The following is a 57,671-nucleotide window of genomic DNA, read 5'->3' on the forward strand; positions in this document are numbered from 1 at the left end:
TTTAATTAATCTGAATTTGATTAATCCGTTAAAGCTACTTTTTAAGTTTGGCAAAGGCTTCTGCAAATGCATTACCCATTGCAGCATTATTATTTTGCTGAGGTTTCGCTTTCTTTGCTGCTGCCTGAGTTGGTTTGCTTGGCTTAGCTTTTGCTGGTGCTTTTTCGCGTACTTCTTCATCTAATCGCATTGTGAAACTGATACGTTTACGCTCAACATCAACTTCCAAAACTTTTACTTTAACAATATCGCCTGCTTTTACTACTTCTCGTGGATCTGAGACAAACTTATTTGTTAGTGAAGAAATGTGTACTAAACCATCTTGATGCACACCTACATCAACAAATGCACCAAAGTTAGCAACATTTGAAACAACGCCCTCTAAAATCATGCCTGGTTTTAGGTCTGCAATTGTTTCAACGCCTTCTTTAAAACTTGCTGTTTTAAATTCAGGGCGAGGGTCACGTCCTGGCTTATCAAGTTCAGCAATAATATCTGTGATGGTTGGTAAACCGAATTTTTCTGTTACAAAGTCATTTGGATTTAGTGACTTTAGTAGTGTCGAGTTACCAATTAGCTCAGCGACAGGCACGTCTGTCTTATCTGCAATACTTTTAACGATTTCGTAGGCTTCAGGGTGAACTGCAGAACCATCAAGTGGATCTTTACCTTCATTAATGCGTAAAAAACCCGCTGACTGTTCAAATGCTTTCGGTCCTAAACGCTCAACTTTTTTCAGTTCTTTACGAGAGCTAAAGCGACCATTCTCGTCACGATAAGCCACAATATTCTGCGCTAACGTTTTATTTAAGCCTGCAACTCGGGTAAGTAACTGTGGCGATGCCATGTTTACGTCTACACCTACTGCGTTTACACAATCTTCAACAACTGCGGTTAGGCTTTGGCCTAATTGGCTCTGTGACACATCGTGTTGGTATTGGCCAACACCAATGGCTTTTGGTTCAATTTTTACTAACTCAGCAAGAGGATCTTGTAATCGGCGTGCAATTGATACTGCACCACGAATTGATACATCAAGATTTGGGAATTCTTCAGCAGCTACTTCAGATGCAGAGTAAACAGATGCACCTGCTTCACTAACCATAATTTTGCTGATCTTAAGATCTGATTCTTGCTTGATAAGTTCAGCAACAAGCTTATCGCTTTCACGTGATGCGGTGCCATTACCGATCGCAATAAGTTCAACTTTATGTTGGCGGCATAGCTGGCTTAAGGTGCGTAATGATTTATCCCAATGGTTTTGTGGTGCATGAGGGTAAATCGTCACGTTATCGAGTAGTTTACCTGTTTTATCAACAACTGCGATTTTACAACCGGTACGAAGACCAGGATCGAGACCTAATGTGGTTTTTGCGCCCGCTGGTGCAGCCATTAATAAGTCATTAAGATTCTTAGCAAAAACTGGCGCCTTGTTCTGCAACTTCTCTGATTTTGCCCAAAAATTCATTTTCTAAGTGCAGTGCTAGTTTAATCTTCCAAGTCCATTGCGCTACTTGTTTAAGCCAAGGGCTTGCTAAAACGTCTAGCTTGTAGTGATCAGCAATGATGCGAGCGCATTCAGCATTGCCATCTTCTAAGCTAGGATCTGGGTTAATCGTTAAGCTGATAACGCCTTCATTTCGTGCTCGCAACATGGCAAGTGCACGGTGAGATGGAATACGGCTAAGAGCTTCGCTATGTTCGAAGTAGTCTTGGTACTTGGCACCATCTTTTTCTTTGCCAGCAATTACTTTGCTTTCAATATGCCCGTTTCTTTGCAGCATGCCTCTGAGTTTAGCTAGCAGTTTTGCATCTTCGGCAAAGCGTTCCATTAGGATAAATTTAGCGCCATCAAGCGCTGCTTTGCTGTCTTCAATGCCTTTTTCAGGGTTAATAAAGTCACTTGCAGTTATTTCAGGGTCAAGTGTTGGATTATCTAGTAATTGATCCGCCAGTGGTGCTAAACCAGCTTCTATTGCAATTTGACCTTTCGTGCGACGCTTTGGTTTATATGGCAGGTATAAATCTTCTAACTCTGTTTTGCTGGTCGCGCTGTTAATATCGGCTTTTAGCTCAGCAGTCAGTTTGTCTTGTTCTTCAATCGTTTTAAGAATAAATGAACGACGTTCTTCAAGCTCTCGTAAATAACCTAAACGCTGCTCTAACAAACGCAATTGGCCATCATCTAAGCCACCGGTTACTTCTTTTCTGTAGCGTGCAATAAATGGCACAGTTGCACCATCATCGAGTAATTGTGTTGCAGCAGTCACTTGCTGCACTGAAGCATTTAGCTCATGAGCTAATTGATTAGCAATAGCGTTCATTAAAAACCTTTAAATCGGTAAGTATGGGTGGTTTTTGTGTTGAGAGACCACACCAGAAAAATTGTTTTAAATATAATGCCTATAGATCTTGTATCTAAACATAAATTTTTCAATCATAAGCGATAAATAAATTACGATACTTAGTTACTTAACTATGAGAAAAGCTAATTATATTACACGCAGCGGTTATGATGAACTAGAAAGAGAGTTGCGTTATTTGTGGAAAGAAGAACGCCCTAGAGTGACGCAGGCAGTATCTGAAGCGGCAGCGCTAGGTGATCGCTCAGAAAATGCGGAATATATTTATGGTAAAAAGCGTTTGCGAGAGATTGACCGCCGTGTGCGTTTTTTAACAAAGCGTTTAGAGCAATTAAATATTGTTTATCCTAAACCCGAGCAAGCTGGCAAAGTCTTTTTTGGCGCGCATGTAGAGGTGGAAAATGAAGAAGGTGAGGTGTTTAACTATCAAATTGTCGGCCCAGATGAATTTGATGTTAGACAGGGCAAAATTAGCATTGACTCGCCATTTGCCCGTGCCATGCTAGGTAAACAGCTAGATGATGAGTTTGAGTTTAAAAATGCAGAAGGTGTAACGCTCTTCTTTATTAATGCAATTCGCTACGATGTTGCTTAGCAAGAGTTTGTAATACCTAGTAACACTCTTCTTTTGCCTAATTTGACAAAAATTATTTATAGTAGGCATATTGCCAAAGAAAAATAACAGAAGAATGAAATCATGGGACAAGAAACAACAAAAATACTGGTAGTCGATGATGATATGCGTTTACGCAGCCTGCTAGAGCGCTACTTAGTTGAGCAGGGCTTTATTGTTCGCTCTGCAGCAAACTCGGAGCAAATGGACCGCTTATTAGAACGAGAAAACTTTCATTTAATGGTATTAGACTTAATGTTGCCTGGTGAAGATGGTCTTTCAATTTGTCGCCGTCTACGTCAAAAAGAAAATGACATTCCAATCGTCATGTTAACGGCAAAAGGTGATGAAGTTGACCGTATTATCGGTTTAGAGCTTGGTGCGGATGACTATATTCCTAAACCGTTTAACCCACGCGAGCTACTTGCGCGTATTAAAGCGATTCTTCGCCGCAGAGCAAGTGATGTACCTGGTGCGCCTTCTGCTGAAGAAAATGAAATTCGTTTTGGCCAGTTTTCGCTTAACTTGGCAACGCGTGAAATGAGCAAAGGTGATGAAACTATCTCGCTAACAAGTGGTGAATTTGCCGTATTAAAGGCTTTAGTATCGCACCCGCGTGAACCACTTAGCCGTGATAAATTAATGAATTTAGCACGTGGACGTGACTACAGTGCACTAGAGCGCAGTATTGATGTACAAGTTTCTCGCTTACGTCGCATGATTGAAGAAGATGCTGCAAACCCTCGCTATATTCAAACAGTGTGGGGCTTAGGTTATGTATTTGTGCCAGATGGCAAAGAATAGGGTATATAAAGCCTAAATTATGCGTATTTTTCCTCGCAGTGCATTTGGCCAGACCGTCTTTTTGGTAGGTGCACTGCTGTTAATAAATCAAATCGTTTCTTATATCTCGGTTACTCTTTACGTAGTAAAACCTTCCATCGAACAAGTTAACTTAATGTTAGCTAAGCAGGTGCGCACTGTCTTTATTGGTCATAATGATGGTGTGGAGATGCCAAATGATGTTGCTGAAAAATTTTATTTAGCAACTGGCGTTGAGGTGATGAGTGAACGTGAAGCTTTGCGAAATGGTTTAGAACAAGCCAGCGAATACCCTTATTTATCACGTGTGATGTCAGAATACTTACAAGGTGAAGCGCGGGTACGCATCAGCCAATCGGATATACTTGTTTATTGGATTGAGCCACCGCAAGCACCTGGCTATTGGGTGAAAGTACCACTTGTTGGCTATCAAGAAGCAAATGTTAAAGTGCTGACATTTTATTTAGCCTTTATTGGTGTATTAAGTGTGCTTGGTGGTTGGTTATTTGCAAGTCACCTAAACCGCCCATTAAAAGCAATGCAAAAAGCGGCAAGCAAAGTTGAAGTAGGTGATTATTCAAGCCAACTTCCTGAGCAAGGCTCGATTGAAATGATTGAAGTAACACGCGCATTTAATCAAATGTCGCGAGGTCTGGCTGCGGTAGAAGAAGATCGTCGTTTGTTAATGGCGGGTGTTTCCCATGATTTACGCACGCCGCTAACACGCATTCGCCTTGCCACCGAAATGATGTCAGAACATGAAGATTATTTGCGTGAAGGTATCATCACCGATATTGAGGATATGAATGCAATTATTGACCAGTTTATTGAGTACCTTCGTAATCACAAGTTAAGCGATTTAGCGCCCGATGATATCAACGCATTGGTATCTGAGGTGGTTGCTTCAGAGCAGAAACAAGGTCGAGAAATTAGTTTCAGCGCTAACGAAGCACTGCCGAATATTCCGATTAGTCATGTAGCGATGAAGCGTGTAATCACCAATATGATTGAAAATGCACTGCGCTACAGTGAAGAAGATGTCACGGTTATAACCCAGTTTTCAACTAATAAAGAATATGTTGAAATTTTGGTGCAAGACAAAGGCCCAGGCATTCCTGAACACGAGCTAGAACGAGTGTTTCAGCCGTTTACTCAGGGCGATCAGGCACGAGGAAGTGAAGGAAGTGGCTTAGGCCTTGCTATTATCAAGCGTATTGTTGATATGCACCAAGGCAAAGTAACACTGCGTAATCGCTCTGAAGGTGGCTTAGAAGCAAAGGTTAGCTTGCGAATTCATCTAAGCAATTAATATTATGGTGCCTATTTAGGCGCCATAAATTTGTTCTGCTGTATTAAACAGCACCCAGGATGTGACAATGTACTTGTCATTAGACACCGGAATACAACCCCTGTGGGTGTGCGTGAAATAAGCCGGTGCTATAACCATAGAGCCTTGCTTTGGTTTTATCTTTTTATTCTGATAATAAAACTCTGTTTCGCCGCCTTCTTCCACATCATTTAAGTAAAACATAAACAACAAAATACGGTGCAAGCTATCGTTATGCCCTTTTTGTGGGTAAACCTCACTATGCCAGTACGGGTAACCACCTTCTCCAGCAGTATATTTTTGCGCTTGAATTTGGCCTAAGCGAAAGATTTGCTGAACTAAAACTGGCAATTGAGGTTTGCCAACTTCTTCAAAATTTTCAACAGTTAGATCAACAGGTTGTTTTGTTGTTGGGTGATACACCTTTAAACCAAATGCGCCAATCAGTGCAAAGAAATGTTCTTCAAAGTATTCAAATATTTTTTCAGTAGTATGTTGCAGAATATGCTGAAGTTCTTTTTGATATTCAATATGTTGGTTGAGGTATAAATCTTGACTGTTTTTCTTACTAAGATCGACCCCACCACTGGTTTTACCCTGTGCTAAAAATGGGCTGTTATCAAATTTAGTGATAAAACTATCACAAAACTCTTTGCTTAATACGTTGTCATAAACCCGAATAAAATCCTGCATTATTGACCTTATTATTTTAATTATGATTAAACATAACTATAGTGAGCACATAATTAGTATATAAAGCTCAATTGATATGTTTAGTGAAACACTTATGCCGCGTTTTAGCGAAACAGATGCGTTAGGACACATTAATAATACTGCGCTACCGGTTTGGTTTGAAGCCGCTCGTACCCCTTTTTTCCGTTTTTTTACTCCTGACTTAGATTGCAACAACTGGAAGCTTATCGTCGCAAAAATTGAGGTGGAATTTAAAGGTGAGCTATTTTATGGCCAAGAAATCACTATAAACTCGAGTATAAGCCGCATTGGCTCCTCTTCGTTTGTGATTTGCCAAGAAGTGTATCAACATAATGAGTTGTGCGCGGTTGGAAATGCCACTATGGTGCGATACGACTTTGCAAATAAAGCATCTACACCGTTAAGTGAGCAAGAAAGAGCGTCATTAACTGCTCACCTAAAAGCAGAGTAAGCTGCTTTTAGGTGGATAAGAAGTCTTAGTTACCTGTTTTTGAAAAGCTCATTGCTGGGAGAGTCACAAACAGCTACCACAAAGTCATAACCATACTGGGTGTTTTTATTTTCGCTAATCAACAGCACTTCGTAGTCGTTTAACTCTACTACTTTTGTACTTGCGGATTTAGCACAACGAGAATAGCTATCAGCTTCTAGTCGATAAGCGAACATTGCAATTAAATAACGCATTACCGATTCGTACCCTCTATCAATTGGAATTAATAGTTCGTCTGACTCACCCGCGGCGTTATTAAATTTAATGTTAAATGTTTCCGGTGGTTTTGGCTCTTGTGTTTCAACAACAGCAGCATCAAGGGCTTGTTGCTTCTCTAAATCAGCTTGTATTTGTTCTGATTCTGTGACATTGGGGTCAATTCCATTGAGTATTTCTTCGATGCTCTTTTGCTCTCCTTGCCAAAGCGACAGTAACTGGAAGACTACAGTAAAACACACCATAAAACGCATGGAGTTTGAGAAAAACGGATGATTACTTTTAGAAAAGAAACGCACCATTTTGATACCGAATGGCTTTGCCAACAAAATTGCGAAAAGATAAAACGGTACAAATAGCTGGTAAATCATTAATGCTACAACGCTAATGCCTAAAATCCAGCTAGGTAACACCAGTAAAATGGCAAAGTTATGTGTGTAGTTAAAGTGTGCTGCAGGTACGCCTGTTACTTCATTCACCATAGACGCACTTGATACCAGCGCAAAGTTAGTAATGGTGGCATAAAAAAGTAGAATGACAGCTTTTCCGGCAAGGCTATCCCACGCCCTAGAAAACTTAGGCCAAAACTCCATCAGCAGACCAATCACAGTAAGCATTGCTGCTAAACCATAATCACCTTGAAAAATAATCAGCAAGGCGAATGATAGGGTATAGAGTTTTTCTGGTAGAGATAAAGACTGCCAAAAGTTTACTAGCTTAAGTTGGACTAGTTTTAACTTTGGCAGCTTTTGACTAATTAATTCCATTTAGGTGCTTTTTATTATTAATTGAAATACTTATAGCATTTCTTTTAAATAGCGACCAGTATGAGATTGTGGATGTTGAGCTACTTCTTCAGGCGTACCTGCAACCAATATTTCACCACCACCAGAACCACCTTCAGGGCCTAAATCAACAATCCAGTCTGCAGTTTTGATTACATCAAGGTTGTGCTCAATCACCACAATGGTATTTCCGTGATCACGCAGACGATGCAACACCACAAGCAGTTGTTGTATATCGGCAAAGTGCAAACCTGTGGTTGGCTCATCGAGAATATATAAGGTTTTACCGGTATCACGTTTTGATAGTTCGCGGGCTAATTTAACGCGCTGAGCTTCACCACCTGACAAGGTAGTTGCTGATTGCCCTAAGCGAATATAACTTAAACCAACATCCATCAGTGTTTGTAACTTGCGAGCAATGGCTGGAATTTTGTCAAAAAATTCGCGTGCATCTTCCACCGTCATATCAAGCACTTGGTGAATGTTTTTGCCTTTGTATAAGACTTCCAATGTTTCACGGTTATAGCGTTTACCAGTACACACATCACACGGCACGTAAACATCGGGTAAAAAGTGCATTTCAACTTTAATAACACCATCGCCCTGACACGCTTCGCAGCGCCCACCTTTTACATTAAAGCTGAAACGCCCCGGTTTATAACCACGAGAGCGCGCTTCTTGCGTGCCTGAAAACAGCTCACGAATAGCAGTAAAAATACCTGTGTAAGTAGCTGGGTTTGAGCGTGGTGTACGTCCAATAGGGCTTTGATCAATATCGATAACTTTATCAAACAAATCCATACCAGTGATTGATTTGTAAGGCGCTGCTTCGGCAGTCGTTGCACCATTAAGCTCTGTGTGCGCTACCTTAAACAGAGTATCGTTAATTAAGGTTGATTTGCCTGAACCTGAAACACCTGTAACACACGTCATTAAGCCAAATGGAATTGAAAGGTCGACACTTTTTAGGTTATTACCGGTAGCGCCTTTCAGTTCTAACCATTTATCTTGTGGCTGATGACGCGCTGCGGGTACTTCAATTGCTTTTGTGCCAGAAAGGTATTGGCCAGTCACTGATTCTGCACAGTTAATGATATCGTCACGAGTACCTTCAGCAATAACTTGTCCACCGTGAACGCCTGCACCAGGGCCAATATCAATAATATGATCTGCGGCGCGAATGGCATCTTCGTCATGCTCAACCACAATTACGGTGTTACCTAAATCACGTAAGTGCGTTAATGTGGCGAGTAATCTGTCGTTATCGCGCTGATGCAAACCGATAGAAGGCTCATCTAACACATACATCACGCCAACAAGGCCTGCACCAATTTGGCTTGCTAAGCGAATACGCTGGGCTTCACCACCTGAAAGGGTTTCGGCACTGCGCTCTAAAGATAAATAATTAAGCCCTACATTCACTAAGAAGGATAAACGATCGCTGATTTCTTTTAAGATTTTTTCGGCGATTTTGGCTTTTTGTCCGCTAAAACTTATTTCACTAAAGAATTGCTGTGCTTCACCAATGCTCATTTTTGTAACTTGCGGTAGGTTGGTGGTGCCAACAAATACATTCCGTGCTTCTTCGCGTAAGCGTGAGCCACTACAGCTAGGGCAGTCTTGATTGGTTTGATATTTAGCTAGCTCTTCACGTACTGAGTTTGATTCGGTTTCTTTGTAACGGCGCGCCATATTATTAAGCACACCTTCAAATACATGATTGCGTACAACAACATCGCCGCGGTCATTACGGTATTGGAATTCAATTTGAGTTCGACCAGAACCATTCAATACCACTTTTTGTGCATCAGCAGGCAATTTTTCAAAAGGGGTTTCTACGTCAAAACCATAATGATTTGCCACTGCTTGCAACATTTGGAAATAGTAAAAACTACGCTTGTCCCAGCCGCGAATTGCACCGCCAGCAAGGCTAAGCTCGGGGTTTTGTACTACACGATTTGGATCAAAATACTGTCGAATACCTAAACCATCACAGCTTTGACAGGCACCTGCCGGGTTGTTAAATGAGAATAAACGCGGCTCTAACTCGGTCATCGCATAACCACAGCTAGGACAGGCAAAGTTTGCAGAAAAAACAATTTCGTCTTTTTCTGGCTCATCCATGTAGGCAATTTGTGCAACACCGTTGGATAGTTCAAGCGCTTGCTCAAATGATTCGGCTAAACGAAGTTGCAAGCCATCTTTTACTTTGATGCGATCAACAACTACTTCAATAGTATGCTTTTTATGTAATTCTAGTGTAGGAGGATCAGAAAGGTCACAAACTTCGCCGTCAATACGTGCACGAATAAACCCTTGTGCTGCAAGGCTTTCTAGCAGCTTGATATGCTCACCTTTACGCTCTTTTACTACCGGCGCTAGCAACATTACTTTAGTGCCTTCAGGCAGCGCTAAAACTTGGTCAACCATTTGGCTAATAGTTTGAGCTGCAAGCGGTAAGTCGTGGGTAGGACAACGAGGCTCGCCAACACGTGCAAACAATAGTCTTAAGTAATCGTAAATTTCAGTAATGGTACCTACGGTAGAGCGCGGGTTATGCGAGGTTGATTTTTGTTCAATTGAAATTGCAGGGGATAAACCTTCAATATGGTCAACATCAGGCTTTTCCATTAAGGATAAAAATTGGCGAGCATACGCAGAAAGTGACTCAACATAACGTCGCTGGCCTTCAGCATACAGAGTATCAAATGCTAAAGATGATTTACCTGAACCAGATAAACCTGTGATTACAATCAGTTTATCGCGAGGAATAGTTAAGTTGATGTTTTTTAAGTTGTGCGTGCGGGCACCGCGAACCTCGATATGTTCCATTGTTATCCTATAGTAATAGCGAGCAGCAATATAGCGCTTAGTATTGCATTATATTGTATAAATATACAGCCTTTTGTGGCCTGTATTTCTAGTGAGAAGTTACTAAACTTATTTAAGTTTAGGTTCTTACTTTGGATCACCTTTGTTGTTTAGAAATATTGCTCTGATCTTTTTCGGTTGTTTAACTTTTTCAACGGTTAGCTGTGAATTAACGATTCGCTATGAACGTTTTGGAGAGGTTGAAAGCTACGCTGAACATGCTGACTTACATGGCCTTGATGTCGACTTTGCTAAAACATTATTGGCCCAAACTGACTGTAGTTACCGCTTTATAGAGCTCCCTTGGGCAAGGGCATTAGGGGGCTTAAAAGCGGGTTTGATTGATTTGATGTTAAGTGTTTCAAAAACTACCAAGCGCGAAAAATACTATTATTTTTTAGGCCCGCAGAGAAAAGAAACGATCGTTTTGGCGATGAATCAAGGTAATGTTTATTCAATAAATTCACTTGAAGATTTACTCAATTTACCTGCTCCTGTAGCGGTTCATCGCGGTGCTTTTTATGGTGATGAATTTGAGAAAATTTTAACGCTATACCCTGAAAGGTTTATTACGGTAGTAGACAATAATACCAAGTTGGATTTATTAGCCCGTAAAAAAATCAGCGGTTTTTTAGAGGAAAAGGGAAATTTAGCTTATCAAAAACAGGTTAACCCCAGTTTTTCGCATATCTATATTGATGACTTTGTAGTGAATAGTACCGATGTGTTTTATGCATTTAGTAAACGCTCAATTAGCGAAACACAATTTCAACAATTTGAAAGCATTTTTAAAAGCAGTAGATACCAAAACGAACAGCGTAAAATTTTAGCAAAATACGGGTTAGAATAACCATCTTAGTTTGTGGTAAACTTGCCGCCTTAATTTTCAAATAACTATTTGCTAAACCGCTAATGTCTGCTTCATCTTTAAATGCCCTCGAAAAACGCACCGCAGTGTCGCTTGCCAGTGTATTTGCTTTTCGCATGCTTGGCTTGTTTATGCTTATGCCTGTTTTGGCGATTTATGGTACTGAATTGGAAGGCTTTTCGCCTTTATGGATTGGTATTGCAATTGGTGCTTATGGCTTAACGCAGGCACTATTACAAATCCCTATGGGATGGTTATCTGATAAATTTGGTCGCAAACGTGTGATTGTTGCTGGCCTTATTATGTTTGCTATTGGCTCGGTAATTGCCGCAATGGCTGAATCTATTTATACCGTAACATTAGGCCGTGCATTACAGGGTATGGGCGCAATTGCTGCTGCAGTGCTGGCACTTGCTGCGGATCTAAGCCGTGATGAACAACGCCCTAAAGTAATGGCTGTAATAGGTATGTGTATTGGTTTAAGCTTTGCAGCAGCTATGTTATTAGGCCCAATGATCGCCGCTTCTTTTGGTGTAAGTGGTATATTCTGGCTAACTGCCATACTTGCTGTTATTGGTATTTTTATTGTTTTGACCATAGTGCCAACAGCCGTAAATCGTGCGCCAAAAGGTGATACATCTGCCTCTTTAAACGATATTAAAAACCTAGTGAAACACCCGCAATTAGTGCGTTTAAATATAGGTGTGATGCTGCTACATTTAACCCTCACAGCGGTATTTGTGGCGTTACCTGCAGAACTTATTAAAGATGGCTTAGCTGCAGAAATGCACTGGAAGCTCTACATACCGGTGTTATTGTTGGCATTTGTATTTATGGTGCCGATGATGATCATTGCCATTAAAAAGCAAAAAGAAAAAATGGCCTTTTTAGCGTCAATTGCACTAATTGTTGCCAGCTTAATGAGCCTCAGTTTGTTTGGCTCAAGTGCCGTCACAATTGGTATTTGCATGTTACTCTATTTTATTGCATTCAACTTTTTAGAAGCCACAATGCCTGCGTTGGTTGCGCGCATTTCTCCTGCAGGTCAGAAAGGGTCAGCAATGGGTGCGTTTAGTTCTACGCAGTTTCTAGGCGCCTTTTTAGGCGGAATAATCGGTGGTTATTTTGCACAAGTGAGCGATGCTCAGACAGTATTTGCCGCGGCAACCTTGGTTGGGGTAATATGGTTTGCTATAGCGTGGGGAATGGAAGTACCACCTAAAAGTAAGTTGATAAGCTTACTCACTGAATTACAAGGTGATAAAGATAATTTTGACCCTGAAAAAGCAGCCGAAAAGCTAGCAAATGAGCTTGCTGACTTACCGGGTGTGTTAGAGACAACAGTAGTACTGGAAGAAAATCGTACTTACTTAAAAGTAAAAGAATCAGAATTCGATTTGCAGCAAGCAAAACTTGTTGCAGGAATAGTTTAATTAAAGGAGACAGACCATGGCTCGTGGTATTAACAAAGTGATCCTAGTTGGTAATTTAGGCCAGGATCCAGAAGTGAGATATATGCCAAACGGTAACGCAGTAGCAAATATCACACTTGCAACGTCTGACAGTTATAAAGATAAAAACACGGGTCAGTTAGTCGATAAAACCGAATGGCACCGAGTGGTGTTTTTTGGCAAGTTAGCTGAAGTAGTGGGTGAATATTGTCGTAAAGGCTCACAAATTTACGTTGAAGGTAAACTGCAAACGCGCAAGTGGCAAGATCAGCAAGGTCAAGATAAGTACACAACTGAAATTGTTGTGGATGGCTTTACAGGTCAAATGCAAATGCTTGGTGGTCGTGGTGAAAATGCTGGCAATAATGCTGGTGGTGGTTTCCAACCGCAGAATCAACAGCAATCAGGTTTTGCTCCTCAGCAATCACAAGGTTTTAACCAAGGCGGTCAACAGCAACAAGGTGGCTTTAACCAGCAACCTGCACAGCAGCAATCAGCGCCAGCACAACAGTCTGGCGGTTTTGCACCACAGCAAGGTGGTCAACAATCTGGTGGTTTTGCGCCACAGCAGCAATCAGGCGGCTTTGCACCTAAGCAAAATGCACCACAAGGCGGCGCATCAAACCCAATGGAACCACCAATTGATTTTGATGATGATATTCCTTTCTAATCACTAAGATTAGTTAATAAAAAAACCAGCATTTGCTGGTTTTTTTATGCGGTTATTTTACTTCAAGCGCATTTTTAGCGAAGTTCACACCCGCCCAACCTGTTTTTATAAAGTTGCGAATATTTTGGTGATCGTCACCATTTGGGTGTTGTAACACATCAACTCGGTAGTAATCACCGAAGCAGTGAAGGGTTTGCTCTTCAGTTAGGTTATTTAGCTTTGCAAAGCTGAAAATTTTGCAGCTACCCGCATTTTCACCCGCATTATTGGTGAGCTCGCCATTAGTAAATGTTTGAGGCGTATAGCTGTATTGGCTTTCAATAACTGCCATTACTTGTTGAAATGTAACGCTTTCAGGTGATGTGTTTAATTGCTCAAGTAAAGTTTCTAAAGTCATAATGCTTAACTTAAAAAATAAAAACATCACTATGCAGTTTATTGTGAATTAGGTGAAATAGTTTTTAGCTATTTGATATTTTGCTGTTTTTATTGGCTTAGGTTACCCTTGGTGGTCTAACCAGTCATATTGGAGAGTGAAATGGCTAATAAATTAAGCAAACTTGTTAGTAAAGTTTATAAATTACCAAAATCAACCCATGAGTTTTTACTCACAAAGCTATTTACCAGTCAGGTAAAGTTTGCTGCAACTGCAAAGTTAAAAGTGAATAAGATTAGCAACCAGCAAGTGGTTGTAACACTCGCAAATAAAAAGCGTGTGCAAAATCATATCGGAGGTATTCATGCTGTTGGTGCCGGGTTAGCAGCAGAGTCTGCCTCAGGTATCGTGTTTGGTATGAATGTGCCTGATAGCCATTTACCGTTACTTAAATCAATGACACTTGAGTACAACAAGCGCATGCAAGGTGACATTACTGCAACTGCATCATTGAGTGAACAAGACATTGCGTTAATTACTAGTCAAGAAAAAGGCGATTTAGTTGTACCTGTTACGCTCTCAGATGAAAGTGGCGATAGCCCAATTAGCTGTGAAATGCGTTGGGCTTGGGTTGCCAAAAAGCGCCATTAGCAAGCCTTTTGAGTAACTTCTTGAGTTGCCAAAAAAGCTTTTAACGCATTTATCTCCATTGGTTTGGCATGCAGATACCCTTGTTCAATATCAATACCGAGCGCTCGCACTATGTTGTGTTGAGCGTCGATTTCTACACCTTCTGCCACGGTAAGAATGTTGTGGCATTTCGCAATAGATACAATTTGGTGAAGTAGCGCTGCATCTTGATCTTTTTCATGGATATGAGTAATAAAGCTACGGTCAATTTTCAGCTCATGGATCGGGTAATCGCGTATTTGTGATAGCGATGAATAACCTGTACCAAAGTCATCGAGCGAAATTAGAAAACCATATGCCATCAGTTTATCGAATAACCCTTGCACAGCTGCTTTGTCTTCAATAAAAATCGATTCTGTTACTTCTAAAATGATGCATTTAGGTGAAATTTGATAATGCTCAACATGGCGCTTTAGTATTTCGAACAACGGCGTATACATTAACTGATAAGCTGAAACATTGATTGATAAGCTAATTTCAGTGAATTTTAGGTGCTTGGCATAATCATGTAGTGCCTGCTGAATAACAAACTCACCAATTTCTGCAATCAGCCCAGTTTCTTCTGCAATTGGAATAAATTTATCGGGTGGCACAAACCCTAACTTTTTATTTTGCCAACGCAGTAGCACCTCTAACCCTTTAACGGCGCTTTGCTCGGTGCAAATTTGCGGTTGGTAAGTTAAATAGAGCTCTTTATTTTGAATTGCACTTTTTAGTTCGGTTTCAATATCAACACGATAATGCAGCTGTTCAGCCAGCCCTTTATCAAAAAAGCAGTAACGGTTTTTCAATTTCTTTGCTTCGAACATAGCAATTTCGGCATAAATTTCAGCTGTCTGTGGTTCAATAATTTCGTCAGCATGGTAAATACCAATACTGGCACTTATCGATAGCTTTAAGTTATCGAGAATCATGGTCACACTTATTGCTGAAAGAATATTGCTTGCGAGAGAGGCGCTTTTTGTACGATCTGTTGATTGTAAAATAATGAAAAACTCGTCACCGCCAGTACGAACAGCTAATGCATCTGAGCCACAACAGTGTGATATGCGATCTGCAACCAATTGCAGCGTTTTATCACCAGTATGGCGGCCAAAGCGATCATTAATATGTTTAAAGTTATCTAAATCAACGCACATTAAGGTGTATTTGCCTTGATTAAAGGCTTGGTCATTAACGAGAGTGTTATCAAAGAAATAACGATTGGCTAGTTTGGTTAATTGATCGAAGTTCGCTTGCTGATACAGCTTATTTTTATAAACCTTATCTAAGCGATATAAATGGCGGGTGATGAAAAAACTGATCGCAATCGCTAACGTGCAAAAAGTACTTACCCAAGCCGCAAAATTACTTACTTCACTGTAAATTGCTTTAAGCGGTAACCTAACCGCCACAAAGGTATTAAATGCATTGTTGTAAGAAATACCAACGCGTACGTGGGGGATCCCTAAAGTTCGGTTTGTATAAATTGAAATACCATCGCTTTGTTTATAGCGGTCAACAGTTCGGCCAGTAATCTTTTTTACGCTTTGATTTACATAATCGACAAATTTAGCTGGCATTTGTTGGCCATAAAGATGGGGTTTATTGCCATGCAATGATTTCGGTGATGTATGGAATAAGCTCCAGTATTGATTTGGCATCGCGGATTTTTGCGTAACAAGTATTTCCATATCGCGATCTAAAATATCGTAACGCCATGGATTGTGCTGCGAATTTAAATCAACCTCAATGGAAATTAAAATAGGATGTTGGCTGTTTTTAAGTTGTGTTAAGTAACTTATCGGTAGCCTTAGCGTATTATCTTCTGCAACAGCATAAGGCACGCTAATTAATAACTGGTTTGTTCTTAGGGTTTGTTTTAATCCCAACTCTGAAATGTTTTTCGGTGTTTTTACAACAGCTTTTTGATTATTTAATAAAGGCGTTAACTGTTGTTTATCATCGAGCAAGAAAAATTGTGTAGTTAGATAATATGGAAAGTGGCTGAAAGTAACCTTGTTAACGTTTTTTACATGCTCAACAGTGATGTTTTCAGGTATTTCAGAAAGTAAGCGCTCTGCCATAGTAAAGACAACAAGATGCTGTTCTAGTTGGGTAACAGAAGTGGACATGATGAATTCGGAATGCGCTTTTATTTTTTCATCAACTTTTGCCATATGATTTTGGTAATGCATAGCAATTAGCGTTGAAGCAAGCACAAATAAGAGGGCAACAATAATAATAAATAAACGCCCGAGAAAAGAGCGGTAAAAGTGCTTTATTTCAGACAAGTCATACATAAATTATTAAAAACATTCCGTTGCCTCACTCCTAAGTTGCATAAGTTAAAGATGGGTAGTTTATCAATATCTGGCTTATAAACTCTGTTTCAAATCAAAAGATCAGAACTGATAACCGTAAATGGTGCTAAAACCAATCAATTTCACAACTAATTTTTCGCTTTTATTAGTTTTTGAATTGCTAAACCACAAATAATAAAGCCAAGACCAACAACAGTGGCAGGATGAATTGCTTCACCTAAAAAAGTATAGATAAAAATGAGTGATAAAAACGGCGAAATAAAGATTAAATTACTAACACTTGCGGTATTTTCAGCCTTTTTCATTGCCATTAACCACAGCACAAATGTAATCCCCATTTCGAATAACCCAACATAAGCCGCTGCGAGCCATGCTTTACCAGTAGGAATTTGCCAAGCATTTTGCCAAGTCAACACAAAGGCAATAAAGGGTAAGCCAATAGAGAAACAGATAAATAAGCTAATTACTGGTTTATCAGTATTCTTGGTGCTAAAAATCCAATACAGAGCCCAAAGCAGTGTTGATAATAAAGCAAGTCCAACACCCAGTGGGCTTTCAAAGCTTAGCTCAGTAAATTGCCCTTTTGTACTAATAATCAGCACACCTAAATAGGCAAAAAGTAATGCGGCAATATCGGTTTTTCGAAGGCGTTGCCCAAGCATAGGTACCGCTAGCAGGCTTAATGCAATTGCCCAAGTGTAATTAAGCGCTTGCGCTTGTTGTGCAGGAAGCAAGTCATACGCTTTAAATAAAATGAGGTAATACAAAAAAGGGTTGAGCACACCAAGCTTTAAATAAAGCAATGGTTTACCCAAAAATGCTGTTTTTACATGTTTATAATCACCATTTACAAGCAAAAAAACAGCCAAAAACAACCAACTAAATGCCGAGGCATAAAACACTAACTGAAGAGGTGTAAGCTGCATTAATGCGAGTTTAAATGCAGTAGCAACAGTCGACCATAAAAAGACGGCCGATAAGGCATAGAAAATAGCGTGTTTTTGGTTTTTTACCATGTGCGTAGTAAGTTAGGTATTAAGATGAAAATATTATCTGTATATTTTATAACAAGTTGAATGCAAAGTTGGTTAAATATGCTGATCTATATGGTTATCAATATGTAAAAAAATAGCATTTTAGTATTTAAATGAATTTATTAATATAAAGAGCTTACAGAGTGCTTTTTTATCTACGAACCAGAACTAACCTTATGCTCAAAGCTTAGGTCTAGCTAAGTTTTATACAATCACGTATACTTTTTACGTTATGCGAATTTTATATTTAATGCTTATATTCAGTATTTTTCTAAATCCACTTGCAGCAAATAGTATGCAAGGGGAGGAAATGTCGTGCGCTGAAATGCATCAAGTAGAAAAAAGCATGGAAAGTTCAAATCACAGTTGTTGTGATGACAGTCAAATGCAGCAAGAAATGGCTAAGCATGATTGTGAAACCTGTAATGATTGCAGCGCAAAATGCCATACCTCATGCTGTGTCTTTTCGGCATTCGCCTTTTCTGAGCCAATAGCAAAAGAGCTCGCGTATCTCACCATTGGGCTTTCAAACTACCCAACACCACTGCAAGTTAGCATTATACCGCCAATAGCTTAATTCAATATTTTAAGTCGTATTTGCCAACGTCAAATACACCTTATTTATTTGAATTGAGAACTAAATCTATGAAAAATTTATTAATTATTTGCTTAGCGCTTTTTGCAAGCCTGAGTTTTGCAAATGTGTCATCGCCTGATCTGGTAAATGAATTGACACAATCACCCGCTAAAAGCACCAAGTTTGTCTGTCCAATGCACAGCCATATTGTTAAAGACCACCCAGGAAAATGCCCAATTTGTGGTATGGACTTAGTGGAACTTTCGGCACCTGAAAGTAGTGAAGAAGTGGCGATTTCAGTGTCAGGGCATACTCAGCAGAGCATGGCGTTAACCAAAGCACCGGTTGAGCGCTCTACGTTGTGGCGTTTTATTGAAACTTTTGGCAAGGTTGAATATGACGAAAATGGCCTAACCCATATTCACCCAAGAGCAACGGGCTGGGTTGAAAACCTACAAGTTAAAACTTTGGGCGCACGCGTAAAAAAAGGTGAGTTACTTTATGAAATTTATGCGCCTGAATTAATTGTTGCCCAAGACGATTATTTATCCCTGCTTAAAACAAATCCAACGAATAAAGGCTTGAAAGAACGTGGCCGCACACGTTTACGTTTATTAGGTATGTCTGAAAAACTAATCGACCAAATTGAGAAAACTAAAGAGTCACTGTTTCGCGTGCCTTACTATGCACCTCATGATGCGATTGTGTCTGAGTTGGGCATTCGTGAAGGTATGTATGTGCAGCCAGTAGTAAAGCTAATGACCTTGGCGGATCTTTCACAGGTGTGGGTGTTAGCCGATGTGTTTGAGCATCAAATTGATTGGGTGGAGAATGGTAAGTGGGTTGAGTTTGACCTACCTGCGATTGGTGTTTATGCCATTGAAGGTAAGATTGAATATATCTATCCAGCGCTTGATCCTAAAACCCGTACATTAAAGGTTAGGTTGTCTTTAAATAATGAAAACGGTTCATTTAAGCCAGATATGCTAGCGAATGTACGTATTTATGGTGGGCCGAAAGAAGATGTACTTAATATCCCTGTTGAAGCGCTTATTCGAACTGGCAAGCAAAATCGTGTAGTGGTAGAGCAACACGATGGCACCTTTGTCTCTCGCGAAGTGATGGTGGGTATGATCACCCAAGGCCGCGCTGAAATTATGCAAGGGCTAGCACAAGGTGAACAAGTGGTAACTTCTGGCCAATTCTTAATAGATAGCGAATCGAATATTCGCTCAGCTATTTTGAAAATGAGCCAAGATGGCAAACCAGACAAAGCAATGCAGTCGCATCAACACTAGGAGGCGATTATGTTGCAGTGGATTATTCAAACCAGTTTAAAGTACAAAGTATTGGTGCTGTTATTGGCTGCCATGCTAGCGATATTGGGCGTTTATTCGGTAAAGAAAACACCGCTTGATGCCATTCCTGATTTATCCGATGTGCAGGTTATAGTTAAAACCAGCTTTCCGGGGCAAGCACCTGAAGTAGTTGAAGAACAAGTAACATATCCGTTATCAACCAGTTTAATGGCAGTACCAAAAGCAAAAACGGTGCGAGGTTTTAGCTTTTTTGGTGACTCTTACGTTTACATTATTTTTGAAGACGATACCGACTTGTATTGGGCACGCTCACGGGTGTTGGAATACCTAAACCAAGTAACCGCTAATTTACCAAGTGATGCTAAGCCAACTTTAGGGCCCGATGCGTCAGGGGTTGGTTGGGTTTATCAATACGCTTTAATAGATAAAAGCGGCACACAAAACTTAGCCCAGCTACGTACTTTGCAAGATTGGTTTTTAAAGTACGAATTGCAGTCAGTGGCGGGTGTAAGTGAAATTGCTACCGTTGGCGGCATGGTGCAAAGTTATCAGGTGGTTGTGGAGCCGCTTAGGTTAATGCAGTACGGCGTAACACTCACACAAGTAAAGTCAGCAATCGAAAATGCCAATAGTGAGGTGGGCGGTTCGGTGCTTGAAATGGCCGAAGCCGAATACATGGTGCGCAGTCGCGGCTTTTTAACCGACTTGGATGCGTTTAAAGCCATTCCCTTAGGCATTATTAATGACGACGGTAGCCCGTTATTGCTAGAACATGTTGCGACCATTCGTTTGGGTCCGCAAATGCGCCGAGGCATTGCCGAATTAAATGGTGAAGGTGAAGTGGTTGGTGGCATCGTGGTGATGCGCGATGGCGAAAATGCACTAACAACTATTGCCAATGTGAAAGCTAAAATTGCGCAAATTACACCGAGCCTACCTGAAGGGGTTGAGATTGTAACGGTTTACGATCGCTCAAACTTAATTGAACGTTCGGTTGAAAACTTGCAGTCAAAGCTGATTGAAGAAATGATTGTTGTTGCCTTGGTGTGCTTAGTATTTTTAATGCATGCACGCTCAACATTGGTGGCTGTGATTTGTTTACCGTTAGCTGTATTAGCGGGCTTTATTTTAATGCGCTTAATGGGCATTAATGCCAATATTATGAGCTTGGGTGGTATTGCGATTGCGATTGGTGCGTTAGTTGATGCAGCCATTGTTATGGTGGAAAACTGCCACAAACACCTTGAGCATTATCGCGCTGAAACGGGCGAAAACGCTAAGGGAAAAGCGCATTGGCAATTAGTAAGTAAAGCCGCTGTGGAAGTAGGGCCAGCGCTTTTCTTCTCGCTAATTTTAATTACGGTGAGCTTTATGCCGGTGTTTGCCCTTGAAGCTCAAGAAGGGAAATTATTTAGCCCGCTTGCCTATACCAAAACCTTTGTGATGGCGGCTGCGGCACTGTTAAGCGTGACCTTAGTGCCTGTATTAATGGGGTATTTAGTACGTGGTAATATTCCAAATGAGCAAAATAACTATCTAACACGCGTGTTAGTAGCAATCTATCGCCCGATTCTAGACCTGTGCTTAAAAGTACCTAAATTTACGCTGTTGGTTGCTATTGTGATTGCAGCATCAAGTTATTACCCGCTTTCTAAATTAGGCAGTGAGTTTATGCCTGAGCTGGAAGAGGGTGATTTACTCTACATGCCAACGACGCTGCCGGGTGTTTCCATCGCGGAAGCGGGTGAAATACTGCAACAAACTGACCGCTTAATAAAAACGCAGCCCGAGGTACTTAGTGTATTTGGTAAAGTAGGCCGTGCAGAAACCGCAACAGACCCTGCGCCGCTCACCATGCTTGAAACCACCATTCAGTTAAAACCAAAGAGTGAATGGCGCGAAGGAGTCACCCTTGAAACCATTATTGCTGAGTTGCAAGCGAGTGTGAATTTTCCGGGACTTGCCAATGCCTGGGTGCAACCGATTAAAACCCGTATTGATATGTTGTCGACAGGTGTTAAAACTCCAGTTGGCATTCAAATCTCGGGCGATGATTTAGCGCAAATTGAGCAAATAGGCCGTGATGTTGAGCGCATTTTAGCGGATGTTCCGGGTACCTTATCGGCTTATGCTGAGCGGGCGCAGTCAGGGCGTTATATCGATATTTCACCAAGACGTAAAGACGCTGCCAAATACGGTTTGAATATTGCCGATATTCAAAACTTAGTTAAGCATGCGTTAGGTGGCGCTAATATTGGCCAGTCGGTGCAAGGCAAAGAGCGCTTTCCAATTAACTTGCGCTACCCACGCCGTTATCGTGACCAAATAGAAGAGCTAAAAACATTACCGTTTTTATCACCAACGGGGGCATGGGTCACGCTAGAGCAGGTTGCTGATATTGAAATTAAAGATGGCCCAGCGATGATTAAAAGCGAAAACGGTCGTTTTATTGCGTGGACATTTGTCGATTTAGCACCAGATACGGTTATTGGTGATTATATTGCGGCTGCAAAAGCAGCACTGGATAATGAATTAGTGCTGCCTGCTAAACACAGCATTCGTTTTTCGGGCCAGTACGAGTATATGGAACGAGTTACCAGTAAATTGGAATTGCTGATCCCAATTACCTTGGCGATTATTTTTATCATTCTCTACCTTGCATTCAATTCATCACTGCAGGCAACGTTAGTGATGTTAACACTGCCGGTGGCTCTGGCGGGTTCATTGTGGTTTGTTTACTTGCTGGATTATCAGTTATCCGTTGCGGTTGCGGTAGGTATGATTGCCCTTGCGGGGGTTGCGGCTGAATTTGGTGTCGTGATGCTGATTTACCTCAATCAGGCGTTAAAGCAACATAAGGATATTTTAACTGCGGTTAAACAGGGTTCGGTACAGCGCGTTCGCCCTAAAGCGATGACGGTACTGACCATCGTGATTGGCTTAACACCGATTATGTTAGGAGGTGGCACGGGCAGTGAGGTGATGCAAAAAATTGCAGCGCCAATGCTCGGCGGTATGGTGATAAGCCCACTGGTGAGTATGTTGGTATTACCTTGTGCTTATTATCTGTTGTATCGCAATAAAAAATAAGCCCCTAACACAAAGCAATAAAGCGCCATTAGGCGCTTTATTTAAGTCAACAGACCTAATAGTTTTACCTTCTACGAATTGCTAACAGCGACATCAGAAGTAATAAGTAAATAGGTAAACTACCGCTCGATGAACTCGATTTTTCTGGCTCTGGTGGAGCAATCGGTGCAACAACGGTAATGGTTAATTCATCACTGCTGCTCGCGCCATGTTCATCGGTAGCAGTAAATGAAATGACTGCAGTTCCAGCTTCACTTGTGGCAGAAACGCTAGGCTTTAAGCTGTCTTCATTGGTGATATTAATTGCAACACCAGATACTCGTTGCCACTGATAAGTCAGTTGCTCAGTGCGATCATCGCTGGCAGTTGCTGCATTTAAAACCGTTGATGCATTTGTTGCCAGTTCAATATCGTTACCTGCGTATACCTCAGGTGCGCTATTGCTGTCATCATCTGAAATGGTGATTTCAACCTGTTGATTGCTTAACAAGCTGTCATCATTATTAGTAAGTTTGATAATAAAGCGTTCGGCATCTTCAATTTCTTGATCGTCCGTAATGCTAAATGAAATGGTTTTATTGGCTTTGTCGCCTTCAGCCCAAGTTACTGTGCCATTTTCAAAAGAAATATCTTCACTGCTCGCTGTTAGGTATTCAACTTGGTAGTCAAAGGTAATTTGGCCGCGGCTGCCACCCATACGGCTTAATTCAATATTTACATCACCTGTTTTTTCAGAGAAGGTGCGGCTTGACTGAACAAAACCAACTTTACCTTGGCTGGCAAGGCCATTAATGGTGACTTTCATAATACGATTGTCGCCAATTTCAAGATTGCTCGATGCATTGTGCAAGCGAATATAAAAGTCTTTTAGTGATGTTTCACCATTATCTAAAAGCGCCAAACCGATTACTTTAGGAGTTGTATCGTTGGCTGCCCAGGTTAACACTTGCGTGCTGTTACGTTGGCTCATATCTCTATTGAGTTGTGCACTACCATTGATGATTTCAAATTCAACGCTGGCTTCATCGTTAACAGCGGATGGCTTAGTGACGACAAGGCGCAGCTCATCACCGCGCTCAGCTGTTAATTCGGTGCTTTCAAACGCCACGTTAACACTGTTATCGCGAGAGGTATCTTTAACAATGTATAAGCCGCTATTGATATCACTAATTAAAATATTACCGGAAGGCAAGTAAGGGTAAGTACCCCAAGCACCATTAAATGAAGCATTATTTGAGGTTGGGAAAGTATCGAAATAACCGACTTCTTGCGGGTTGATTGGATCGCTTATATCTAAAATAGTTAAACCACGCTCGTAATTTGACATGTAATAACGGTTGCCTTTAACAAAGCCGTTGTGGTCTATGGTGCGGTTATTACTGGTCCATTTACCAACAATTGTTGGTTGTGTTAAATCTGCTAAATCAAGAATGCGAACTGTGGTATTTAAACCGCCTTTATTTTCATCAAACTCATCATGCACATACACGTAGCGTTTGTTTTCGTGCCACCAACCTGAGTGAATATACTGGCTGCTGCTATCGACATCATCATAGCCTACTTGTCCTAAACGTTCGGTATTAGCAGATTGTGTTGCATCCCAAATGCGAATTTCATTTTCGTTAAAATCGATAAATACATCGCATACACCGCTACTGGCATTAACGCAATCTCGCGTAGCACGGGTGTCGTTTATTGACATGCTGGTGGCGTCATGTGTGTAGTTAGCCCGTGATGTTGAGCCAATATCAAAGCTTTTGCTGGGATTGTTGGGCGTTGTTAAATCATAGGTAGTAAACGAGCCGCCATATTTGTTTGAACCAACAATTTGCATTTTTGCAGATTGGCCGTTGAGCGGCAGATTTAAACTGTAATCAACATTACTGATATACACGTTATGTGCGCTATTTACCGTGAAATTTGTGCCTGCAAGCGATACCGATGTAGGTAAATTATTTAGATTAATAATCTGCACGCCAGTGTTTGCTTCAGCTGTTACATAGGCGTACGCTTGATAGGCGTTTAATATCTCGTCGTAGTATTGCAGTACTTTTATATCGCGCCACGTCGTATTTGAGCCAGCAACATGACCAACTAATGTTGGGTTTGTTGGGTCCGCTAAGCTGTATACGCGAATGCCATCAGAGAACCCCATAATTGCGTATTCAATGCCATTATTTAAATCAACATGTCCCCAAATATCATTGCCTGAGGTGTTTGCTGGCAATGGCACATGAGCAACTAAATCTACGTTGTTACAGGAATACGAACCGGCACGGCCATTCTCACATGCGGTGCTACTTTGCTGCTCAAAAAGCGCTTGGTGACGCGCTAGTTTTTGTTTTAACTGTTTTGAAATTGTTAAGCTTTTAGTGTCTGCAATGACATTAAAGCCAGCCTTTTGCAGCATTTCATGCAAGGCGAGTGGCGCACCGACAATTTGTGTTTTATTGCTATTTGGGTTCTGTACTTGAAAGTGATCAAAGCGATTAAAACCACCTAACACGGGCACTAATTCGCTTTGTAAGTAAAAAAGTTCAGACTCATTTTTTAATTCGTATTGACCACTGGCGACTAATACTTTGTCCCCTTTACTGGCTTGCGATACAGCATAGGCAATGGATTTACATGGCCTGACTGGGTTGTTGCAGTCACCTTTATCCATTCCGTTGGTGGCTACAAAACGTGCTTTGTCATGTTCGGTGTGGGCAAGCGCACTGAGGCTAGTAATGCTACTTGCCAAAGCAAGTGTTAGCAGTGTAAGTTTCTGAGTCATCATAACTTTGCTAGGATCCTGTTCCTGTATTAATTACAGTGTAACTAATCAATCAAGAGAGTAAACCACCTTGCTGCGGTCATTTTGTATACTTTTGTTAATGAGTTTTTTGTTTGCATGTCAAAAACCATCAACGACTAAAATTGAATTTGTTGTAAAACAACATGGTGTTCAACACACATGTGATGAGCGGCAAACACTTATGTGGTTTGTCTCCGAATTTAAATCGGAAAATGCAATCTCAATTAAGCCTAGTCATTTTTCATCAAACAGCGTTGCCTTAATTGGTGCAAATTGTGAGAAAAGCAGTTGGCAAGTTGAGCTTATGGCAGATGATTTAGACAGAAAAAAGCTATCATTTGAGATGGCGGTTCCGTTTAATGAAAATCACCTAAATCCACTTACTGCGGCATCACCACTTAACATCAGTGAAATGTTTTGGAGTTGGCAGTTAGGCCATAAGTTTTTCCGCTATGATGGCGACAATGGATTTGCTTTCCATCTAGGCAGTACCGGCTGTAAAAGCCCATCGCGTTTACGGGCGCCTTCTGCACCCTGTACTTACCCAAATCGTTATCAGTTTGAACTTTCTCAATTTGATACGAATAAACCAATTGTTTTAGATTTAGATCGTTTACTTTCTGAGGTGGATCGTTCTCGTTCTTGTATAAGTGAACAAGCGAACGAGATTTGTCAGCAGTTGTTTAGCAACTTAACAACTAAGATATTTTATCAGGAATAATATGCGTCGTTCTTTACTGTTGTTGGCACTATTACTTGTCGGTTGTAGCGAACCAAGCAAGCCATATCAATGGCAACTACCTGAGGGCTTTCCGCTGCCTCAAGTACCTTCAACGAATCCCATGAATGATGCTAAAGTTGAACTTGGTCGACACTTATTTTACGACAAAAACTTGTCAGCAAATGGATTGCAAAGTTGCGCATCATGCCATCAGCAAGATAAAGCATTTGCTGAAATGATCCCAACTTCAATTGGTTCGACAGGTGAGCTACATCACCGCAATGCGCAGGCCTTAGTAAATGTCGCTTACAATAAAACACTGACTTGGGCTCACTCTGAAATGACCGAGTTGGAACAGCAAATTTTGCTCCCGCTATTTGGTGAAACACCGCTTGAAATGGGTGTGACAGGGCACGAAGAAGAGGTGTTAGCACGCTTTAATACGCCAGAGTACAAGACATTATTTGAGCGCGCTTTTGGCACTAAAGATGCGAATTTCGATCACATAGTTAAAGCGCTTGCTAGTTTTACCCGTAGTTTGATTTCGTTTCAAAGCCGTTTTGATCAATATGCTTACGCCATGCAGGATGATGCGCTGACAGCAAGCGAAATACGCGGTATGGATTTGTTTTTTTCTGAGCGTTTAGAGTGTCACCATTGCCACGGTGGTTTTAACTTTACGCAATCAACGACCCATCAAAAACAGCAACTAGACCGTCATCCGTTTCATAATACAGGCCTTTATAATATTGATGGCAAAGGGGCTTTTCCGCTAAGTGATCAAGGGTTATTTGCTATCACAGAAACGCCACAAGATATGGGGAAGTTTAGAGCGCCAACATTGCGTAATATCGCTTTAACAGCCCCTTATATGCACGATGGTAGTTTACAAACGTTAGAGCAAGTAATTGATTTTTATGCCGATGCTGGCCGTAATATTACAACTGGCAAGCATCGTGGAGATGGTCGTGAAAATCCATATAAAAGTGCATTTATTAAAGGTTTCCACTTAACTGACCAAGAAAAACAAGACTTAGTGGCATTTCTACATACTTTAACTGACGAAAAGTTTATTAAAAACAAAGCGTTTAGTAATCCTTTTAAGCAATAATCACTTACCCAATCTGGGCTTTATATTGATTTTAATATTTTCAAAGGTATATTGTATGCAAATATTGGTTTCGATATAGAAAGTTAAATATGAACACAAATGCGTTTGCTAATTGGCAACCAAGCAAAGCAATGCAACAAATTACCACTTTAGAAATGCACACAGGTGGTGAACCGTTACGCATTATTACATCGGGGTTTCCCAATTTAAAAGGCGACACCATTTTAGCAAAACGTCAGGACTGTTTAGCTAATCATGATGATTTACGAAAAGGCTTGATGTTTGAACCGCGTGGTCATGCAGATATGTATGGCGCATTGATTGTTGAACCGGAGCGCGATACCAGTGACTTGGGTGTGCTGTTTTTACATAACGAAGGTTACAGCACCATGTGCGGTCATGCCATTATTGCGCTATCTAAAGCGGCAATTGAAGCGGGTGTGATAAGTAAACAAGAAGGTGTTAATCAGATTAACTTTGATGTGCCTTGTGGTCAAATTCGCTCATCGGTAACCGTTAATAATGGTGAAATTAGCGATATTCGTTTTTTAAATGTGCCTTCATTCTTAGCGCTTAAAGCACAGCAAATTGAGGTTGAAGGCATAGGAGTTGTGACTTTTGACTTAGCCTACGGCGGCGCGTTTTATGCCTATGTTGATGCAGATGCCATTGGTTTGTCTCTTAAGCAAGATAACAGTAATCAAATTATTGATTGGGGTAAGCGTATTAAACAGGCGGTGATTGAAAGCACCGAAATTAACCACCCTTTTGAAGCTGATTTAAGCTTTTTGTACGGCACTATTTTTGTTTCGCATACCCAAATAGAACACCCAGATTCGCATAGTCGCAATGTGTGTATTTTTGCTGAAGGTGAGTTAGATCGCAGCCCAACAGGGTCGGGTGTAGCGGGGCGAGCAGCAATTCACTTTGCTAAAAACGAAATTGAAGCACAACAAGAGATTGTGATTGAAAGTATTTTAGGCTCACAGTTCAGTGTTAAAGTGGTTGATACACTAGAATATGGTGATTACCTGGCGGTGATCCCCGAAGTGAGTGGGAACGCCAATGTGGTGGGTAAAAACACTTTTTATTTTGATCAGAACGATGCATTAAACACAGGATTTATTTTCCGATGAGCACCCCATTTTTATCGCGCCAAGCGACGTTTCGCAGTTTATTAACTAGTTCACAACTCGATAGCGCATTGATTTTTGGCTACGAGAATATTCGCTATTTATCTGGTTTTAGCGGTCATGCCGCGTATTTAGTGATTAATCAAAATAGTGGTTATTTAGTCACTGACTACCGTTACGCAGAGCAAGCCACAAATGAAAGCCAAGGCTTTGAAGTCATTTGTCGCGACCGTGATAACGAAACGTTAGGACATTGCTTTAATCGCCTTATCGACAAAAATGCTAAGTTAGGTTTTGAAGCTGATCATATTAATGTTGGCGCTTGGCAAGCAATAAATGCAGAGTTATCAGTTGCACAATTAACACCAATACAAGGTGTTGTTGAACGTATGCGCTCTGTAAAAGATGATTGGGAAGTGAAGCAAATTGAGCTTGCAGCGGCGATTGCCGATCAAGCACTTAACGAAACCTTGCCTTATTTTATAACTGGAGCCAGTGAGCGCGATATTGCACTAGAGCTTGAATATCGCATGCAAAAGCTCGGCTCAAACGGTATGAGTTTTGACACGATTTTGTTATTTGGCGAACGCACATCTTTGCCACATGGTATGCCGGGAGATCGCAAACTCGCAGCTGGTGATTTTATTACCCTTGATTTTGGTGCTGTAATTAATGGTTATCGCTCTGATATGACGCGCAGTTATATTTATGGCGAAGCTAGTGAAAAACAACAATTGGTTTATCAAACTGTCGCAGATGCACAGGCTGCAGCTTTGGCTGAAGTGGTTGTCGGTACTGCAGCAACCAATGCCTTGAAAGCAAGTCATCGAGTTATTGAAAATGCGGGTTTTGCTGAGTATGCAGGTGAAGGATTAGGTCATGGTGTGGGGTTATTTTTACATGAATTTCCGATTATAAAACCTAACTGTGATTATCAACTTGAAGCCGGTAATGTCATTACGATTGAACCGGGAATTTATATTCCAAACTTTGGTGGTGTGCGTTTAGAGGATGATATTTTGGTTACTGAAAATGGCTACAAGTTACTTACCCATGCGCCTAAGCAAATGATTTTACCTGAAAGAGGTTAGGTGGATACGCCATGAAAATAATTGAAAAAGAGCAGGTATTATCTAGCCTGACGTTTGATGCCTTGATTAATGCACTTAACACGAGTTTTGCAGGCAACTTTTTAATGCCACAGCGACAAGTGTTTGAATTACAGCCGGGTGACCCTTCGCATAATGCATTTGCCGTTTTACCAGCGTGGGATGAAGAAGTAATTGGCGTGAAATCCTTTACTTATTTTCCGCAAAATGGCGAGGCGGGTTTTGAATCCTTATATTCAAAAATTATGCTGTTTGACCGAGCGCATGGTGTACCGCTTGCGCTGGTGGATGGCACAAGTGTGACGCTTTGGCGCACCGCTGCAGTTTCAGCACTTGCAGCACGCTATTTAGCACGTGAAGATGCTGAGCATTTAGTGTTTTTTGGTAGCGGTAACCTTGCCAGTTATATGATTAAAGCACATTTATCTGTTCGTAATTACCGTAAAGTGACCATTATTGGCCGTAATCGCGACAAAGTAGACAGTTTGATTAGCCGGTTACAAAGCGAATTTAATCATGTTGCCTTTGTTGCTGGGCAAGCTGATAAAGAGACGATTGCAAGTGCTTGCACAATTAGTTGTGCAACAGGCTCACCTGAGCCACTGTTTGATGGCAGCTGGGTCAGTGCAGGTGCGCATATAGACCTAATCGGTAACCACCACAAACATTGCCGAGAGTGTGATACGCAAACGGTAACACAAAGTGAGGTTTACGTGGATGGCTTAACAAACGTGTTAAATGAAGCGGGCGAGTTGTTAATTCCAATGGCTGAAGGAGCGTTTAGCCAACAGCAAATAAAAGGTGAATTAGCCGACTTATGTGCTAAACGCGTTTCAGGTCGGCAGCAAGAAAGTAGCATCACTCTATTTAAATCGGTAGGTACGGCACTTAGCGATCTTGTGGCTGCTCACCTCGTTTATAAGTTATCTAACTAAGTTGGGAATGGGCATGAAATTAGAGCTGTTATTAGTTGGCGGGTTAATATTACTTTGGGGCTTGGAGCCTTGGGTATATTATTTTTTGTGCCGCCAACGAAAACGCTCTTGGCGTGCTTGCGCTATTGAAAAAGCCACATTAGTTGGTTTACAAGATTTGATGCCATTTTACAGCTTTAAAGATAAACAAATGATGCTGCAATATTGTTTTGAACAAGAAAAATACAGTGTTATTTTGGAGTATGATAAAAGTTGCTTAAATGCGCTTAATGATAATCAAACAGTATATTTGTTTGTTGACCCAACCAACCCTGAAAAGGCATTTCTATATCGAATGCCTAATCGCATAATTGCTTATTTATTTCCTTTAATCGGCACACTTTTATTTACGCTAGCACTCACCTAGACTTAGGAAAATGACTTCCTTTTATTAATAACTCAATGCGGCATTCCTGGCTAACAAATAGCTTTACTCTTATCGTAATTTTATTGCTTTCGGTTAAGCTGTTGGCAGCTGAACTTGAAATGGTGGTCACTGAACATTTTCCTCCTTATCAGGTAAAGGCTGGTGATAAGTTAGAAGGGGTGGCGGTAGAAATTGTTAATGCATTACTTAAGCGCGAAAGTATAGATACACAGCATCTTATTCTTCCTTGGTCGCGGGCTTATCATATTGCAACTCAGCAAAAGAATGTAATGATTTATTCCATTCGTCGCACGCAAAAACGTGAAGACGATTTCCTTTGGGTTGGGCCAATTTTTCCTGCAAATTCGTCGTTACAAAGTAAAAGTTCACTGTATTTATGGCAGTTAAAATCATTTAAACAAAAGAAAGTCAGCACAAATACCATGCGTAACTTTACGCTTGTAGTCGCAAGAGATGATTATTTGATGGACGAGATAGTTGCAAGGTATCAATGGCCCACTAAAAATGTGATGCAAGTGCGCACTTGGCCAGAGGCAATAACAGCACTAAAAGAACAGCGTGTAGATGCCATTGTGCTGCAAAAGAATAATTTAATCGCGCTGAGTAAGTTATTAGCGTTTGATATGTCAGAGTTTGAACCAGTTGTAGATTTAGGGCGGGCTCCGTTATTGCATATCGCCCTTAGTAAACATTCAAACCCCATTTTATTAAAACGCTTACAACAAGCTTTAAATGATTTACACAACTCACAAGAATACAATTTAATTGAACAAAAGTGGCGCTCATCTTTTACTTTTGATTAGTAAAGTGACCATTCATGAAGTTTATTGTTCTGATCTTTTAATATTTGCAGCTATTATAAAACGACTATAAATCTTGATGGATAGGAACACGCAATAAGCCTCCTATACTAATTTTTGAATTATTAACAAATACCTGACGCTACTCTCACTGATGCTATATTTAATCAGCTATTAAACGTCAGAAGGATGGTCTTATTGTGCATTGAACAACGCGCTGCACAAAGTATCGTACCAAAGCCGTTAGACGCTCAACAAACTGCAGAGCTAATTGAATTAATAAAAAACCACCTGCAGGCGAAGAAGATTTATTTTAGATCTATTAATAAACCGCGTACCACAGGGGGTTGATGAAGCGGAATACGTAAAAGCGGGTTTTTTAGCAGCAATAGCAAAAGGCAAAGCAAGCTCGTCATTAGTGTCAAAAGAATACGCAACAGTTGTTGATACTTACAGTTACTTAAACTTCCAAAAAATGCCTCAGTAAACTAAAAAGGCTGAAAAGTAATTATTCAGCAAGCAGTGTAGTAGCTCTCTGTGTAATCGAATGTGATGGTAAAAAAAGCCGATACTATTTAGTATCGGCTTTTTTACATTTTAAGATAATTTAATTCTTTAAATCTGGGATTTTATTATTAGCTGTGATGTAATATTTTCAATAATTGTTGTTAAATTAACCATTTGTTGGTTTTTGTTGATGTTAATCAAGGTGTGAGGCAAGGAAGTGTATTTAAGAGTATTGCTATGTGTATTCAGCACACTGATGTTGTTAGGCTGTGTGGGAGAAGGAGAAACCAGTAAATCAGTCAGTGAAGATGCGGCACAAACACCTGTTCCGGTTGGCAGTGCTGGTGGTGTAATTCGTTTTGATAGTACAGGCACTTTAGATGTTGAGGCTGGAGCTGTTCCCGAAAATTTAACGCTTTCGGTTAATGTGGGCGATTCAAATAGTTTTCCTGATGCTCAAAATTCTCTTTCTAAAGTCTATACTATTACCCCAATCGAAACCGCTTTGTTTGATAAAGCCGAGCTGACAATTCCATTACCAAATGACTATCAAGCGGAACATCAATACGTATTAGCAAGGTTAGTTAATGATACGTGGGTGCCTAATTTTAATTCTAGGATTAATGGTAACTTTATTTCCGCTGAAATTTACCATTTGGGAATTTATGGCATTCGTAAATTGCCAAACATTTCTACGTTTAAATCCATTGGCCCAGCATGCGATTCAACTGCTGTACAACAGACTATTCGTTTTGTGCATGTCGCAGATTTGCATTCTCGCTTCGGTTATAAAGAGCGCTTATACAGTCGTTTAAAATCACTGCATTTAACCTCACTAGAAGAAAACCCTTACACTATTTTTACCAACGGCGGCGATGATTACGAGAAAGGCAATGTGGCTGAGCAAGTATCAATGGGTAGGGCCTCATCTCTAGCGACACAGGCTATGGAATTTGATGTTCGAGTGGTGGGGAACCATGATTATGCTTGGGGAGAAGATGAATTATTAGCGTATGCACAAGATGAAACCGCACTGGTACTTGCTTCAAATACGCAATATGTTGGTGAAAAAGCACAAGGCTTTCCTACACACAAATTTGGCATTATTGATGTTGGTTGTGTCAAAGTTGGCTTCTTGGGTATGACCTCAGGTCCATGGAATGAGCTTGATAAAGAATACAAAGAACGCCCACTACCAGACTTTATTGATAACTTTGTAATGGATTATGAATTTACCGAAGTCGCAGAAGGTTTAGTGCGCTTTTATGGTGAACAAGTTGATTATCTTGTAATGGTGAGCCATTTAGGTTGGGTGGATGATCGCATTGCGCAAAACGTTCCTGAGATTAATCTAATACTTGGTGGTCATAGTCATGATAAGCCGCAAATCCATAGGTATAACGACAATAAATCGATTGTTATAGAGCCTGATATTTACGGTATGGGTGCAACCGTGATTGATATCGACTTTAACTTATTTGATAAGACATCGCGCCCAGTACGCTTTGAAAATGATGAAATTCAAATCGATACTATGGATATCAACACATTTCATGAGCCGCTAGATAAGAAAATTGCAGAGATTGTTAAAACTTATTTAGAAGACCCAGACTATAAAGTGGCAATTTCTGAAAATTATCCCGATCGCAATGGTATTGAAAAGGTGCTTGCAGATGCATTGATTTTTTCGCACAAGGTAGATGCTGTTTTGTTGGGGGCTTATGATTTGGCAGACCCGTTTAGCTTGTATCCTTGGCAAGCTGGGGGTGTTACGCAGCAAGAATTACATGATGCGTTTCCGGTAGAGCGTCAGCCATCGAATACGCTAGGTTTTAATGCTGTTTACTCGGTTGAAGTGTCTGGTGCGGATTTAGAATCTATGGTGGGTCAACAGCCACAGTGGCAATATTTTGGTGAACAACAATTTAATCCAGATAGTACCTACACGGTAGCACTTTATAAAGGTGCTGCATTAAATCCATCCTTGTTTTTTAATGATGTGAATTTTGAAAATCCCACTGCGCTAGATGATAGCTGGCGAGTGATCGAAGAATATGGCCGTTATCGCACTAGTCAGTGCTTGCACTTAGACACAGATACACAATTAAATGCCTGTAAAGAAGATGAATTTATTACTCTTTGGCAGTTTGATAACAGCGAAGATCCATTTTTATCGGATTATGGCCCATCGACCATGAAGTTGTTTAACCCTGATCGTAAAAGTTATAGCGATGAGGTGATTTTCGAAAAAATTTCGCAACTTGAAGAATCAATCCCAAGTCTCTCCGGTTTTGATGCAACCGTTATGAAATTCCCACGTTTTAAAATAAACGAAGGCTTAAAAGTACGCCATAACGTCGATGCCAACGGTGATTTTGTCGAGCAAGGACTGGTGTCTGATTATTCATTGGTAATGGATTTATTGTGGCCAAGTGAAAGTGTGGCGAAATACCGCCCGTTATTACAAACATCTCTCAATTATGAAAGCGAAATCGAAGACGAAAAAAAGGCAGAAATCCGCTTTGAGTCAATAGAAGGAGAACGCACAACTGGTGGCGTTGGCTTTGATGGTTTTTGTGGTGAAATGCTCCCTGACACTTGGTACAGAATTGCACTGGTATTTTATAGTGCCCCATTTGATGGCACCTTTAAGGTTTATATTAATGGCGAATTAGCTTGCGAAAAAACAGGGCGCAATATTACCGAACGCTTTGCGCTAGGTGAGCAGTTCTTATTACTAACCGATGGCACATGGGCAGCCCAACCAGGGTATTTAAATGCAGCGTTGTTTGCTGGCCGCAGCTTAAGTGAAACAGAAATTAAAATGATGGGTGGGCCATCAGCAAAAATGACGTTCTCGCAAGAAAAAGCCACAACCAGTGAAACAATTTTGCGCCATCAACAAAGTGCACCGGGGCGACCGTATAATCCATGGATTGAACAGCGTAATAAGTTCTTTAAATGAGTTAGTTGCGTTGTAAGTTGCTTCGATTTATAACGCTTTTTAACAAATCAAATTAGCCGCACAATGTATGTTGCGTTAAAGTCGGGAAAATTAATTTTTAAGAAGCATTATGAAAACAAAAATTAGCGCTGTTATTTTATTACTCGTGAGCATTGCCTTGCTGATCCCAGGGGTAACTCAGCCCGTGTTAACACTGCAAGGGAATATTGATAAAGCCAAAATTGTGGATGTGGGTATTACCATGCTTGCCGAAGAAGGTGATGGCAATACACGCGGCATGCTTCGTATGTTTTCGGGTATGCTCGGTCTTGATAAGTTAGAAGGTGAAGTTGAAGCCTATCGCAAAACCCGCAGTATTGTTGGTACCATTGAAGAACTTGCCAATAACCAAAACCATGTGGTGGCAGTATTAGTTGGGTTATTTGCGGTGATCATTCCATTTTTAAAACTACTGATGCAGCTACTCAGTGTGTTATTGCCCGCTAAAATTAAGCTCACTCGTTTGCTTAATACCGCTGCTTCTAAGCTTAGTAAATGGAGCATGACCGACGTATTTGTGATTGCGCTTATTGTTTCTTATTTGGCTGGCAATGCCGATGGGCAAATGGGTGATATGTTAAAAATGAAAGCCGAGCTAGGCAACGGCTTTTGGTTTTTTACTGCGTATTGTATTGTTGCAATTGCCTCTTCTCAGTTTGTGGAGCGCATTCATAAAGCCCGCTAGTAAATTAATTCTGCAGAGTCTTTATCGCCACGAGCATAAAGGCTCTGCTTTATCTCTTCTCGCGTTTCGCTTGCCTTATCTTGGCTCAGTTTGAAGTTACCAAAGATTTCAGTAATTTCCACTCTAAACACCATTATGTATTTTAACGACTGAGACAGTTCATTTTCACCTACTTGTGAAAGTTGCCACTGCGTTGCCAGCTTATCTTCAAATTGTGCAACGGAATAAGCCATTATCTCGCGCTTTTGTGAGGGCTTGGTAATCGGTTGTGCTGTGCCTTTCACCTCTAATTTGGCGTAATGCCATGAAGGTAAATAAACCTTTTCGGCATCATTCGGAGAGACATAACAGTCAGCGCCATTAAAAAGGCATTTTATGTTTAAAGGCTGCTTAGCAAGTAACTTAGCAAGCGGGTTGTTTGCGGCCATGTGCCCCAATAAGTGCTGCTTTTTTTCATCCAGTACTAATGGAATATGGCAAAGCTCAATATCGCCTTGCGCGTTTTGATAAATCAAACTTGCCAACGGTGACTTCTCAATGTGTGCTAACAGTCGAGAGTGGTCGTTTTCAATATATTTATTGGGTGGGTACATATTATAACTTTGCCTCTAACAACTGTTTTACATTTGGCCAAATAGTGTGGGTTACACTAAATACTGCGCTATTACGATAGCTACCGTCAATCAGCTTCCTATCTTGCCATGCGATGCCTTCAAATTGTGCGCCCAATCTTTCGATGGCATTTCGTGACTTTTGATTATTTTCATGGGTGCGAAGTTCTACTCGGGCTGCACCAAGTTGTTCAAATGCGTAGTTCAACAGCAGATATTTTGTATGTGTATTGATATGGCAACGTTGAAATTCAGGGGTAATAAATGTATGGCCAATTTCAAGTTTATCGTGATTAAAATCAAGGGCAAATAAGCGTGTGCTGCCAACCAGTTGATTACTTTTTTTATCAATAATCACTAACGGCAATTGCTTATCAGCTTGGTACTGTGCTGTTTCATTAAACCAATGCTCAAGCGTATCTTTATCTTTGCAGTAATTGCTAAGCACATATTGCCAAATTACCGGGTTTTTCCCTGCTTGTAATAAATTATCTAAATGGTGGTGTTGCAGCTTTTGCAAAATGACTTTGTTAGTTTCAAATTGTGTTTGTGTTAATTGTTGCATGGTGACCTCATTCCAAATTTTTCATGCTTAATGAGGTGTATTAAAAAAGAAATCTGGTATAACTTTAACAACCAGTTTTTATTATTTATATAGACCAGAAATTAAATGCGCTTACTCACCATTTCATTTAACCCGCATGAAAAAAAATACCTCGCGATTGCTGCGAGTATTCGAGAGTCCATTTTATCGGGTCAGTTAAAACCGCAAGACCGCTTGCCGGCAAGCAGAGATTTAGCTAACCAGCTCAATGTGAATCGTCATACTATTATGGCGGCTTGCGATGAGTTAGTTGCGCAGGGGTATTTAGAAAGTTTACCGCGTATTGGTTATCAAGTAGTTTCGGTCTTACCGGTAGAAGGCTGTGACCTAAATGAATCGACCGAAACTCAGCAGTTTAATTTATCCCACTTATTTAAATCGCCAACAGCGAGTCTTTCTAGTGCTGATTTCAACGTACGCTTTAATTTTGCTGGTGGATTACCAGATATAACGCAATTTTCAATGAAGGTATTTAAAAGCCATTTAAATACTGCTTTAAAACAGTTAGACCTGGGCAGCTTGCATTACCAAGGTACGTTGGGTAACGCCAAATTACGCGAACAAATAAAAAAATACCTAATAAGAGCCCGCGGCCTTTCATCTGGCGAAATATTAATAACCAATGGGTCGCAAGAGGCGCTGTTTATTGTTGCGCAAGCGGTGTTGCAGAACGGTGATAATGTGGCGGTTGAGCAACTTAGTTATCCGCCTGCATGTGCTGCGCTTAGTTCAAATGGCGCAAACTTGATCACCATTGAACAAGATGAGTTTGGTATAAAACCTGATAGCTTAAAGCGTGTATTAGCACATAGTAAAATAAATACGCCGCTACACCAATACCCAACAACCGTGACATTATCGCCACAGCGTCGTAGTCAAATATACCAATTAGCTCAGCTGCATGATTTTTTAATTTTAGAAGATGATTATGATCATGAGTTTCATTATCGCTGTTCACCTTTAGTGCCCATGGCGGCAAATGACCCTGATGGGCGAGTAATTTATATTTCAACGTTTTCAAAAATTATGTTTGCAGGCGCGCGATTGGGCTATGTTTCGGCGCATCCTCAAGTGATTGAATATCTTGCTAATAGTAAAAAAATTATTAACCACAAAACTGAATGTGTATTACAGCAAGCGGTAGCCAATTGGATGAGCGAGGGGGATTTTGAAAGGCATCTTCGTAAAATGACGCAGCTGTATTTAGCTAGAAGAGATCACCTTGTGCAATTGTTAGCAGAATACAAACAAGCAGGTTTTCCAATCAACTATGCTATTCCAGATGGTGGCATGGCAATTTGGTTAGGTTGTAAGCGAGACTTAACTGGCTTTACGGCATTGGCACAAAGTCAAGGTATTTTTGTTCAATGTCAGCAAGATTTTAATGATGATTATATCGACTTTGATCATCAAGGATATCAGTACGTAAGATTGGGGTTTGCCAGCATGAATGATGAAATGCGCCGTGAAGCACTTAGCGCATTAATGACTTTACTCTTCCCCGCGATTACTCGCTAGCCATGCAAGGGCTTGCTCTCTTGTATTAAAACATTTGTGCGTTAAATTAGCCGCGGGGTAAACGTTATCGCATACTTGTTTGGTCATAGATTTGGTTTCACACCTTGCTAGATTAATGGCAACTGCTTTGGCGCTCGATGCTTTTAAAAATTCGATGTGATAATTTTGCGCGTCTGGCGTTGGCAATGCTTCACCATAAATATTTAACAACACATCGAAATCTGTAATCTGTTGATTTCTGACCATAACAATTAATTGTGCATGTAAATGCTCAAAAAATTCCATATTCCATGGTCCAGTGCTGTTTATTTCAAGGGTTTTGTTATGCCAATTTAGGCTAACGTCGCCGTGCATTTTAAATTTATCAAACATATAGCGTTTAAATTCAATTTTTAATTGCTTTGTCCCTTTATTCTAGCTGAGAGTTTTTAGTTGGAGTAGGTATGAAACAAGCAATTATTGTTGGGGCAGGTCACGCAGGTTTAGCAACCGCTTATTTATTAAAGCAAAAAGGCTACCATGAAGTGATTATTTTAGAGGCATCAAGTGAAGTAGGCAGTGCATGGCGTAAACGTTATGAAGGATTAGCCTTATTTACTTCTAAGCGTTACAGCCAGTTACCGGGTTTGAAAATGACTGGAAATGTAAACGAGTATCCAACAAAGCAAGAATTTATCGACTATTTAAAACAATATGCAGATAATTTTCAGTTTGATATAAGGTTTTGCCGCAAAGTGATTGATGCGCGAAAGGATGCCAATGGCTTTACACTAAGCTGTGAAAATGGTGAAACCTATATAAGTAAAATGCTATTTGTATGTACAGGCGCATTTCAAATAGCCAATAATTTGCATTTAAATAACAATGCTTTTTACCAAAACAGAGTGTTTACACCCGAATCGATAGGAAACCGGCATTTAACATGTAAAAACGAAAATTGGTTGGTTATTGGCGATGGTGCCAGTGGTCGGCAGCTTGCCAAAATGCTTGCTAAAAATAATCGGGTCTTCTTATCTTCGGGAAAGTTGCGTTCTTTTTTGCCACAGCGATTATTTGGTAAAGATGTTTTCTTTTGGTTGGATAAATTTGGCATTACCCGATTGGATAAACACCATTGGCTGGCAAAAAGAATACAAAAAAGCGATCCCTTTCCAGCAGATGGTATTGGTAATAATCAATTAATAAAAGTGGGTGTGATGTTTTGCAAACGTTTTGATTTGAATAAGTTAATGTCTGAAGAGCCTGTAACACTTGCTGGGCAATCGATAGATAAAGTGATTATTGCCACAGGCTACAAAAATGACTTTTCTTGGCTTAACAATTTAACAACTGAGAAAGTGGGTGAGCAAAGCGTATTAAACACGGTTTCTAAAATATCCGGTTTATATATTTTGTCGCAACCTTGGCTTAGCTCACGAGGCTCTGGGTTAATTATGGGCATTGAGCATGATTTTAATTTATTAGACTTGCTCGAATGTTAGCCGACCTTTTAGTAACTTTGGTTTTATGCCAAACAGTGTTTTACATTCTCGGCTCAGATGTGCAGCATCGCTAAAACCAACTTCATAGGCTGCTGTTGTTAAGTCATAGCCGCCTGCTAGCAATGGCATTAAACGTTGAAATCTTAAGTATCGCAAATAGCTTTTAAAGGGCATACCTAAGTGTTCACTCAGCAAATGCGATAATCGGCTTGGAGATAAGTTGACCAAATTTGCTAAAAATTTAAGGCTAACATCAGCGTTATTGTGATTTAAGTGTGCTAGCACTTTGTCAATGCGGGCATCTGGGGTGGTGGTAGCTTGAGTATGTTCACATAAAAGGCTATTTAATAATTCCGTAAGCGCATAATCAAAATGACCTGTGTGCTCTATAAAATATTGCCAAAGATGCTGGGACTTTACATTTTCAAAGCAAATGTAAGCATTGTTAGTATCATTTTGACAGCTAATTAGATGGGTTAGCTTTTTGCCTAACACGCTAAAGTTATCAACCAAGATTGTTATTACCGGAGCCTCACTTTTTAGTGCATGATGAGCATTAGCGGCAATGACTAAACAACTCGCATTTATAAATGTTTGCTCAACGGTAACGATAGCCTTCGGCGAGAGTAGGTTTATCTGAATAAATTGATGGCGATGAACGTCAGCCATCAATTTATCATTAAACGCAATGTAGATACCTTGATGTACTAAAAATTGGGTTTTCAAAGTTCAACTTGTTCTAGATATTCAGCTACTTTGGCATCAATACCAAGCTGCTCTTTAATGTGACACCGCATCGCTTCACATGCGCTGACCTCACCGTGATTAATATAAATTTGCTTTGGTAAAGACTCACTTTGCTGAAGCCAATTTAGAATATCTTGGTAGTCGCCATGTGCTGAGAGCGAATCTAAATGCAAAACATTTGCCCGTACTTCGACATATTCACCATGTATTTTTATTCTTTCTGCACCATTAATTAAGGCTTCACCTCGCGTGCCCGCAGCTTGGAAACCTAAGAATGCTACTGTGTGTTTATCATCTGGTAATAAGCTTTTTAAGTGATGGAGTACACGACCACCGCTCGCCATACCGCTGGCTGAAACAATAATACAAGGTAAGTGGCGACTATTGAGTAATTCTGACTCTTCTTGTGTTTTTACAAACTCAGTCATGTCATCAATTGCTTGGCATTGCTCTTTTGTTAATTTGTGATGTTTATGTGCTTTCTCATAAAGGTCGGTTACTTTAATTGCCATAGGGCTATTGAGGTAAACAGGCACATTAGGAATACGTTGTTCTTTTTTGAGCTCAGCTATTAAATGCAAAATCAATTGTGCACGACCTACTGCAAAAGAGGGCATTAAAAATATACCGCCGCGTTTAAAAGTGTCATTTATGGCATCGGCAAGGATTTGCTTTGTGTCTATAGTGGCATGTCGTCTGTCGCCGTAGGTTGCTTCAACAACCAATAAATCACACGGGGCAATAGCTTCAGGTGGGTACATGATAGGGTCATCTTGCCTGCCTACATCACCACTGAATATCAGGGTTTTATTCTTTGCTCTTAGCTCAATACTCGAAGCGCCTAAAATGTGGCCGTTTGCTTTTAAAGTGATCTCAACATCAAGTAATACTTCCGTCAGATGATGAAAGTCTAGTGGAACAAAAAGTGACAACGACTTTTTAGCATCATTTAATGTATAAAGTGGCTCTGCAGGAGAGTGCTTAGAAAACTTCTTTTTATTAGCGTATTTGGCGTCTTCTTCTTGTAAAAATCCGGCATCGGGTAATAACACTTCGCATAGTTTTAATGTTTCATATGAACAATAAATAGGACCTCTAAATCCTTGTTTATATAGTAGTGGTATGTAGCCAGAGTGATCTATGTGGGCATGGGTTAATAACACGGCATCCAATTGTGCTATATCAAATGGAAGAGATTGCCAATTGCGGGTACGATAGTTTTTAATGCCTTGATATAAGCCGCAATCAATCAAGATTTTGAGATTATCAATTTCGAGCAGGTGTTTTGAACCTGTCACTGTACTTGCTGCCCCGATAAATGTTAATTTCATGGCAAGCTCCATATTTAGTGTAATTAGCTCTATTTTAGTCAATCTTACTAATAATGAATTACTCGTAAGTTGTTGTTTAAAGCTAACACACTGAAAGTTATATTAAAATATATTTGGCATAGAGTTTGATTTAAGTTAAGTAAATTGGAAATTTGAGAGGTTTATATGGCAGAACAAGGATCAGCTGGCAATGTAATTGCCGCTATTTGTAATGTGTTTTTTCCAGGTCTTGGCCAACTTGTGCAAGGCCGAATCGGTGCAGCATTAGTTTTTGCAATTGTAGTATTTGGCGGTTATGCACTGTGGTTTTTGGTAGTTCCAGCAATTATTGGTGGTATCTTCCATTTATGGTCAATAATCGATGCAGCAAAGTTTAGAAAAGTGGTTATTTACCGAGAATATTAACCAAAAGTTAATTATTTTATTTATCGCAAGATTAGCGTCCGTTAATCTTGCATTTCGCTCCTCCTACCAATTATTTCTATCTAAAATGATTAAAAATTGCTCTTTGAAATGTAAAATTAGCGATTAGTCACTGATATTAAGCGTTTAAAATGTAAATGAGTGTAAATGTTGTTTTTTTACTGTAAATCTATATTTACTGTTATTTTGTTGTAACTTATTGTTTTTGATTGTTTATTTTTTTTATTTTTATCCTGCGTTTAATTTAGTTTGTTTTTAATAAAAATGTTGTTTGTCGATAACAGCTCACCTTTTGTAATTTTTGTGTTAAAACAAGAGTGTTCGAATTACATTTTGTAATAATTTGAAATATATTTGTGTAATTTGTAACGCATAACATTTAGAAAACTTCAGGGAAATCTCATTTTGAAAAACTTAAGCTTATTAGCAATTAGTGTTAAATCAGCACTTTTTGCAGGCGCTGTTGCTGCTATGCCAGCAATGGCCCAAGAAGAAACAAACGCTGATGGTGAAGTTGAGCGTATTCAAGTAACTGGTTCTCGTATTGCGCGTCCAGAACTTTCTCAACCAACGCCAATCATTTCAATCGGTCAAGAAGAAATCGCTAAATCTGGTTTACCAGACTTAGGTAGTGTTCTAGCTGATCTTCCGGCTGTGGGTGCAACAGATACGCTTGTAGGTAACAACGATAGCAACTCAGCTGCAGGTCTTTCATCTGCAGACTTACGTCGTTTAGGTGCTTCACGTACACTAGTTCTTGTTGACGGTAAGCGTCACGTAGCAGGTTCTCCGGGCTCTGCGCAAGTAGATTTAAATACTATTCCTTCAGCGTTAATTCAAACAATTGAAATCATTACCGGCGGTGCTTCTGCGATATACGGTTCTGATGCTGTTTCAGGTGTAATTAACGTTATTTTACGTAAAGATTATGAAGGCCTTGAGTTTAATGCTCAGTACGGTAATTCAACAGAAGGTGTAGGCACTGAAAACTATAAGTTTGGTGTTGTTGCTGGTGCTGATATGGCTGATGGTCGCGGTAACGTTACTTTCTTTGCTGAACAAAGTAATGTTAAAGAAGTTATGGCAAATGACCTTCGTCAAACAAGCGCTTGGGGTACAGTAGCAAACCCTGAAGATACAGGTGAAGATGATGGTATTGCAGACCGTTTAACTGTACCAAATGTAATGTCAGAACGTATTAGCCGTAATGGTGTTATTAACCCATTTGGTGCTGCTGGTAGCATTTGGACGTTTAATGATGCAGGTGTTGCAGAATTAATGCCAGAGCGTGATATGACAAACAGCTTTGCATTTGGTAATTTCCCTGATGGTTGTACGTACTGTTTCAGCGGTCAAGATTACGAAAACGTTTACCCAGAAGTTGCTAAGACAACGGTTGGTTCTACGTTTAACTTTGACTTATCTGAAAATGTTAACTTGTACAGTGATTTCAAATACGTACGTTCAGACATCAAGCAGCAATTCCAACCATCTTTCCGTTTTGGTAATGTAGTAGTAAATGTTGAAGAAAATGCATTTTTAGACAATAACCTACGTCAATCTCTACTAGACGATGGTGTAACTTCGGTTCGTTTCTCAAAATTCTTTGATGAACTAGGTAACCGTAGTGCTGATAACCGTCGTGAGCTGTTCCGCTTTGTTACGGGTGCACAAGGCTTCTTTACACTGAGTGAAACTGACTTTGATTATGATGTTTATTACTCATATGGTCGCACGGATAATATCCGTAAAACTCTTAATGACTTAATTCCTGATAACTTTGTTGCTGCATTAGACTCTGTTATTGATCCTGAAACAGGCAAAGCTGCTTGTCGTAGCCAAGTTGCAAGTGCACAAGGTGAAGGATACACAGATCCAGCAAGTGTTAACGGTTCAGACTGTGTTGCATATAATCCATTTGGTTTAGGTAATGCATCAGCTGAAGCGCGTGATTGGGTTTCTGCGGACGTAACTCGTACAGATAAAATAACTCAACAGTTTATCGGTGGTTCTGTATCTTTTGATACTGCTGAGTTCTTAACTTTACCTGGTGGTGCAATTGGTTTTGCAACAGGTTTTGAATACCGTGAAGAAACGTCAGAATCAATCACTGATGAGTTTTCAAAAGCTGGTTTCTTAACAACAGCTGCTACGCCAGACTCTTTTGGTGAGTACGATGTAACTGAAGGTTTTGTGGAAGTAAGTTTACCAATCCTTGCTGATGTATTCTTAGCTAAAGAACTAACGCTCGATGCTGCATACCGTTATGCTGATTACTCACATGCGGGCAGCACAGATGCTTGGAAGGTTGGTTTAATGTGGGCTCCACTTGATGAATTACGTGTACGTGGTACATATGGTCAAGCAGTTCGTGCTCCTAATATTACTGAAGCGTTCTCGCCACAATCTCCAGGTTTTGCACGTGTGAGCGATCCATGTGATGCAGATAATATCGGTGACGATCCAGATCGTGCTTCAAACTGTGCAGCTATAGGCATGCCAGCTGGTTTCGAAGCAAACGATAACGTTTCTGTAGATTTGATCAGTGGTGGTAACCCTAATCTAATGCCTGAAGAATCTACATCACTAACAGCAGGTTTTGTATGGACTCCAGAGTATATTGAGAACTTCTCAGCAACAGTTGACTACTATGATATCGAAATCGAAGACGCAATTTCGTTTATTTCGGCACAAAGTGTAGCAGATAACTGTGTTGATGCAGCGGGTGGTCCAGATGCTGGTTTCTGTAATCAAGTTGACCGTGACCCTGAAACATTTGATATTTCACTTGTTCGTTCTGGTTACTTAAATGCTGCAGCATTAACTACTCGTGGTATTGAAGCACAGTTTAACTGGGCTCCAAACTTTAACATCGACGGTAGCTTAAAGTTCAACCTTCTTGTTAACCATTTAATGGAACTTGAAGACTTTGAATTCCAAAGCCGTCCTGACGAAGTAAACGTTGAAGATGGTGAAATGGGTGACCCTTCATGGCAAGGTCGTTTCTCTGCAGACTATGCTTTAAATGATTGGAAAGTTACGTGGACTACACGTTTCATTGACCGCTCTGCTCGTATTGATCTTTCACCAAATGGTGATACTGAGGAAGATTTAAACCCGGCATATGTTGGTTCAATTATCACTCATGATATTTCAGGTACTTATAACATCACTGATAATGCGTACATTGATGTAGGTATTCGTAATTTAACTGATAAGTTACCGCCTGCTTACATTGCAGCAAGCGGTGGTACAGAAGCAATATATGATGCAGTAGGTCGTCGTATCTTCACTAACTTTAAAGTACGCTTCTAATTTGAAGCGCAGTTTTAAAAGTTAAAAAAAGGCCGCAATAGCGGCCTTTTTATTTAATTAATAGTTACTTATTCATCTGCGCTATAAACTGATTTGAATCTGCAATCGATTTATTCATTTCACTCATTAAGGTTTGAATATCGCGCTTTAAGCTTGAAAACTCACCTTTTATTGCGGCTATTGCTTGTGCATTTAGGTTGTGTTTTAGGTATAAAACGTTGTCGTTTAATGCGGTTAATACTGGCTCCATTTTACTCTCAGAGCGACGCATTGAACGTAATAACTGTTCAAACTGGCGTTTAGTTGCAGAGAGCTTCTTTTGGCTGTCGCGTTTTAGTTTAGCGTTTGAATATTGCTCTAATTCTTCTTCCCACTCATCAAACAGTGCTTCTGCTACGTCTTCCACGGCATTGATTTTACTCGATACATCTTCAGCCGATTTTTTACTCGCTAAATAATCATCATTCAGTTGGTCGTAAACTTTTTGCAGTTCGCCACCGTCAAAATTAATTAATGTAGTTAAGCGCTCATAGGCAGATTGGAATTCTTCTTGGGATTCCTGTTGCGACTCTTTTGCTTTTTCTACTCGGTCAATCAGAATATCTCGTTTATGAACACCCACGCTTTCCATTGCCGAATAATAGGCTGTTTGACAGCCTGAAAGGGTTAATAAGCTTGTGGTTGCGACAGCTAACAGTAATTTTTTCATAGTGTGTGCAATTCTCTTTATGCTTTTCATTATCTTGTTATTATATGGCAATAATTTTTTATTAGTAGCGCTTAATATGCAGAAGAAAATCGATTATTCACAGATGTTTCAGCACTTAGGTAACGGAGTGAGCTACATTGCCTTTTGGTTTAAAGGGTATGGAAAACGTTGTTTAGATGATCAAATTACCGTAAATGCAGGCTATTTGGCCTATGTTACATTGTTATCATTGGTGCCTATGTTGGCTGTGGTATTTGCTATTTTCTCTGCGTTTCCTGTGTTTCAAGAGTTTCGAGCGATGATTGAAAATTTTATTTTCAATAATTTTGTTCCTACCTCTTCTGAAACAATTAAAGAACATATCGGTGCGTTTACCGGTAATGCCAACAAAATGACAGCGATGGGTATTGGTTTTTTAATTGTGGTTGCACTCTTTTTGATACGCAATGTTGATGCCACGCTAAATCGTATTTGGCGTACGCAAAAAAAGCGCCCTGTGGTTATTTCGTTTGCTATTTACTGGATGGTGTTAACGTTAGGGCCGGTTTTATTAGGTGCTAGCCTAGGTGTTACATCATATATCGTAGGCCTTGCTGCCTATGCTGATGAAGGTATTCCGGGATTTAGTGGTTTTTTACTGGGGTTATTGCCCTATGTAATTTCAACCGCAGGTTTTATGTTGATTTATACCTTGGTACCAAATACCCGTGTGCCAATTAAAGCATCACTGCCAGGTGCAATGTTTGCCGCATTACTATTTGAACTTAGCAAAAAAGGCTTTGCTGCATATGTGAGTAACTTCCCATCATATGAAGTAATTTATGGTGCCCTGGCAACAATTCCAATTCTATTTGTATGGGTATATTTATCTTGGATTGTTGTGTTGTTAGGAGCAGAGTTTACAGTGTCGTTGCAGCAAACGTTTGGGAATAGAAATAAACCACTAGTTGTTGAAAAAGAGGAAAAGTAGTATGCAAGGGTTAATTCAACGGGTGAGTGAAGCCAAAGTAGTCGTTGAAGGTGAAGTCGTCGGTGAAATTAAACAGGGAATTTTATTATTGCTTGGTGTAGAGAAAGGGGATGACCAGCAAAAAGCGGATAAGCTTTTGCATAAAGTGTCAGGTTACCGCATCTTTTCTGACAGTGAAGGTAAAATGAATTTAAGTTTAAAAGACATTGGCTGCGATTTGCTTGTTGTATCGCAATTTACTCTCGCTGCAGATACCAAAAAAGGCATGCGCCCGAGTTTTTCATCCGCCGCAGTACCAGCGCTAGGTGAAGAGCTTTATGAGTACTTTGTTAAGCAGGCTAGAGCAAGTTTAGCTAAGGTGCAAACTGGGCAATTTGGTGCTGATATGAAAGTGCATTTAGTAAATGATGGACCAGTGACATTTCGCTTAGAAGTGTAAATGGACTATTTTATTGTTGTAGTCTTTAATTGGGTAGACAGTTGCATCTACTTCAAACACCTCTTTTAATACTTCTTCCAGTAGCTTTATTTGTTGCGTATTTTCGCAAATAAAATTGATAAACAAATGGCGCTCTTTATTTGATATAAAGAGCTCTTTTATTTTTAAATAAAAATCTTGGTGAAAAAGAAAGATAGGGCAATCTTGTTGGCTGAATAAGTCGAGTACGAGCCATTCGAACTTTTCCGTTAAATCGAGTGAAGTAATATCTGAGTTTACTATTTTAGGGTTAGTTTCTTTGGTAAAAAATTGTTGATATAGCTCGATAATTTCAGGGCTCTTTTCAATGGTAATTACCTCACAGAGAGGATATTTAACCTGCAAATAGTTACGAATAACACCACCACCAAGCCCTACTTCTAATACTTTATTTGGCTTATCTAGTTGTTGCCATAAATTTGCAAGTTGTTGTAAATGGGGCAACAAAAAGCTTTCAGGGTGATCTAAATTACATATAGATTGTAAGGTGTTGTTTATTAATAACCAGCGAAGGTTATTGAGTTGCCTTATGGTGCATGTGCCAATAGCTGTTTTCTGTAAACAAACTAGGTTTCCTAATTCATTTGAATGGTTTACAAATTCGGTATTTATCAAGGTAAGCTCTTGTAATGTCTATGCACTAACAAGCTTAGATTAATACCAAAGTGTTTACCATGGAATGATTTTATATTCTCCGATTTTAGGTTAATCTGTTGCCAATTAAAATAATAAGGAGTCGCCATGTTACAAGTAACGACACCCCAGAGCAGTCAAGATTGGCAGGATTATTATCAACTTAGATGGCAAGTATTACGTGCACCTTGGCAGCAGCCGAGAGGCTCTGAGCAAGATGAATTTGAGCAAGAAGCTGAACATCGTTTTATTAAAAATGAGCAAGGACAAGTTCTCGGCGTAGCGCGTTTGCATTGGAATACAGGTGAGCAAGCACAAGTGCGCTATATGGCGGTCAATAAAGATCATCGTGGGCATCACCTCGGCAGTCGTTTATTACATGAACTAGAAAAAATTGCATGGCAGCAAGGTGCCAAAGAGCTACTTCTGTTTGCCAGAGACCGCGCTGTTGATTTTTACAAACGGCATGGTTATGTGGTGATTGAAAAAGCACATTTAATGTATGGTGATATTCAGCACTGGAAAATGGTTAAAGTATGTCCTTCATGCCCTGGTTGGTTTCGCCGTCCAGAATGGACCAAAGTGTTGCAAAATACGTGGCGTGAAGATATTCCAATCAGTGATGCTATGGGCATTAAGGTTGAGAGTTATACCGATTGGCAGTTTACAACTACAGCTGAATTTAGTGCTAACCAAAACCTTCACGGTACAATGTTTGCGGGCTCAATTTATAGCTTGGCAACCTTAACGGGTTGGGGCGCTACATACCTTCATTTAAAAGAAATTGGTGTAGATGCAGCAATTGTGCTTTCAGATGCAAGTATTAAGTATTTGAAGCCGTTAAAGCAAGATCCACGCGGTAATGTTGATTTACAAAAATGCAGTGGTGATTTAACGTCTCTTGAGCAAGGTGAAAAGGCTATTTATAAAGTACCAGTTAGTATCTTTGATGGTGAGCAGCTTGTGGCAGAATTTGTTGGTGAATACACCCTGCTACCAAAGAAGTAGAAATAAGGTGATATAAGCAATAATGCTTATATCACGGTAAAAGGAAGTAGGTTGCTGTGCCAAGGAAGGCAAAAATACCAACAACATCCGTCACAGTCGTTAAGATAACCCCTCCAGCAAGGGCAGGATCAATGTCCAGCTTTTTAAGGAGCAGCGGGATAGTTACGCCAGCGCAGCCAGCAGCGAATAAGTTCATAAACATCGCAAAGGCGATCACTAAACCAAGCGTGAAGTTCCATTGCCAAAGTGCCACGACGGATGCAATCAGCAAGGCCCAAATCACACCATTAAGCATGCCTATGGCAATCTCTTTACCTATTAGCCAGCGTTGGTTGGCATCATTAATGTGGCCAACAGCAATACCACGAATAACGAGCGTCAGGGTTTGACTGCCTGCAATACCGCCCATTGAAGGTACGATACCATTAAGAACCGCTAAAATAGGCAAAATACCAAGCGTAGATTCAAACAACCCGGCGACAAATGCAGCCAAAATGGCAGTAATTAAATTAACACCAAGCCAAACCGAGCGTCGCTTTGTACTTTTAACAACAGGTGCAAAGGTATCTTCTTCATCATCAAGACCGGCCATGCTCATCATGCTGTGCTCGGCTTCTTCACGAATAACATCAACAATGTCATCGATAGTGATACGACCAAGCAATTGGCTGTCTGCATCGACAACCGGTGCAGAAATCCAATTATGACGTTCGAATAGCTGTGCAACTTCAGACTCACCCATACTCACTGGGATGGCCTCAGATTCGTTATCCATCACTTCGCGCACTGTAAGACTAGGATTTTTAGTCAGAAGCGTGGCTAGTTGTATATCACCTAAAAACTTATTTTCTTTATCAACAACGTAAAGTTCATCGGTACCTTCAGGCAGCTCCCCCTTTAAACGCAAATAACGCAAAACAACATCTAGTGTTACATCAGGGCGAATGGTTATGGTATCGGTGCTCATTAGTGCACCGGCAGTTTCCTCTTCATACGAGAGAACTACTGTTGCACGTTCTTGGTCGGTTTTATCCATTGAGCCCAATACTTCTTGGTAGACAGTATCAGGTAAGCTACGCAGTACTTCTGCAAAATCATCGTCGTCCATTTCCTCTGTTGCAGCAGCAACAAGAGCAGGATCCATTTGCGCGATGATGCCGTTACGTACATCTTCTGAAAGTTCTTCTAAGGTTTCGCCCTGTAAATCAGGATCTACAAGCTGCCAAAGAACGGTACGACTTTTATGCGGCGATGACTCCAAAAGCAAGGCAATATCACAGGGTGGCATATGTGCTAACATGCGGCGAACGTGCACAAACATGCCGCTACTTAGGGCTTTTGTGACCTCATGTAGTTGTGTTTGTGAATAATCCTGTTCTAGTGCTTCTGGCATGTTCACCCTATTATTTGTTGATGGTTGGAGTGAATGGTTGCAACTCTTTGATTTATAGAGTTAACTTGATTTTAACTTATTGTAGCATTATTGCAGATAAAAGTTTTAGTTAAGTTAGCAGTTTATTCGTCTTCGTTAAACTTAGCTTGAATTAAATCACCAATGGCGAGTAACGCTTGATCTTGGTCTGGACCATCACAGCGAACTAACACTTCTTTCCCTTGGGAACTTTCTAATAACATCAATCCTAAAACACTATCGGCATCCGCCGTTTTCTCACCTTGAGTTAGGCTTATCTTGGCATCAAATGCCATGGCAAGTTTAGCCAACTGGGTTGCAGCGCGAGCATGTAAGCCAAGCTTATTTTCTATCAAAAAGTGTTTTTCGATGGCCATGCTCTTCCCTTACGATGACTTGGTTTGTTCTCTATGATGCGCTTTTACATTTTTATGATGCTTGGCGAAGCTTTCTGCAAGGGTTTGAGCCAAATACACTGAGCGATGTTGTCCACCAGTACAACCAATTGCAACCGTTAAATAACTGCGATTGTTACGTTCTAAATGGGGCAACCAAGTTTCAATAAATGTTTGTATTTGCCAAGCAAACTTATGTACAACGGGTTGATTAGCAAGAAAATCGATTACTGGCTGATCAAGCCCTGTTAGCGGTTTTAAGTGTGGCTCCCAATGCGGGTTCGGTAAGAATCGTGCATCAAAAACATAGTCAGCATGTTTAGGTATGCCGTGTTTATAACCAAAAGATTCAAAGGTAATAATCAGCTGATTTGATTTTTTACCAAGTACCTTTTCACGAATGCTATCAGCTAATTGATGAACACTTAAATCAGTTGTATCAATAAAAATATCGGCCTTAGATGCAATCGGGTCAAGCAGCTTCTTCTCGGCTTCAATTGCTTCTTCAAGAGAGATATTGTTTAGCGAAAGCGGGTGTAAGCGACGTGTTTCAGAGAAACGTCTAATCAGAGTGTTATCATCACTGTCGAGATAAAAGAGTGTTGGCGTAGCAAAGCCAGGCAGGTAGTCTAATACCTCTTCAATTTCCTCTGGCTCTTTTGTCATATTACGAGCATCAACACTGACGGCAATTTTGTCGTATTTGTCGGAGACTGAGCGAATTAACGATGGCAGTAAATTAACCGGAATATTATCAACAACATAGTAGCCAAGATCTTCAAGCACCCTAAGTGCGACAGTTTTTCCTGACCCTGAGCGACCACTGATTAAAATAAGCTGCACTTAAGTCTCCTAACTTTAGTTACTCGCTTCACTACTAATGATTTGATATAGCTGATGATTATTCTCAGCATGACGTAGCTGACGGCAAAATTGCTTGTCTTTTAGTTTATCAGCGATAGTGGCTAAAGTCTGCAAATGTTGTTGGCACTTTTGCTCTGGTATGAGCAGTACAACGAAAATATCGACGTCTTTGTCATCAATTGCATCAAATGGGATAGGAGATTGATTTACAATTAAAAAACCGATGGTATCTTGTAAGCCATCAATGCGGCCATGGGGAATGGCGAGGCCTTTACCAATACCTGTACTACCAAGCTTTTCACGCTGTAATAAGGCATCTAAAAATTCTTGAGAAGTGATGTCAGGTGCTTGTTGATGCGCAAGATCACTTATAAATTCAAATAGTCGTTTTTTGCTATTAAAAAGGACCGCGGTTTTAGCGCAGTCCTCAGCAATAATATCTGTAAGTTTCATTTTAGTGGCGAGATAACTTCTCTTTGTGTTTAATTACTTGACGGTCAAGTTTATCAACTAGGCCATCAATTGCTGCATACATATCTTCATGTGCGGTTGATGCGAAGAGTTCGCCACCATTAACATGCATTGTTGCTTCTGCTTTTTGTGATAATTTTTCAATATCTAGAATAACGTGCACGTTATTAATGTGATCAAAATGCCTCTCTAGTTTTGCAAATTTGTTAGTGACATAGTCTCTTAAAGAATCAGTAATTTCTACGTGACGACCTGTTAAGTTTAATTGCATAAGCATTTTCCTTCTAAATGGTCTAAATCAGGCTCTTGCGCTGATTAGACGGTGGTATGGATAGCGACTCACGATATTTTGCAATTGTGCGTCGCGCCACTTTAATTCCTTGTTCTGCTAGTAGATCGGTTATCTTGCTATCGCTTAATGGCTTGGCAGGATTTTCCGCTGCTACTAACTTTTTGATCAGTGCTCGAATCGCGGTAGATGAGCACTCACCCCCATTTTCCGTGCTAACGTGGCTAGAGAAAAAGTATTTTAATTCGTAAATGCCACGTGGTGTATGCATGTATTTTTGCGTTGTAACACGCGAGATAGTCGATTCATGCATTTCAACCATTTCGGCGACATCATTTAAAACCATCGGTTTCATTGCTTCATCGCCATATTCAAAGAATGCCTGTTGTTGTTCAACAATGCAATTGGCTACTTTTAATAAAGTGTCATTGCGGCTTTCTAAGCTTTTAATAAACCATTTAGCCTCTTGCAAATGGTTGCGTATAAACTGGCTATCACTGCCTGACTTCATAGAGCGGGTAAGTGATGCATACTGCTCGTTTACACGAATTTTCGGCATACTGTCGTTGTTTAACTCAACACGCCAACGGCCTTTAATCTTTTTCACTGAAACATCAGGAACAACATACTCAGGCTCTTCATGAATGATGCTTTCAGCTGGCTTTGGATTAAGGCTATGTATTAATGTTAAGACTTCTTTTAACTCAGGTTCTTTGAGTTTGGCCTTCTTCATTATGGTACGATAGTCTCTTAACCCCAAAAGTTCCATATGGTTTGAGATTACGCTTTTTGTTTCGCTTAGCCAAGGGGTATTTTTGTCATACTGGTTGAGCTGGATCAATAAACATTCTTGTAGTGAACGTGCAGCAATACCAACAGGATCAAAGAGTTGAATGCGTTTTAGTACAGCTTCAACTTCATCAAGTTCAATTTGTTCCTGATCTTCTGATTTTTGCACCGCTTCTAAAATTTCTTCGGCACTTTGCGTTAAATAACCAGAATCATCAACCGCTTCAACAATGGTTGTTGCAATCATTTCGTCGGTGTCGCTAAACGGCGTTAAACGTAATTGCCACATTAAGTAATCTTGCAAAGATTCGCTGGTAGAGCCTTGGTAAACCGTGTCATTTTCAGGGGCGGGTGCATTGCTAACCGATACTGGTGCTGCACTAATATAATCATCCCACGACACGTCCATAGCTAAATCATCAGAGAGATTTTCATTATTTAAGGCGTCGCTAGATTCAATTTCTGATTGGCTTACAGGCGTGTCATATTCATCGTGAGAAGATGAATCATCTTTGCTGGTTTCAGTGCTTTCATTGTTTTGATTGTCATCACTGAAATCTGTGTCTTCTTCAAGTAAAGGATTGGCATCAAGGGCTTCTTGAATTTCTTGCTGCAAATCTAACGTACTCAACTGCAATAGGCGAATTGCCTGCTGCAATTGGGGTGTCATTGTTAGTTGCTGCCCAAGGCGAAGCTGTAGCGATTGCTTCATGTAATTATTCTAATCCTTCTTTATTTCTCAAGCTGTTGGTTAACAATTCAACTCCAGTAAAAAAGTACACTCATTATTACTATAGTCTGAATTGTTCACCTAGGTATACATCGCGAACTTTTTGGTTGTTTAAAACCTCTTCTGCAGTACCTGATGCTATCAATTCACCGTGAGAAACAATATAGGCTTTCTCACATACATCAAGGGTTTCGCGCACATTATGGTCAGTGATTAAAACACCAATTCCGCGATTTTTTAAATGCTCAATTATTTTCTTTATATCTATCACTGAAATAGGATCAACACCAGCAAAAGGTTCATCTAACAGGATAAATTTCGGATTTGCGGCTAATGCGCGAGCGATTTCTACTCGGCGACGCTCACCACCAGAAAGAGCCATACCTTGCGAATCTCGAATATGACCAATATTAAATTCTTCGAGCAAATCATCGAGCGCTTCTTCGCGCTGAACACGATTAAGATCTTTTCGAGTTTCGAGGATCGCCATGATGTTTTGGTATACCGTAAGCTTTCTAAAAATCGAAGATTCTTGTGGTAAATAACCAATTCCTAAACGGGCACGACTATGCATTGGTTGTAATGTAATGTCATTATCATCAATACGAATAGTGCCTCTGTCACTCGGCACTAAACCGACAATCATGTAAAACGTGGTTGTTTTACCTGCGCCATTTGGGCCAAGCAAACCTACGATACTGCCGGCTTTAACTTCTAAACCAACATTTTTAACAACTTGACGTGATTTGTAACTTTTTGCCAGCTTTTCGGCAATTAATGTGCTCATTTTTCGCCTTGTTTATTTTGCGTATTAATGATGGTTTTTACTTGGTTATTTGAGTTTTCTGACTTTTTAGATGTCACTGTTTCATTTGCGCGATCGTAAATGATGGTATCTGCTGACATCATGTCGCCATTTTGTTGGAACTTGGCACCACCAGACATGGTAAACAATGATTTAGCCACATCGTATGTAATGTTTTCTGCACTTGCAACTATCGTAGAGCCATCTTCTTGCTTGGCAGAGAATTTAACGGGCTTTCCACTTGCGATCAGTAATTGTTGATTATCACCAAGCTCGGTGCGCTTATGTGCTTCTAAATAATCGGCAGTGATAGACATATTGCCATGCTTAATTTGAACATTGTTGCGGAAAATACCCACATTTTCTTTAAGACGAGCAGACTGCTCATCAGCATCAATTTCCAATGGAAACTTCAGTTTAATTTGTTCAGCCATTACTTGGACACTGGAGATGCACAAAGTGAAAGCCAGTCCGGCGATTGACATTAATTTAGTCATTTTATTGGTCATAATAAGTGGTCTTTGTATGGTTGATTAACTGTATAACTTGTTCTTCTAAATTAGCATTGAGGCCTTGGCCTTTGATTTCAAGTCCAGGACCTGTCATTTTCACTTCTGATTCGGAAGTCATCACCTTTGTTGAAATCAGGTATTCAATGCTGGCGGCTTCTATAGTGTCGAGCATAACATCAGTTGTCAGACTTTTAGCAACAACGTTTTGTTCCAGAATAAGTTTTTCATTGTTATAAAGTGTGGCTTCATCGGCGGTCAGTTGCCACACCCCTTGTTCTGAAAAAATGGTAAATTGCGGTTTTTCAAAATGGGTAAAACCTAAGTCTTGGTACATCGACATCTTTTTCGCCATAACTTTATGGCTAACTGCACCTGCGTCATTAAAATTTGTTTGTTTTAAATCAGTAGCAATATAGTCAGGAATACTGGCTATTTGCTCGATCACAGGGGCTTGCTCTTTTGTCTCAAAAAAGTAAGGAAGCCATAGCCACACCATGGCAATGGTAAAGAGTATTGTAAGGGCGATGCGCGCAGACATTAGCTACTGGTACCAGAGTGACTAAGAGGTTTATTTTGACTCAACATAATTAAGTCTGTGAGTTCGCGTACGGCACCAAAACCACCAAGCATAGTGGTTGTATAGTGGGCTGTGCGTTTAACTAGTGGGTGTGCATCATTGGTTGCCACGGCAAAGCCAACAAGCTCCATAACGGGCAGGTCAGGGCTGTCATCACCAATGTAGGCGATTTCGTTGTTACTGAGTGATAGCGATTCTTTTAATTGATTAAAGGCAACAATTTTATCTTCTTGACCTTGATAAATATGCTGAACCGTTAGGCTCTTCATGCGGTTTTCTACAATCTTTGAATTGCGCCCAGTAATTACCGCCACTTGCACGCCACTATTTATAAGAGATTTAATACCAAAACCGTCTTTCGTGTGGAACGCTTTAAGTTCTTCGCCATCATTGCCAAGGTAGATACGGCCATCTGAAAATACGCCATCAATATCGCAAATTAGCAGTTTGATGTTGCGTGCTTTGCTAAATACTTCATTTGTTGTTTCAGCATACAATTCGTTAAAGAGCTGTTGTGAGGGCGTTAAACTCATAAAACACCTGCTTTTAGTAAATCTTGCATATTGAGCGCACCAATTGGCCTTTGCTGATGATCTACCACAATTAAGCCATTAATTTTCTTTTGTTCCATTATATTAAGTGCCTCAGCAGCTAACATAGTTTCGCATGCGGTAGTGCATTGCTTAGTCATGACATCTGAAATAGCTGTCGCGTGTATATCAATGCGTTGCTCTAATATACGGCGTAAATCACCATCGGTAAAAATCCCTTGAAGCACCTTATCTTGATTGATAACAGCAGTCATACCAAGACCTTTAGCTGTCATTTCAAGCAATGCATTTTTTATGGTGGTACCTTCGGTCACAATCGGTAAAGCATCGTCTTGGTGCATAATGTCTTTTAACATTAATAGTAAACGCTTACCTAAACTGCCACCAGGATGAGATAACGCAAAGTCATCAGCGGTAAAGCCTTTTTCTTCTAAAAGTGCCACAGCAATAGCATCACCCATAGCGAGCGTAGCCGTGGTGCTGGCTGTAGGTGCCAGTCCGAGAGGGCATGCTTCTTCTGATATTGCGATGCAAATATGTACATTGGATTGTTGGGCAAGGGTTGAGTTTTGCTTGCCACTCATACCAACAATTTTAGCGCCAATACGTTTAATAACGGGGATCAGGTTTATGACTTCTGC

The 57,671-nt window shown here is 40.3% G+C and carries 52 protein-coding genes and 2 pseudogenes (1 of these 54 running past the window's edge); 28 read left to right on the plus strand and 26 right to left on the minus strand.

From position 1 onward, the window contains the following. Nucleotides 1-34: 34 nt before the first annotated feature. Nucleotides 35-2,324, minus strand: a pseudogene (locus ON073_RS05770) (Tex family protein). Nucleotides 2,325-2,478: 154 nt separating this feature from the next. Between ON073_RS05770 and greB the strand changes: the two are divergent. The 3 genes from greB (at nucleotide 2,479) to envZ (ending at nucleotide 5,107) form a co-directional block, all read left to right on the plus strand. Beyond that, nucleotides 2,479-2,958, plus strand: a complete 480-nt coding sequence (greB, locus tag ON073_RS05775) for a transcription elongation factor GreB (protein ID WP_274760920.1) — start codon at nucleotides 2,479-2,481, stop codon at nucleotides 2,956-2,958. Nucleotides 2,959-3,060: 102 nt separating this feature from the next. After that, a complete protein-coding gene (ompR, locus tag ON073_RS05780; protein ID WP_274760921.1) occupies nucleotides 3,061-3,780 on the plus strand; it encodes an osmolarity response regulator transcription factor OmpR in 720 nt (239 codons plus the stop codon). A 19-nt stretch (nucleotides 3,781-3,799) separates the two neighbouring features. Then, nucleotides 3,800-5,107, plus strand: coding sequence for a two-component system sensor histidine kinase EnvZ (envZ, locus tag ON073_RS05785; RefSeq protein ID WP_274760922.1), 1,308 nt, complete (start codon nucleotides 3,800-3,802; stop codon nucleotides 5,105-5,107). Between the two features lie 15 nt (nucleotides 5,108-5,122). Here envZ and ON073_RS05790 read toward each other — a convergent pair whose 3' ends face one another. After that, entirely contained in the window at nucleotides 5,123-5,818 is a 696-nt protein-coding gene (locus ON073_RS05790; protein WP_274760923.1) for a 2OG-Fe(II) oxygenase, read from the minus strand. 76 nt (nucleotides 5,819-5,894) lie between these two features. Here ON073_RS05790 and ON073_RS05795 point away from each other — a divergent pair, with 76 nt between their 5' ends. Next, nucleotides 5,895-6,290 carry an acyl-CoA thioesterase gene (locus tag ON073_RS05795; protein ID WP_274760924.1) on the plus strand — a complete coding sequence of 132 codons (396 nt, stop codon included), beginning with the start codon at nucleotides 5,895-5,897 and terminating at the stop codon, nucleotides 6,288-6,290. Between the two features lie 29 nt (nucleotides 6,291-6,319). Here ON073_RS05795 and ON073_RS05800 read toward each other — a convergent pair whose 3' ends face one another. Both ON073_RS05800 and uvrA read right to left on the minus strand, forming a co-directional pair. Further along, the gene (locus tag ON073_RS05800; RefSeq protein ID WP_274760925.1) at nucleotides 6,320-7,312 is read right to left on the minus strand and encodes a hypothetical protein; all 993 of its coding nucleotides are present in this window, start codon (nucleotides 7,310-7,312) and stop codon (nucleotides 6,320-6,322) included. A 30-nt stretch (nucleotides 7,313-7,342) separates the two neighbouring features. Continuing rightward, complete coding sequence (uvrA, locus tag ON073_RS05805) at nucleotides 7,343-10,162, minus strand: excinuclease ABC subunit UvrA (protein WP_274760926.1); 2,820 nt, start codon at nucleotides 10,160-10,162, stop codon at nucleotides 7,343-7,345. Nucleotides 10,163-10,304: 142 nt separating this feature from the next. On the opposite strand from uvrA, the gene ON073_RS05810 reads away from it, so the two are divergent. The 3 genes from ON073_RS05810 (at nucleotide 10,305) to ssb (ending at nucleotide 13,190) form a co-directional block, all read left to right on the plus strand. Beyond that, the gene (locus ON073_RS05810; protein WP_274760927.1) at nucleotides 10,305-11,051 is read left to right on the plus strand and encodes a substrate-binding periplasmic protein; all 747 of its coding nucleotides are present in this window, start codon (nucleotides 10,305-10,307) and stop codon (nucleotides 11,049-11,051) included. 62 nt (nucleotides 11,052-11,113) lie between these two features. Beyond that, on the plus strand, nucleotides 11,114-12,502 hold the full coding sequence (locus ON073_RS05815) for an MFS transporter (protein WP_274760928.1): 1,389 nt from the start codon (nucleotides 11,114-11,116) through the stop codon (nucleotides 12,500-12,502). A gap of 16 nt (nucleotides 12,503-12,518) precedes the next feature. Continuing rightward, a complete protein-coding gene (gene ssb / locus ON073_RS05820) occupies nucleotides 12,519-13,190 on the plus strand; it encodes a single-stranded DNA-binding protein (RefSeq protein WP_274760929.1) in 672 nt (223 codons plus the stop codon). A gap of 52 nt (nucleotides 13,191-13,242) precedes the next feature. Here ssb and ON073_RS05825 read toward each other — a convergent pair whose 3' ends face one another. Next, nucleotides 13,243-13,587 (minus strand): HopJ type III effector protein, encoded by a 345-nt coding sequence (locus tag ON073_RS05825; RefSeq protein WP_274760930.1) that lies wholly within the window; start codon nucleotides 13,585-13,587, stop codon nucleotides 13,243-13,245. Between the two features lie 141 nt (nucleotides 13,588-13,728). Here ON073_RS05825 and ON073_RS05830 point away from each other — a divergent pair, with 141 nt between their 5' ends. Then, the gene (locus tag ON073_RS05830) at nucleotides 13,729-14,217 is read left to right on the plus strand and encodes a DUF4442 domain-containing protein (RefSeq protein WP_274760931.1); all 489 of its coding nucleotides are present in this window, start codon (nucleotides 13,729-13,731) and stop codon (nucleotides 14,215-14,217) included. Here the strand turns inward: ON073_RS05830 and ON073_RS05835 are convergent. Together ON073_RS05835 and ON073_RS05840 are read right to left on the minus strand one after the other, a co-directional pair. After that, a complete protein-coding gene (locus ON073_RS05835) occupies nucleotides 14,214-16,538 on the minus strand; it encodes a putative bifunctional diguanylate cyclase/phosphodiesterase (protein ID WP_274760932.1) in 2,325 nt (774 codons plus the stop codon). The genes ON073_RS05830 and ON073_RS05835 overlap by 4 nt on opposite strands. 149 nt (nucleotides 16,539-16,687) lie before the next feature. Beyond that, nucleotides 16,688-17,575: a DMT family transporter gene (locus tag ON073_RS05840; protein WP_274760933.1), complete on the minus strand. Its 888-nt coding sequence runs from the start codon at nucleotides 17,573-17,575 to the stop codon at nucleotides 16,688-16,690. Nucleotides 17,576-17,903: 328 nt separating this feature from the next. Here ON073_RS05840 and ON073_RS05845 point away from each other — a divergent pair, with 328 nt between their 5' ends. From ON073_RS05845 to ON073_RS05855, 3 genes are all read left to right on the plus strand, one after another. Next, complete coding sequence (locus tag ON073_RS05845; protein WP_138629564.1) at nucleotides 17,904-18,170, plus strand: hypothetical protein; 267 nt, start codon at nucleotides 17,904-17,906, stop codon at nucleotides 18,168-18,170. A gap of 68 nt (nucleotides 18,171-18,238) precedes the next feature. Then, nucleotides 18,239-19,468, plus strand: a complete 1,230-nt coding sequence (locus tag ON073_RS05850) for an efflux RND transporter periplasmic adaptor subunit (protein ID WP_274760934.1) — start codon at nucleotides 18,239-18,241, stop codon at nucleotides 19,466-19,468. 9 nt (nucleotides 19,469-19,477) lie between these two features. After that, nucleotides 19,478-22,579 (plus strand): efflux RND transporter permease subunit, encoded by a 3,102-nt coding sequence (locus ON073_RS05855; protein WP_274760935.1) that lies wholly within the window; start codon nucleotides 19,478-19,480, stop codon nucleotides 22,577-22,579. 64 nt (nucleotides 22,580-22,643) lie between these two features. Here the strand turns inward: ON073_RS05855 and ON073_RS05860 are convergent, their stop codons facing one another. After that, the gene (locus tag ON073_RS05860; RefSeq protein WP_274760936.1) at nucleotides 22,644-25,358 is read right to left on the minus strand and encodes a choice-of-anchor B family protein; all 2,715 of its coding nucleotides are present in this window, start codon (nucleotides 25,356-25,358) and stop codon (nucleotides 22,644-22,646) included. Nucleotides 25,359-25,455: 97 nt separating this feature from the next. Here ON073_RS05860 and ON073_RS05865 point away from each other — a divergent pair, with 97 nt between their 5' ends. From ON073_RS05865 to ON073_RS05910, 10 genes and pseudogenes are all read left to right on the plus strand, one after another. Then, nucleotides 25,456-26,097 (plus strand): MbnP family protein, encoded by a 642-nt coding sequence (locus tag ON073_RS05865; protein ID WP_274760937.1) that lies wholly within the window; start codon nucleotides 25,456-25,458, stop codon nucleotides 26,095-26,097. A 1-nt stretch (nucleotide 26,098) separates the two neighbouring features. After that, a complete protein-coding gene (locus tag ON073_RS05870) occupies nucleotides 26,099-27,208 on the plus strand; it encodes a methanobactin export MATE transporter MbnM (RefSeq protein WP_274760938.1) in 1,110 nt (369 codons plus the stop codon). An 89-nt stretch (nucleotides 27,209-27,297) separates the two neighbouring features. Then, complete coding sequence (locus ON073_RS05875; RefSeq protein WP_274760939.1) at nucleotides 27,298-28,344, plus strand: proline racemase family protein; 1,047 nt, start codon at nucleotides 27,298-27,300, stop codon at nucleotides 28,342-28,344. Next, nucleotides 28,341-29,432, plus strand: a complete 1,092-nt coding sequence (locus ON073_RS05880) for a M24 family metallopeptidase (protein WP_274760940.1) — start codon at nucleotides 28,341-28,343, stop codon at nucleotides 29,430-29,432. Before ON073_RS05875 ends, ON073_RS05880 begins: the two co-directional genes overlap by 4 nt. Before the next feature lie 11 nt (nucleotides 29,433-29,443). Next, complete coding sequence (locus tag ON073_RS05885) at nucleotides 29,444-30,385, plus strand: ornithine cyclodeaminase family protein (protein ID WP_274760941.1); 942 nt, start codon at nucleotides 29,444-29,446, stop codon at nucleotides 30,383-30,385. Between the two features lie 13 nt (nucleotides 30,386-30,398). Further along, the gene (locus ON073_RS05890) at nucleotides 30,399-30,791 is read left to right on the plus strand and encodes a hypothetical protein (protein WP_274760942.1); all 393 of its coding nucleotides are present in this window, start codon (nucleotides 30,399-30,401) and stop codon (nucleotides 30,789-30,791) included. Nucleotides 30,792-30,826: 35 nt separating this feature from the next. Next, nucleotides 30,827-31,615, plus strand: coding sequence for a substrate-binding periplasmic protein (locus ON073_RS05895; RefSeq protein WP_274760943.1), 789 nt, complete (start codon nucleotides 30,827-30,829; stop codon nucleotides 31,613-31,615). 186 nt (nucleotides 31,616-31,801) lie between these two features. Continuing rightward, nucleotides 31,802-32,099 (plus strand): annotated as a pseudogene (locus ON073_RS05900) (hypothetical protein). Between the two features lie 237 nt (nucleotides 32,100-32,336). Then, complete coding sequence (locus tag ON073_RS05905; RefSeq protein ID WP_274760944.1) at nucleotides 32,337-35,084, plus strand: metallophosphoesterase; 2,748 nt, start codon at nucleotides 32,337-32,339, stop codon at nucleotides 35,082-35,084. Nucleotides 35,085-35,193: 109 nt separating this feature from the next. Continuing rightward, the gene (locus ON073_RS05910; RefSeq protein ID WP_274760945.1) at nucleotides 35,194-35,808 is read left to right on the plus strand and encodes a paraquat-inducible protein A; all 615 of its coding nucleotides are present in this window, start codon (nucleotides 35,194-35,196) and stop codon (nucleotides 35,806-35,808) included. Here ON073_RS05910 and ON073_RS05915 read toward each other — a convergent pair. Both ON073_RS05915 and ON073_RS05920 read right to left on the minus strand, forming a co-directional pair. After that, the gene (locus ON073_RS05915) at nucleotides 35,805-36,401 is read right to left on the minus strand and encodes an FMN-binding negative transcriptional regulator (RefSeq protein WP_274760946.1); all 597 of its coding nucleotides are present in this window, start codon (nucleotides 36,399-36,401) and stop codon (nucleotides 35,805-35,807) included. The genes ON073_RS05910 and ON073_RS05915 overlap by 4 nt on opposite strands. A gap of 1 nt (nucleotide 36,402) precedes the next feature. Next, nucleotides 36,403-36,984, minus strand: coding sequence for a GNAT family N-acetyltransferase (locus tag ON073_RS05920; protein WP_274760947.1), 582 nt, complete (start codon nucleotides 36,982-36,984; stop codon nucleotides 36,403-36,405). A 105-nt stretch (nucleotides 36,985-37,089) separates the two neighbouring features. Between ON073_RS05920 and pdxR the strand changes: the two genes are divergently transcribed. Next, nucleotides 37,090-38,541, plus strand: a complete 1,452-nt coding sequence (pdxR, locus tag ON073_RS05925) for a MocR-like pyridoxine biosynthesis transcription factor PdxR (protein ID WP_274760950.1) — start codon at nucleotides 37,090-37,092, stop codon at nucleotides 38,539-38,541. Here pdxR and ON073_RS05930 read toward each other — a convergent pair. Beyond that, complete coding sequence (locus ON073_RS05930; RefSeq protein WP_274760951.1) at nucleotides 38,515-38,913, minus strand: hypothetical protein; 399 nt, start codon at nucleotides 38,911-38,913, stop codon at nucleotides 38,515-38,517. The genes pdxR and ON073_RS05930 overlap by 27 nt on opposite strands. Nucleotides 38,914-38,984: 71 nt before the next feature. Between ON073_RS05930 and ON073_RS05935 the strand changes: the two genes are divergently transcribed. Then, complete coding sequence (locus ON073_RS05935; RefSeq protein WP_274760952.1) at nucleotides 38,985-40,022, plus strand: NAD(P)-binding domain-containing protein; 1,038 nt, start codon at nucleotides 38,985-38,987, stop codon at nucleotides 40,020-40,022. Here ON073_RS05935 and ON073_RS05940 read toward each other — a convergent pair. Both ON073_RS05940 and ON073_RS05945 read right to left on the minus strand, forming a co-directional pair. Further along, nucleotides 40,002-40,748 carry a helix-turn-helix domain-containing protein gene (locus ON073_RS05940; protein ID WP_274760953.1) on the minus strand — a complete coding sequence of 249 codons (747 nt, stop codon included), beginning with the start codon at nucleotides 40,746-40,748 and terminating at the stop codon, nucleotides 40,002-40,004. The genes ON073_RS05935 and ON073_RS05940 overlap by 21 nt on opposite strands. Then, nucleotides 40,745-42,100 carry an MBL fold metallo-hydrolase RNA specificity domain-containing protein gene (locus ON073_RS05945; protein WP_274760954.1) on the minus strand — a complete coding sequence of 452 codons (1,356 nt, stop codon included), beginning with the start codon at nucleotides 42,098-42,100 and terminating at the stop codon, nucleotides 40,745-40,747. Before ON073_RS05945 ends, ON073_RS05940 begins: the two co-directional genes overlap by 4 nt. Nucleotides 42,101-42,265: 165 nt before the next feature. On the opposite strand from ON073_RS05945, the gene ON073_RS05950 reads away from it, so the two are divergent. Both ON073_RS05950 and ON073_RS05955 read left to right on the plus strand, forming a co-directional pair. Beyond that, nucleotides 42,266-42,505 carry a hypothetical protein gene (locus tag ON073_RS05950; protein WP_274760955.1) on the plus strand — a complete coding sequence of 80 codons (240 nt, stop codon included), beginning with the start codon at nucleotides 42,266-42,268 and terminating at the stop codon, nucleotides 42,503-42,505. Between the two features lie 423 nt (nucleotides 42,506-42,928). After that, nucleotides 42,929-45,838, plus strand: a complete 2,910-nt coding sequence (locus tag ON073_RS05955) for a TonB-dependent receptor domain-containing protein (protein WP_274760956.1) — start codon at nucleotides 42,929-42,931, stop codon at nucleotides 45,836-45,838. Nucleotides 45,839-45,902: 64 nt separating this feature from the next. On the opposite strand, the gene ON073_RS05960 is transcribed toward ON073_RS05955, so the two are convergent. Continuing rightward, complete coding sequence (locus tag ON073_RS05960) at nucleotides 45,903-46,547, minus strand: DUF2959 domain-containing protein (protein ID WP_274760957.1); 645 nt, start codon at nucleotides 46,545-46,547, stop codon at nucleotides 45,903-45,905. Nucleotides 46,548-46,650: 103 nt separating this feature from the next. On the opposite strand from ON073_RS05960, the gene ON073_RS05965 reads away from it, so the two are divergent. Both ON073_RS05965 and dtd read left to right on the plus strand, forming a co-directional pair. Next, nucleotides 46,651-47,517, plus strand: a complete 867-nt coding sequence (locus ON073_RS05965) for a virulence factor BrkB family protein (RefSeq protein ID WP_421974104.1) — start codon at nucleotides 46,651-46,653, stop codon at nucleotides 47,515-47,517. 1 nt (nucleotide 47,518) lies between these two features. Beyond that, nucleotides 47,519-47,956 (plus strand): D-aminoacyl-tRNA deacylase, encoded by a 438-nt coding sequence (gene dtd, locus ON073_RS05970; RefSeq protein WP_274760959.1) that lies wholly within the window; start codon nucleotides 47,519-47,521, stop codon nucleotides 47,954-47,956. On the opposite strand, the gene ON073_RS05975 is transcribed toward dtd, so the two are convergent. Continuing rightward, complete coding sequence (locus tag ON073_RS05975; RefSeq protein WP_274760960.1) at nucleotides 47,945-48,610, minus strand: SAM-dependent methyltransferase; 666 nt, start codon at nucleotides 48,608-48,610, stop codon at nucleotides 47,945-47,947. The two genes, dtd and ON073_RS05975, sit on opposite strands and share 12 nt — an antisense overlap. Nucleotides 48,611-48,736: 126 nt before the next feature. Here ON073_RS05975 and ON073_RS05980 point away from each other — a divergent pair, with 126 nt between their 5' ends. Continuing rightward, nucleotides 48,737-49,636, plus strand: coding sequence for a bifunctional GNAT family N-acetyltransferase/hotdog fold thioesterase (locus ON073_RS05980; RefSeq protein ID WP_274760961.1), 900 nt, complete (start codon nucleotides 48,737-48,739; stop codon nucleotides 49,634-49,636). A gap of 31 nt (nucleotides 49,637-49,667) precedes the next feature. On the opposite strand, the gene mgtE is transcribed toward ON073_RS05980, so the two are convergent. The 11 genes from mgtE to ON073_RS06035 form a co-directional block, all read right to left on the minus strand. Continuing rightward, entirely contained in the window at nucleotides 49,668-51,029 is a 1,362-nt protein-coding gene (gene mgtE, locus ON073_RS05985) for a magnesium transporter (protein ID WP_274760962.1), read from the minus strand. Nucleotides 51,030-51,151: 122 nt separating this feature from the next. After that, entirely contained in the window at nucleotides 51,152-51,424 is a 273-nt protein-coding gene (locus ON073_RS05990; RefSeq protein WP_274760963.1) for an HPr family phosphocarrier protein, read from the minus strand. A gap of 9 nt (nucleotides 51,425-51,433) precedes the next feature. Next, the gene (gene rapZ / locus ON073_RS05995; RefSeq protein ID WP_274760964.1) at nucleotides 51,434-52,285 is read right to left on the minus strand and encodes an RNase adapter RapZ; all 852 of its coding nucleotides are present in this window, start codon (nucleotides 52,283-52,285) and stop codon (nucleotides 51,434-51,436) included. Between the two features lie 15 nt (nucleotides 52,286-52,300). Continuing rightward, entirely contained in the window at nucleotides 52,301-52,759 is a 459-nt protein-coding gene (gene ptsN, locus ON073_RS06000) for a PTS IIA-like nitrogen regulatory protein PtsN (protein WP_274760965.1), read from the minus strand. Nucleotide 52,760: 1 nt separating this feature from the next. Then, nucleotides 52,761-53,048 (minus strand): ribosome hibernation promoting factor, encoded by a 288-nt coding sequence (hpf, locus tag ON073_RS06005; RefSeq protein ID WP_274760966.1) that lies wholly within the window; start codon nucleotides 53,046-53,048, stop codon nucleotides 52,761-52,763. A gap of 22 nt (nucleotides 53,049-53,070) precedes the next feature. Next, a complete protein-coding gene (locus tag ON073_RS06010) occupies nucleotides 53,071-54,567 on the minus strand; it encodes an RNA polymerase factor sigma-54 (protein ID WP_274760967.1) in 1,497 nt (498 codons plus the stop codon). 79 nt (nucleotides 54,568-54,646) lie between these two features. Then, on the minus strand, nucleotides 54,647-55,372 hold the full coding sequence (lptB, locus tag ON073_RS06015) for an LPS export ABC transporter ATP-binding protein (RefSeq protein ID WP_274760968.1): 726 nt from the start codon (nucleotides 55,370-55,372) through the stop codon (nucleotides 54,647-54,649). After that, nucleotides 55,369-55,824 (minus strand): lipopolysaccharide transport periplasmic protein LptA, encoded by a 456-nt coding sequence (lptA, locus tag ON073_RS06020; RefSeq protein WP_274760969.1) that lies wholly within the window; start codon nucleotides 55,822-55,824, stop codon nucleotides 55,369-55,371. The genes lptB and lptA overlap by 4 nt, the downstream gene beginning before the upstream one ends. 64 nt (nucleotides 55,825-55,888) lie before the next feature. After that, nucleotides 55,889-56,440, minus strand: coding sequence for an LPS export ABC transporter periplasmic protein LptC (gene lptC / locus ON073_RS06025; RefSeq protein WP_274760970.1), 552 nt, complete (start codon nucleotides 56,438-56,440; stop codon nucleotides 55,889-55,891). Continuing rightward, the gene (gene kdsC, locus ON073_RS06030; protein ID WP_274760971.1) at nucleotides 56,440-57,012 is read right to left on the minus strand and encodes a 3-deoxy-manno-octulosonate-8-phosphatase KdsC; all 573 of its coding nucleotides are present in this window, start codon (nucleotides 57,010-57,012) and stop codon (nucleotides 56,440-56,442) included. The genes lptC and kdsC overlap by 1 nt, the downstream gene beginning before the upstream one ends. Beyond that, nucleotides 57,009-57,671: the 3' portion of a KpsF/GutQ family sugar-phosphate isomerase gene (locus ON073_RS06035; protein WP_274760972.1), read on the minus strand. The gene runs 300 nt beyond the window's last position; the window shows 663 of its 963 coding nt (coding positions 301-963); the start codon falls outside the window, past its right edge; the stop codon is at nucleotides 57,009-57,011. The genes kdsC and ON073_RS06035 overlap by 4 nt, the downstream gene beginning before the upstream one ends.

Origin of the sequence: Pseudoalteromonas sp. G4 (genome assembly GCF_028875915.1) — a bacterium.
GTDB lineage: Bacteria > Pseudomonadota > Gammaproteobacteria > Enterobacterales > Alteromonadaceae > Pseudoalteromonas.

What these genes read in the sequence shown, in the direction of transcription:
- greB (WP_274760920.1), top strand. Translation starts at nt 2,479, where the DNA reads ATGAGAAAAGCTAATTATATTACACGCAGCGGTTATGATGAACTAGAA.
- ompR (WP_274760921.1), top strand. Translation starts at nt 3,061, where the DNA reads ATGGGACAAGAAACAACAAAAATACTGGTAGTCGATGATGATATGCGT.
- envZ (WP_274760922.1), top strand. Translation starts at nt 3,800, where the DNA reads ATGCGTATTTTTCCTCGCAGTGCATTTGGCCAGACCGTCTTTTTGGTA.
- ON073_RS05790 (WP_274760923.1), bottom strand. Translation starts at nt 5,818, where the DNA reads ATGCAGGATTTTATTCGGGTTTATGACAACGTATTAAGCAAAGAGTTT.
- ON073_RS05795 (WP_274760924.1), top strand. Translation starts at nt 5,895, where the DNA reads ATGTTTAGTGAAACACTTATGCCGCGTTTTAGCGAAACAGATGCGTTA.
- ON073_RS05800 (WP_274760925.1), bottom strand. Translation starts at nt 7,312, where the DNA reads ATGGAATTAATTAGTCAAAAGCTGCCAAAGTTAAAACTAGTCCAACTT.
- uvrA (WP_274760926.1), bottom strand. Translation starts at nt 10,162, where the DNA reads ATGGAACATATCGAGGTTCGCGGTGCCCGCACGCACAACTTAAAAAAC.
- ON073_RS05815 (WP_274760928.1), top strand. Translation starts at nt 11,114, where the DNA reads ATGTCTGCTTCATCTTTAAATGCCCTCGAAAAACGCACCGCAGTGTCG.
- ssb (WP_274760929.1), top strand. Translation starts at nt 12,519, where the DNA reads ATGGCTCGTGGTATTAACAAAGTGATCCTAGTTGGTAATTTAGGCCAG.
- ON073_RS05825 (WP_274760930.1), bottom strand. Translation starts at nt 13,587, where the DNA reads ATGACTTTAGAAACTTTACTTGAGCAATTAAACACATCACCTGAAAGC.
- ON073_RS05830 (WP_274760931.1), top strand. Translation starts at nt 13,729, where the DNA reads ATGGCTAATAAATTAAGCAAACTTGTTAGTAAAGTTTATAAATTACCA.
- ON073_RS05835 (WP_274760932.1), bottom strand. Translation starts at nt 16,538, where the DNA reads ATGTATGACTTGTCTGAAATAAAGCACTTTTACCGCTCTTTTCTCGGG.
- ON073_RS05840 (WP_274760933.1), bottom strand. Translation starts at nt 17,575, where the DNA reads ATGGTAAAAAACCAAAAACACGCTATTTTCTATGCCTTATCGGCCGTC.
- ON073_RS05845 (WP_138629564.1), top strand. Translation starts at nt 17,904, where the DNA reads ATGTCGTGCGCTGAAATGCATCAAGTAGAAAAAAGCATGGAAAGTTCA.
- ON073_RS05850 (WP_274760934.1), top strand. Translation starts at nt 18,239, where the DNA reads ATGAAAAATTTATTAATTATTTGCTTAGCGCTTTTTGCAAGCCTGAGT.
- ON073_RS05855 (WP_274760935.1), top strand. Translation starts at nt 19,478, where the DNA reads ATGTTGCAGTGGATTATTCAAACCAGTTTAAAGTACAAAGTATTGGTG.
- ON073_RS05860 (WP_274760936.1), bottom strand. Translation starts at nt 25,358, where the DNA reads ATGATGACTCAGAAACTTACACTGCTAACACTTGCTTTGGCAAGTAGC.
- ON073_RS05865 (WP_274760937.1), top strand. Translation starts at nt 25,456, where the DNA reads ATGAGTTTTTTGTTTGCATGTCAAAAACCATCAACGACTAAAATTGAA.
- ON073_RS05870 (WP_274760938.1), top strand. Translation starts at nt 26,099, where the DNA reads ATGCGTCGTTCTTTACTGTTGTTGGCACTATTACTTGTCGGTTGTAGC.
- ON073_RS05875 (WP_274760939.1), top strand. Translation starts at nt 27,298, where the DNA reads ATGAACACAAATGCGTTTGCTAATTGGCAACCAAGCAAAGCAATGCAA.
- ON073_RS05880 (WP_274760940.1), top strand. Translation starts at nt 28,341, where the DNA reads ATGAGCACCCCATTTTTATCGCGCCAAGCGACGTTTCGCAGTTTATTA.
- ON073_RS05885 (WP_274760941.1), top strand. Translation starts at nt 29,444, where the DNA reads ATGAAAATAATTGAAAAAGAGCAGGTATTATCTAGCCTGACGTTTGAT.
- ON073_RS05890 (WP_274760942.1), top strand. Translation starts at nt 30,399, where the DNA reads ATGAAATTAGAGCTGTTATTAGTTGGCGGGTTAATATTACTTTGGGGC.
- ON073_RS05895 (WP_274760943.1), top strand. Translation starts at nt 30,827, where the DNA reads ATGCGGCATTCCTGGCTAACAAATAGCTTTACTCTTATCGTAATTTTA.
- ON073_RS05910 (WP_274760945.1), top strand. Translation starts at nt 35,194, where the DNA reads ATGAAAACAAAAATTAGCGCTGTTATTTTATTACTCGTGAGCATTGCC.
- ON073_RS05915 (WP_274760946.1), bottom strand. Translation starts at nt 36,401, where the DNA reads ATGTACCCACCCAATAAATATATTGAAAACGACCACTCTCGACTGTTA.
- ON073_RS05920 (WP_274760947.1), bottom strand. Translation starts at nt 36,984, where the DNA reads ATGCAACAATTAACACAAACACAATTTGAAACTAACAAAGTCATTTTG.
- pdxR (WP_274760950.1), top strand. Translation starts at nt 37,090, where the DNA reads ATGCGCTTACTCACCATTTCATTTAACCCGCATGAAAAAAAATACCTC.
- ON073_RS05930 (WP_274760951.1), bottom strand. Translation starts at nt 38,913, where the DNA reads ATGTTTGATAAATTTAAAATGCACGGCGACGTTAGCCTAAATTGGCAT.
- ON073_RS05935 (WP_274760952.1), top strand. Translation starts at nt 38,985, where the DNA reads ATGAAACAAGCAATTATTGTTGGGGCAGGTCACGCAGGTTTAGCAACC.
- ON073_RS05945 (WP_274760954.1), bottom strand. Translation starts at nt 42,100, where the DNA reads ATGAAATTAACATTTATCGGGGCAGCAAGTACAGTGACAGGTTCAAAA.
- ON073_RS05950 (WP_274760955.1), top strand. Translation starts at nt 42,266, where the DNA reads ATGGCAGAACAAGGATCAGCTGGCAATGTAATTGCCGCTATTTGTAAT.
- ON073_RS05960 (WP_274760957.1), bottom strand. Translation starts at nt 46,547, where the DNA reads ATGAAAAAATTACTGTTAGCTGTCGCAACCACAAGCTTATTAACCCTT.
- ON073_RS05965 (WP_421974104.1), top strand. Translation starts at nt 46,651, where the DNA reads ATGTTTCAGCACTTAGGTAACGGAGTGAGCTACATTGCCTTTTGGTTT.
- dtd (WP_274760959.1), top strand. Translation starts at nt 47,519, where the DNA reads ATGCAAGGGTTAATTCAACGGGTGAGTGAAGCCAAAGTAGTCGTTGAA.
- ON073_RS05980 (WP_274760961.1), top strand. Translation starts at nt 48,737, where the DNA reads ATGTTACAAGTAACGACACCCCAGAGCAGTCAAGATTGGCAGGATTAT.
- mgtE (WP_274760962.1), bottom strand. Translation starts at nt 51,029, where the DNA reads ATGCCAGAAGCACTAGAACAGGATTATTCACAAACACAACTACATGAG.
- ON073_RS05990 (WP_274760963.1), bottom strand. Translation starts at nt 51,424, where the DNA reads ATGGCCATCGAAAAACACTTTTTGATAGAAAATAAGCTTGGCTTACAT.
- ptsN (WP_274760965.1), bottom strand. Translation starts at nt 52,759, where the DNA reads ATGAAACTTACAGATATTATTGCTGAGGACTGCGCTAAAACCGCGGTC.
- hpf (WP_274760966.1), bottom strand. Translation starts at nt 53,048, where the DNA reads ATGCAATTAAACTTAACAGGTCGTCACGTAGAAATTACTGATTCTTTA.
- ON073_RS06010 (WP_274760967.1), bottom strand. Translation starts at nt 54,567, where the DNA reads ATGAAGCAATCGCTACAGCTTCGCCTTGGGCAGCAACTAACAATGACA.
- lptB (WP_274760968.1), bottom strand. Translation starts at nt 55,372, where the DNA reads ATGAGCACATTAATTGCCGAAAAGCTGGCAAAAAGTTACAAATCACGT.
- lptA (WP_274760969.1), bottom strand. Translation starts at nt 55,824, where the DNA reads ATGGCTGAACAAATTAAACTGAAGTTTCCATTGGAAATTGATGCTGAT.
- lptC (WP_274760970.1), bottom strand. Translation starts at nt 56,440, where the DNA reads ATGTCTGCGCGCATCGCCCTTACAATACTCTTTACCATTGCCATGGTG.
- kdsC (WP_274760971.1), bottom strand. Translation starts at nt 57,012, where the DNA reads ATGAGTTTAACGCCCTCACAACAGCTCTTTAACGAATTGTATGCTGAA.